At 72.9% G+C, this 57,671-nt stretch carries 12 protein-coding genes (1 of these 12 running past the window's edge); 2 read left to right on the forward strand and 10 right to left on the reverse strand.

The genetic code is table 11. The annotated features are described in order from the left end of the window. The 4 genes from ABZ490_RS40230 to ABZ490_RS40245 all read right to left on the reverse strand — a co-directional run. Positions 1–671, reverse strand: a 671-nt coding sequence (locus tag ABZ490_RS40230) for a beta-ketoacyl synthase N-terminal-like domain-containing protein (RefSeq protein ID WP_359002188.1), incomplete at its 3' end; no start/stop codon positions are given. A 58-nt stretch (positions 672–729) separates the two neighbouring features. Beyond that, the gene (locus ABZ490_RS40235) at positions 730–17,196 is read right to left on the reverse strand and encodes a type I polyketide synthase (RefSeq protein WP_359002190.1); all 16,467 of its coding nucleotides are present in this window, start codon (positions 17,194–17,196) and stop codon (positions 730–732) included. 75 nt (positions 17,197–17,271) lie between these two features. Then, positions 17,272–39,519, reverse strand: a complete 22,248-nt coding sequence (locus ABZ490_RS40240) for an SDR family NAD(P)-dependent oxidoreductase (RefSeq protein ID WP_359002192.1) — start codon at positions 39,517–39,519, stop codon at positions 17,272–17,274. Between the two features lie 354 nt (positions 39,520–39,873). Beyond that, a complete protein-coding gene (locus ABZ490_RS40245) occupies positions 39,874–41,319 on the reverse strand; it encodes a cytochrome P450 (RefSeq protein ID WP_359002194.1) in 1,446 nt (481 codons plus the stop codon). A 313-nt stretch (positions 41,320–41,632) separates the two neighbouring features. On the opposite strand from ABZ490_RS40245, the gene ABZ490_RS40250 reads away from it, so the two are divergent. Continuing rightward, positions 41,633–42,397, forward strand: coding sequence for a VC0807 family protein (locus ABZ490_RS40250; RefSeq protein WP_359002196.1), 765 nt, complete (start codon positions 41,633–41,635; stop codon positions 42,395–42,397). A gap of 50 nt (positions 42,398–42,447) precedes the next feature. Beyond that, on the forward strand, positions 42,448–43,434 hold the full coding sequence (locus ABZ490_RS40255) for an aldo/keto reductase (protein ID WP_359002198.1): 987 nt from the start codon (positions 42,448–42,450) through the stop codon (positions 43,432–43,434). 88 nt (positions 43,435–43,522) lie between these two features. Here ABZ490_RS40255 and ABZ490_RS40260 read toward each other — a convergent pair whose 3' ends face one another. From ABZ490_RS40260 to ABZ490_RS40285, 6 genes are all read right to left on the reverse strand, one after another. Next, complete coding sequence (locus ABZ490_RS40260) at positions 43,523–44,728, reverse strand: FAD-dependent oxidoreductase (protein WP_359002200.1); 1,206 nt, start codon at positions 44,726–44,728, stop codon at positions 43,523–43,525. Next, a complete protein-coding gene (gene rfbB / locus ABZ490_RS40265; RefSeq protein ID WP_359002202.1) occupies positions 44,725–45,753 on the reverse strand; it encodes a dTDP-glucose 4,6-dehydratase in 1,029 nt (342 codons plus the stop codon). The genes ABZ490_RS40260 and rfbB overlap by 4 nt, the downstream gene beginning before the upstream one ends. Then, the gene (locus ABZ490_RS40270) at positions 45,750–46,817 is read right to left on the reverse strand and encodes a glucose-1-phosphate thymidylyltransferase (protein ID WP_359002204.1); all 1,068 of its coding nucleotides are present in this window, start codon (positions 46,815–46,817) and stop codon (positions 45,750–45,752) included. Before ABZ490_RS40270 ends, rfbB begins: the two co-directional genes overlap by 4 nt. Positions 46,818–46,862: 45 nt before the next feature. Then, a complete protein-coding gene (locus ABZ490_RS40275) occupies positions 46,863–47,054 on the reverse strand; it encodes a ferredoxin (protein WP_359002206.1) in 192 nt (63 codons plus the stop codon). A 67-nt stretch (positions 47,055–47,121) separates the two neighbouring features. Then, positions 47,122–48,372, reverse strand: coding sequence for an activator-dependent family glycosyltransferase (locus tag ABZ490_RS40280; protein WP_359002208.1), 1,251 nt, complete (start codon positions 48,370–48,372; stop codon positions 47,122–47,124). Beyond that, positions 48,369–57,671, reverse strand: partial view of a type I polyketide synthase gene (locus ABZ490_RS40285; protein ID WP_359002210.1) — the 3' portion only. It continues 1,632 nt past the right edge of the window; only the last 9,303 of its 10,935 coding nucleotides appear in the window; the start codon falls outside the window, past its right edge; the stop codon is at positions 48,369–48,371. The genes ABZ490_RS40280 and ABZ490_RS40285 overlap by 4 nt, the downstream gene beginning before the upstream one ends.

The following is a 57,671-nucleotide window of genomic DNA, read 5'->3' on the forward strand; positions in this document are numbered from 1 at the left end:
TCACCACCCCGCAACGCCTGCACCGCCAGATGCAACGCCACCAACGACGACGAACACGCCGTGTCCACCGTCACCGCAGGCCCCTCCAACCCCAGCACGTACGACACCCGACCCGACAGCACCGACGCCGTGATACCTGTGGTCAGGTGGCCGTCGGACTCCTCGGGCCGGTCGAGCATGAGCGCGAGGTAGTCCTGGCCGTTGGTGCCCGTGAACACGCCGGTGCGGCTGCCGCGCAGCGCGCCCGGGTCGATGCCCGCGCGTTCCAGTGCCTCCCAGGAGGTCTCCAGCAGCAGCCGCTGCTGGGGGTCCATGGTCGTGGCCTCACGGGGCGATATGTCGAAGAACGTGGAGTCGAACAGCGGTGCGTCGTAGAGGAACGCTCCCTGGCGGGCGTACGTGGTGCCGACTCCGCCCGCCGCGTCGAGGACGCCGTCGAGGTCCCAGCCGCGGTCGGCGGGGAAGTCGGCGACGGTGTCCCGGCCCTCGGTGAGCAGCCGCCAGAACTCCTCGGGGGTGTCCGCTCCACCGGGAAAGCGGCAGCCGAGACCGACGATCGCGACGGGCTCCTGGCGGCTCGTCTCGATGTCATGAAGACGCTTGCGGGTCTGGCGGAGGTCGGCCGTCACCCTTTTCAGGTAGTCCCGCAGCTTCTCTTCATTGCTCGCCATCGTGCTCCACTTCCTCGCCAAAAAGCCGTGAACGGTCCCGTCGCCCGAGCCCGGGTGGTCAGATCCCGAATTCCTTGTCGATCAGGTCGAACATCTCGTCGTCCGTGGCCCCGTCCAGTTCGGCGATCGCGTCATCCGTCTCGTCGGCGGTGTCGGCACCGGTCCACAGCGCCAGCAGTCCGCGCAGCTTCGCCGTGATCTCCGGGTGGGCCTCGCCGCCGGCCCCGGCCTCGGTCGCGAGGACCCCCGCCAGCCGGTCGATCTCGGCGGCGACCCCGGACGTCCCGGCTCGCCCCTCCTCGGAGCCCAGGAGTTCGGCGCCCAGATACCGCGCGATGTCCACCGGTGCCGGATAGTCGAACACCAGGGTCGCCGGCAGCCGGAGTCCGGTCGCCGCGCCGAGCCGGTTGCGCAGCTCCACCGCGGTCAGTGAGTCGAACCCGGCCTCCCGGAACGCACGGCCCGGATCCACCGCGTCGGGCCTGGCGTGTCCCAGGACCACGGCCGCCTGCTCGCGCACCAACTGGACCAGCGCCGCGCGACGTTCGTCGGTTTCCAGCCCGGCCAGCCGCTGCCGCAGCGCGTCGGCGTCCGCCCCGGACCCGACGTCCCGCAGCGCGGCCCCGGCCTCCGGGATCTCTCCCAGCAGGGCGGTCCCCCGTCCGGCAGTGAACGCGGGGGCGAACCGTGTCCAGTCGACCCGTGCCACCACGCCGACCGGATCGCCGGCGCCCACCAGTCGCTCCATCGCCACCAGGGCCGGCTCGGCGTCGAGTCCGGTGAGGCCACGGCGGCGCAGATACTCCTCGACACCGCCGTCGGCCGCCATGCCGTCCTGCGCCCACGGACCCCAGGCCACGGACGTGGCCGGAAGCCCGGCCGCCCTGCGCTGCTCGGCGAGGGTGTCCAGGTAGGCGTTGGCGGCGGCGTAGTTGCCCTGGCCCGGCGATCCGACGGAACCCGCGAAGGAGGAGAACAGCACGAACGCCGACAGCTCCCGGTCCCGGGTCAGCACGTCGAGGTTGTGCGCGGCGACGGCCTTGGCGCGCAGGACGGCCGCGAAACGCTCCGGGGTGAGCGCCTCCACGAGCCCGTCGTCGAGGACGCCCGCCGTGTGCACCACCGCGTCCACCGGATGCTCGGCCAGCAGCGCCGCGAGAGCGTCCCGGTCCGCCGCGTCGCAGGCGGCCACGGTCACCCGCACGCCCGAGGCGGCGAGTTCGTCGCGCAGATCCGGCGCACCGGGCGCGCCGAGACCGCGTCGGCTGATCAGGACGAGATGCTCGGCGCCCTGCGCGGCGGCCCAGCGGGCCACCCGGGCGCCCAGAGCGCCCGTCCCGCCCGTGATCAGCACGGTGCCCGAGGGACGCCATCCCGCGCCGAGGTCGCCGGGTGCCGTCCGGCCGAGCCGTCGCCCGAAGACACCGGTCGCCCGGATCGCCACCTGATCCTCTCCCGAGCGGCCCGCGAGGACGCCGACGAGACGGCCCGCGGTGCGCCGGTCCACGGCCTGGGGCAGGTCGACCAGACCACCCCAGGTCTCCGGGTGCTCCAGGGCCGCGACCCGGCCCAGTCCCCATACCGCGCCCTGCGCCGGGTCGGGCGCCCGGTCGGACCGGTTCACCAGGACCGCTTCCCTGGTCAGCGCCCACAGCGGCGCCGCGAGGTGGGCATCGCCCAGCGCCTGCAGGAGTACGGCGGTGGCGGCGGGGCCGGCCGGGACACCGTCACCGGCGTCCGAGCGCCCGGCGTCCGCGGCGTGCTCGCCGTGGGGCCCGGGCACACCGAGGAAGGACAGGACACCGGCGAGCGGCTCCTCCCCGGCCGCCGTGACCAGCCGCGAGGCCAGCGCGACCCGGTCGGCGCCGGGCTCGTGCACGACGGGTACCACCTCGGCCCCGTACGCCGCGAGGCCCTCCAGCACGGCATCACTCCAGGTGTCCTCCCCGAGCCCGGCGGGCAGCACGGCCAGCCAGCGGCCCGGCAGCGCACCGCCGGACACCGCGCCGAGCGGCTTCCAGGTGATGCCGTAGAGCCAGTCGTCGACCCTGGACTGCTCCTGCTGTCCGCGCCACCACGACGACAGTGCGGGCAACAGCCCGTCCAGCGTGTCCTGTGCCACGCCGAGCGAGTCGGCCAGCGTACGGGTGTCGCCCCGCTCGACCGCGGTCCAGAACCCGGCGTCCGCGCGCTCGGCGGAGCCCGCCGTCGACCGGCCGCCCAGCCGCGCGCCCTCGGGCCAGAAACGCTCACGCTCGAAGGCGTAGGTCGGCAGGTCCACCACGGTGGCCACGGCCGGAGCGAAGACGGCCCGCCAGTCCACCTGGCCGCCGTGCAGATGCAGCCGCACGATCGCGGAGAGGATCGAGTGGGTCTCGGAGCGGTCCTTGCGCAGGGCCGGGGTCAGCAGACGGCCGTCCGCGTCCCCCTCAACACCGGCCTGGGCCAGCGCGGTCAGCGTCCCGTCCGCGCCCAGCGCGGTCAGTGTCCCGTCCGCGCCCAGCTCCACGAACCGCGACACACCCTGCCCGTCCAGACACCCCACCGCAGCCGCGAACCGCACCGGCCGACGCACATGCTCCACCCAGTGATCCGGCGACGTCAGCTCCTCAACCGTCGCCGCCTCGCCCGTCACCGTCGACACGATCGGTATCCGCGGCGGCCCGTACGACAGACTCGCGGCCACGGCCCGGAAGTCCTCCAGCATCGGGTCCATCAGCGGGGAGTGGAAGGCATGACTGACCCGCAGCGCGGTGACCTTGCGGCCCTGGGTACGGAAACCCTCCGCGATCTCCTCGACCTTGTGCGCCGCACCCGAGATCACCACGGCCTGGGGTCCGTTGACAGCCGCGATCCCCACCTCATCACCGAGCAGGGGCAGGATCTCGTCCTCGGTCGCCTGGAGCGCCACCATCGCGCCCCCGGCGGGAAGTGCCTGCATCAGCCGGCCCCGCGCCACCACCAGACGGCACGCATCCGCCAGCGACCACACCCCCGCCACATGCGCCGCCGCGATCTCACCGATGGAATGCCCGGCGAGGACGTCCGGGCGCACACCCCACGACTCCAGCAGCCGGAACAGCGCCACTTCTAGGGCGAACAGGGCAGGCTGGGTGAACTCCGTGCGGTTCAGCAGGTCGGCGTCCTCGCCGAACACCACCTCCCCCAGATCGAAGGGCAGTTCCGCATCCACCGCATCGAAGGCCTCGGCAAAGACGGGATAGGTGTCGTACAACTCGCGGCCCATGCCCAGGCGTTGCGAGCCCTGGCCCGCGAACAGGAAGGCGAGCCGTCGGCCCGAGCGGCCGGGTGTGCCGGTGAGGACGGCGGTGTCGTGCTCGCCGATCGCCAGTGCGCGCAGTCCACGCAGCACTTCGGCGCGGTCGGTGCCCAGGACGACGGCGCGGTGCTCCAGCCAGGGCCGGAGGGCCGACGAGAGGCCGAGGTCGCTCAGGCGCAGTCCGGGGTCGGCGTCAAGGCGGGCCCACAGCCGTTCGGCCTGGCCGCGCAGAGCGCCCTCGGAAGCGGCGGACAGCGCGATCGGAGTGAGGGGCGACTCATCCGGCGCCGGGGCCGGTTCGGGGGTGTCCGTGTCGGGTGACTGCTCGATGATGACGTGGGCGTTGGTGCCGCTGATACCGAAGGACGACACGCCTGCGCGCCGGGGACGCTCCTGCGGCTCCGGCCACGGCCTGTTCTCCGTGAGCAGCGTGATGTCGCCGGCCGACCAGTCGACGAAGGGCGACGGCTCCTCGGCGTGCAAGGTGCGCGGCAGGACACCGTGCCGCATCGCCATCACCATCTTGATCACACCGCCGACACCGGCCGCCGCCTGCGTGTGACCGATGTTCGACTTCAACGAGCCCATCCACAGGGGCTGTTCACGGTCTTGGCCATAGGTGGCCAGTAGTGCCTGCGCCTCGATCGGGTCACCCAGGGGCGTCCCCGTGCCGTGCGCCTCCACCGCGTCCACGTCGGCGGACCGCAGACCGGCACCCGCCAGCGCCTGCCGGATCACGCGCTCCTGCGAGGGACCGTTCGGCGCGGTCAGACCGTTGGACGCGCCGTCCTGGTTGACGGCCGAACCGGCCACCACCGCCAGCACACGATGACCGTTGCGCCGCGCTTCCGACAGGCGCTCCAGCACCAGCATGCCGATGCCCTCGGACCAGGCGGTGCCGTCGGCTCCGGCGCCGAAGGACTTGCAGCGGCCGTCGGAGGCGAGGCCACGCTGCTGGCTGAAGTCGACGAAGGTGTCCGGCGTGGACATCACCATGACACCGCCGGTGAGGGCGAGATCGCACTCGCCGGCCCGCAGCGACTGTGCGGCCAGATGCAGGGTGACCAGGGAGGAGGAGCAGGCGGTGTCGACCGTCATCGCCGGGCCCTCCAGGCCGAAGGTGTAGGCGATACGGCCGGAGTGGACGCTGCTGGTGTTGCCGGTGAGCAGGTAGCCGTCGGAGTCGTGCTCCCCCTCGCGCAGGCAGGAGTTGTAGTCCTGGCCCATGACGCCGGCGAACACCCCGGTGCGGCTGCCGCGCAGGGCGGTCGGGTCGATGCCGGCCCGTTCCAGGACCTCCCAGGACACCTCCAGCAGCAGCCGTTGCTGCGGGTCCATCGCCAGGGCCTCGCGCGGCGAGATCCCGAAGAGTCCGGCGTCGAAGTCCGCCGCGTCGTAGAGGAAACCGCCTCGCCGGACGTAGGTCGTGCCGAGCCGGCCGGGCTCGGGGTCGTACAGCTCCTCCAGGTCCCATCCGCGGTCGGTCGGGAAGTCACCGATCGCGTCGCCGCCCTCGCTGACCAGTCGCCACAGGTCCTCGGGCGACTCGACGCCGCCGGGGAACCGGCAGGCCATGCCGACGATGACCACGGGGTCGTCGTCCGTACCCCGCCCTGCGGGCAGCCCCGCGCCCTGGGCCTGGGCGGTGTCGCCGACGAGCGCGGTCAGCAGGTGCCGGGCGAGCGCGAGGGGCGAGGGGTGGTCGAACACCAGCGTCGCGGGCAGGCGCAGCCCGGCGGTCGCGTTGACGCGGTTGCGCAGCTCGACCGAGGTCAGTGAGTCGAAGCCCAGCGTCTTGAACGCCTGGCCCGGTTCCACGTCGGCGGCGGAGGCGTGTCCGAGTACTTGGGCCACCAGGCCGGAGACCAGGTCCAGCAGGAACGGTTCGCGTTCGGCGGAGGGCAGGGCCAGCAGCCGGCCGCGCAGCTCTTCGCCGCCGGCGCCGTGGCCGCCGGTGTACGCGGTGCGCCGGGCGGGGTCGCGCACCAGCCCTCGTACCAGCGCGGGCGGGTCGGGGAGTTCACGCAGCGCCCGGAGGTCGAGGTCGACGGGGAGGAGGAAGGCGGGTTCGCGGTCCCGGAGCACGGCGTCGAGTACGGCGAGGCCCTGCTCGGCGGCGAGCGGTCGTACGCCGCCGCGCGCCATGCGCTTCAGATCCGCTTCGGTCAGCTCGGCGGTCATGCCCGCGCCGGGCGCCCAGGGGCCCCAGGCGAGCGAGACCGCGGGCAGACCGAGGTTGCGGCGGCACCGGGCGAGGGCGTCCAGGTAGGCGTTGGCCGCGGCGTAGTTGGCCTGCCCGGCACCGCCGAAGGTGGCCGACACCGAGGAGAACAGCACGAACGCGGCCAGGTCCAGGTCGCGGGTGAGCGCGTCGAGGTGCGCGGCCGCGTCCGCCTTGGGACGCAGCACCGTGAGCAGTCGTTCCACGGTCAGCGAGGCGAGTACGCCGTCGTCGACGACCCCGGCGGTGTGGATCACTCCGCTCAGCGGGCGGTCGTCCGGGACCGAGGCCAGCAGGCTCTCCAGGGCCTGGCGGTCGGCCACGTCGCAGGCCGCGACGGTGACGTCGGCGCCCAATGCGGTGAGCTCGGCGGTGAGTTCGCCCGCGCCCGGCGCCTCGGGTCCGCGTCGGCCCGCCAGCAGCAGGTGGCGTACGCCGTGCTCGGTGACCAGGTGACGCGCGACCAGGGCGCCCAGGCCGCCGGTGCCGCCGGTGACGAGGACGGTGCCGTCCGCGAGGCGCACCGAGGAGCTCTCGCCATCGGGGCGGACATCGGTGGGGGTGGGTGAGGAGGGCCGGGGCAGGGACGCCTGGGCCAACCGGGGTACGAGTACCTCGTCCCCCCGGACGACCAGTTCGGCTTCGGCAGCGGGAAGGTCCGGGCCGGTGAGAAGCGCGACCAGTGTGTTCCAGGACCCCGGCGTGCCGTCCAGGTCGGCCAGCGCGATGCGGCCGGGGTTCTCCGTGCGGGCGGATCGCAGGAGACCCCACAGAGCGGCCAGCGCCGGATCCGACTCCTCGTTCGGCCGCGCTGCCACCGCGCCCCGGGTGACGACGACGAGCCGGGCCTCCGCGAGGTCGTCGGCCGCCAGCCACTCCTGTACGAAGGTGAGCGCGGCGGCGGTGACGGCATGGGCCGCGGCGGCTGAGCCGCACAGCGAGGCGTCGGCCGGACCGCTCCACGGCAGCAGCACGGTCCCGGGGACGGGGTCGCCGTCGTGCACGGCTCGGATCAGCTCCGACCAGGTACGGACGGGGACGGCCGGGTGTACGGCGGTCGTGTGGTCGTCGGGGGTCGCGTGGTCCGTCAGAAGGACCGTACGGCCGTCCCTGGTGAAAGCCGTCCCGGAGGGGGCCGGAGCCGAGGGCAGGGCTGCCGACCGCAAGGGCGTCCAGTCGATCACGTACGTTCCGGCGGAGGCGCCCGCGGCTGCGGTCGCTGTCGCGGAGGAGATGCCGCCCACCCCGTCGGCGGGCGCCTCGCGCAGGATCAGCGACTCGACCGTCGCGACCGCGCCACCCGACGGGTCGGCCACGTACAGGGACACCGCGTCGGGGCCGGCCGGAACCACCCGCACCCGCAGGGCGCGGGCCCCGGACGCGTGCAGGGACAGCCCCCGCCAGGAGAACGGCAGTCGTCCGGCGCCCGTGTCACCGAGAGGACCGAAGAGGACGGCGTGCAGGGCCGAGTCCAGCAGCGCGGGGTGCACGCCGAAACGGCCCGCGAGCCCCTCGTGCTCCTCCGGCAGGACGACCTCGGCGAACACCTCGTCGCCCCGCCGCCACACGGTGCGCAGCCCCTGGAATACCGGCCCGTACGTCAGCCCGGCGGCGGCGAACCGGTCGTAGACGTCGGCCACGGGGCGGGGCTCGGCACCCTGCGGGGGCCAGACGGCAAGGTCGGATCCGGCGTCGGTGGGTGCCTCCGCCGCCGTGTCCGGAGCGAGCAGACCGTCGGCGTGCATCACCCACGGTGTGTCGTCCGAGGTGTCCTCGGGGCGTGAGTGCACCTCCACCGTGCGGCGTCCGGCATCGTCGGCCTCGCCGACGGTGACCCGCAGGCGGACCATGCCCTGCTCCGGCACCAGCAGCGGCACCGCGATCGTCAGCTCCTCGACCCTGGTGCAGCCGACCTGGTCGCCCGCGCGCAGTGCCAGCTCGGCCCAGCCCGTCCCCGGGAAGACCACCGCGCCCAGCACGTCGTGGTCCCGCAGCCACGGGTGGGAGTTCAGCGCGAGGCGACCGGTCAACACCGCTCCGCCGTCCGCGAGTTCCACGGCGGCGCCGAGCAGCGGGTGCCCGGCCGCGTCGAGACCCGCGGCGGCCAGGTCGCCGGGACGACTCTGCGACACCTCAGGCCAGAACCGCTTCCGCTGGAAGGCGTACGTCGGCAGCTCCACGGCGTCGGCAACGCCGGCGGGCAGGACGGCACGCCAGTCCACGTCGGCGCCCGCGGTGAACAGGGCGGCGAGGGCGGCGAGGGCGGCCGGTGCCTCGGGCCGGTCCTTGCGCAGCAGGGGTGCGAGCACGGTGCCCTCGGTGTCGTCGAGGGAGGCCTGAGCGAGGGCGGTGAGGGTGCCGTCCGGACCGAGTTCGAGGGAACGGTTGACGTTCTGGTCGGCGAGGGTGCGCACGGCGTCGGCGAAACGCACCGGCCTGCGCACATGACCGACCCAGTAGTCCGCCGACATCAGCTCCTCGGCCGTGGCCGCCTCACCCGTCACCGTCGAGACCAGGGCAAGCTTCGGCCGCTCGTACGTCAGACTCTCGGCAACCTTGCGGAAGTCCGCGAGCATCGGCTCCATCAACGGCGAGTGGAAGGCGTGGCTCACCCGCAGCGCGGTGACCTTGCGGCCCTGAGCACGGAAACGCTCCGCGATCTCCCCGACTGCGGACTCCACACCCGAAACCACCACAGCCTGGGGACCGTTGACCGCAGCGATCCCGACTTCGTCACCGAGCAGGGGCAGCACCTCGTCCTCGGCGGCCTGGAGCGCCACCATCGCGCCCCCGGCGGGCAACGCCTGCATCAGCCGGCCCCGCGCCGCCACCAGACGACACGCATCCGCCAGCGACCAGACCCCGGCGACGTGAGCGGCCGCTATCTCACCGATGGAATGCCCGGCGAGGACGTCGGGGCGCACACCCCACGACTCCAGCAGCCGGAACAGCGCCACTTCGAGGGCGAACAGGGCCGGCTGCGTGAACTCCGTCCGGTTCAGCGGGTCGGCGTCGTCACCGAACACCACCTCCCGCAGGCTGAAGGGCAGTTCCGCGTCCACCGCGTCGAAGGCCTCGGCGAACACCGGGTAGGTGTCGTACAACTCCCGCCCCATGCCCAGGCGCTGGGAACCCTGCCCCGCGAAGAGCAGAGTCGTCTTCCCCGCCCGTGTCAGGCCTGGAGCATCGGAGCCCTCCGCCAGCGCCCGCAACCCCCTCAGCAACTCGTCCCGGTCGGCGGCCAGGACGACCGCGCGGTGCTCCAGGACGGTACGTGTGGTGGCCAGCGTGAAGGCGGCGTCGGCGAGGGAGAGGTCGGGTTGTGCTTCGACGAAGGCCGCCAGGCTCTCGGCCTGGGCGCGCAGTCCGGTGCCGGCCGCGGAAAGCACCCACGGCAGGACCACCGGACGCGCCTGCACCTCGTCCGTGCCGGTAGTCGTCTCCGTGTGAGGGGCCTGTTCGAGGATGACGTGGGCGTTGGTGCCACTGATACCGAAGGACGAGACACCGGCCCGGCGGGGACGATCGGCAGTCTCGGGCCACTCGGTGTTGCCGGTCAGCAGGGTGATCTCCCCTGCCGTCCAGTCGACGTGCGAGGAGGGTTCCTCCAGGTGGAGGGTGCGGGGCAGCACACCGTGCCGCATCGCCATCACCATCTTGATGACGCCGCCCACACCGGCCGCCGCCTGCGTATGACCGATGTTCGACTTCAACGAGCCCAGCAGGAGCGGTTGTTCGCGGTCCTGGCCGTAGGTCGCCAGCAGCGCCTGCGCCTCGATCGGGTCACCCAGCGGTGTGCCGGTGCCGTGCGCCTCCACCGCGTCCACATCGGCGGCCCGCAGCCCGGCACCCGCCAGCGCCTGCCGGATCACCCGCTGCTGCGAGGGGCCGTTGGGCGCGGTCAGACCGTTGGACGCGCCGTCCTGGTTGACCGCTGAACCGGCCACCACCGCGAGCACACGATGGCCGTGACGCCGCGCGTCCGACAACCGCTCCACCAGCAGCAGACCCACACCCTCCGACCACGCCGTACCGTCCGCGCCGTCCGAGAACGCCTTGCACCGGCCGTCCACCGCAAGCCCCCGCTGCCGCGAGAACTCCACGAACATCTCCGGACCCGCCATCACCGTCACACCACCGGCCAGCGCCAGATCACACTCACCCGAGCGCAGCGCCTGCGCCGCCAGATGCAGCGCCACCAGCGACGACGAACACGCCGTGTCCACGGTGACCGCAGGACCCTCGAAACCGAAGGTGTAGGCGATACGGCCCGAAGCCACACTGCCCGTCGAACCGGTCAGCAGATAGCCGTCGGAGTCGTGTTCCCCCGCGCGCATGCAGGAGCCGTAGTCCTGGGTGATGGCGCCGGCGAAGACACCGGTTCGGCTGCCCCGCAGCGTCGCCGGATCGATCCCCGCCCGCTCCAGCACCTCCCACGACGTCTCCAGCAGCAACCGCTGCTGCGGATCCATCGCCAACGCCTCACGCGGCGAGATCCCGAAGAGCGTGGAATCGAACAGGGCGGCGTCGTAGAGGAAACCGCCTTCGCGGACGTAGGTACGACCGACCGTGCCCGGCTCGGGATCGTACAGTCCGTCGAGGTCCCACCCGCGATCCGTGGGGAATCCCCCGATCGCGTCCCCGCCCTCACTGACCAGCCGCCACAGGTCCTCCGGCGAGCCCACCCCACCCGGGAACCGGCAGGCCATACCGACGATCACCACCGGATCGTCGGTCACACTCGTCAGCGCAGGCAGCACGGACGCCGTGTCGTCGGTCTCGTCCCCGTCCGACACCTCGGACAGGAGGTACCGTGCCAGGGCGGCAGGGGTCGGGTAGTCGAAGACCAGCGTGGCGGGGAGCCTCATGCCGGTGGCGGCGCTCACGCGATTGCGGAGCTCCACCGAGGTCAGAGAGTCGAAACCGAGGGCCTTGAACGCCTGATCGGCCTCCAGGTCGGCGGCGGAGGCATGGCCCAGGACGGCAGCGGCCTGTCCGCACACCAGGTCCAGCAGGAATTTCTCCCGCTCGGTCTCGGGAAGCCCTCTGACCTGGCGGCCGAGGTCGGCCGCCCCTCCGACCGCCGCGCGTGCCTCAGCAGCCCGGCGCCCGGGCGCGCGCACGAGCGAGCGCAGCAGATCAGGGACCTGGCCTCGCCTCCGGAGCGCTGCCAGGTCGAGATTGATCGGCAGCACCGCCGCCCGTTCGAGTGCCGGGCCGATCTTCAGTGCGGTATCGAACAACCCGAGGCCCTGCTCGGGAGCAAGGGGCTGCATACCCTCGCGGGCGATGCGGCGCAGGTCCGCGTCGGTCAGCTCGGCGGTCATACCCGCGCCGGGCGCCCAGGGACCCCAGGCGAGAGCGGTCGCGGGCAGGCCGGCGGTGCGGCGGGTGGTGGCGAAGGCGTCCAGGTATGCGTTGGCGGCCGCGTAGTTCGCCTGACCCGCTCCGCCGAAAGTACCGGCGACGGAGGAGAAGACCACGAACGCGGACAGGTCGGCGTCACGGGTCAGCTCATGCAGGTGCACCACCGCGTCGGCCTTCGGCCGCATGACCTTCGCCAGCCGGTCGGGGGTGAGGGAGGCGACCACACCGTCGTCGAGGACGCCCGCCGTGTGGACCACGGCGGTCAGCGAGCGCCCGGCGAGCACCGCGGCGAGTTGGTCACGGTCGGCCACATCCAGGGCCGCGACCTCGACCTCGGCACCCAGCTCGACGAGCTCCGCCACGAGTTCGGTCGCACCCGGGGCGTCGAGACCGCGCCGACTGGCCAGCAACAGACGCCGTACACCATGCTCGGTCACCAGACGACGGGCCACCAGCGCGCCCAGACCACCGGTGCCACCGGTCACCAACACCGTCCCGTCCGGATCCAGCGGCGCCGGAACCGTCAGAACCACCTTGCCCACATGCCGCGCCTGCGACAGATACCGGAACGCCTCCGCAGCACGCCGGACATCCCAGCAGGTGACCGGCAGCGGCTTGAGCACCCCCGCCTCGAACAGCACCACCAGCTCGGCCAGCATCCGGCCGATCCGCTCCGGCTCCACATCCATCAGATCGAACGCCCGGTACATGACCCCGGAGTGCTCGGCGGCCACGACCTCCGGGTCCCGGACATCGGTCTTGCCCATCTCCAGGAAACGACCACCACGCGGCAGCAGCCGCAGTGACGCGTCCACGAACTCACCAGCCAGCGAGTCCAGGACCACATCCATACCCCGGCCATCAGTCGCCGCGAGGAAGGCCGATTCGAACCCGGTGTCGCGGGACGAGGCGATGTGCGTGTCGTCCAGGCCGAGGGTGCGCAGGGTGTCCCACTTGCCGGCACTCGCCGTGCCGAACACCTCCGCACCCAAGTGCCGCGCCAGCTGCACCGCCGCCATACCCACACCACCGGCCGCCGCATGCACCAGCACCGACTCCCCCGACCGCACACCCCCCAGCTCGGTCAGCGCGTGATACGCCGTCAGGAACACCACCGGCGCCGACGCCGCCTCAGCGAACGTCCAGCCCGCCGGGATCCGGGCCACCTTCCGCGCATCCGCCACGACCACCGGCCCGAACGAACCCGAGAACAGACCCATCACCCGGTCACCGACCGCCAGCCCGGACACCTCTGGGCCGACCTCGGTCACCACACCCGCACCCTCCAGACCGAAATCCTTCGCATCCCCCGGGTACATACCGAGCGCGTTCAGCACATCACGGAAATTGACACCCGCCGCACGCACAGCAATACGAACCTGCTGCTCCGCCAACTCCTCCGACGGAACAGCACGCAACACCAGCCCCTCCAGCGTCCCCCTCTCCGCGACATCCAGCCGCCACGCGGACTCCCCCGCCGGAACCGCAAGCCCGGCATCCGGCACCGCACGCACCAGGCGCGGAACGAAAACGCCCCCCGCACGTACCGCGTACTCGGACTCCCCGGAGGCCAGCGCCCCGCTCACCACGGCCCACGACTCGTCCGTTCCGTCCACGTCGACCAGCGCGAACCGCCCCGGATTCTCCGCCCGCGCCGACCGCACCAGACCCCACACCGCCGACAGCACCGGATCCACCGCCACGCCGTCCCACGCCACCGCCCCCTCGGTGACGACCACCAGACGGCCACCCTCGAACCGCTCCTCCGCCAGCCACTCGGTGAGGAGGGTGAGCACCTGCCTGGTCATCGTGTGGGCGGACTCGGCGGTGTCGTCGGCCGGGCGCTCGACCCGAACGAGCACATCGGCGGGCACGGTCTCGTCGGATCCCGGCAGAGCGGTACGAAGGGGCGCCGGAACGGGACCCGGGCTCGCGGAGATCTTCACCCAGTCGGTCTGGAAGAGGTGGTCGACGTGACCGGAGTCCGCAGCCACCAGGCCGCCCGACGCCTCCCGCAACACCAGCGACTCCACCGACCCCACCAACCCACCCGCCGGATCCGCCAGCTCCAACGCCACCACGCCCGACCCCACCACCACCATCCGCACACGCAACCCACGCGCACCCGACGCCCACCACGACACACCCGACCACGAGAAAGGCAACCGCGCCCGCCCCTCCCCGAACACCGACGTGAACACCACCGCATGCAACGCCGCATCCATCAACGCCGGATGCACACCGAACCGCACCGCCCCTTCCTCGTGTCCCTCCGGCAGCCCCACCTCGGCAAAAACCTCGTCCCCACGCCGCCACACCCCACGCAAACCCCGGAACACAGGCCCATACGACAACCCCAGCCCCGCAAAACGCTCATACACCCCCTCGACCGGCACCGCCACCGCATCCCGCGGCGGCCACACACCGAAATCGAAACCGCCGGCCGACGGCGTCTCCGAGGTCTCGGAGAGCGCGCCGGTCACATGGAGGGTCCACGGATCTGAGTCGAGGGCGTCGTCCGTACGGGAGTGGATCTCCAGTGCACGCCGGCCGGCGTCATCCGCCGCACCCACCCGCACCTGAACCCGCACCCCACCACGCTCCGGCACCACCAACGGCGCAGCGATCGTCAGATCCTCCACCCCGCCACAACCCACCTCCTCACCGGCCCGCAACGCCAACTCCAGGAACCCCGTCCCCGGAAACATCACCACACCCCCCACCACATGATCACGCAACCACTCCTGCACCACCACCGACAACCGACCCGTCAACAACACACCGTCCCCACCAGCCAACTCCACCGCAGCACCCACCAACGGATGCCCCGCCGCACCCAACCCCACCGCACCCAGATCCCCGTGCGTCGAGCCCGCGTCCCGGGACCAGAAGCGGCGCCGCTGGAACGCGTAGGTCGGCAGGGGGACCCGCTCGTCGGCGACCGTCTGCTCGTTGGGGGCGAACGCCGTCTCCCAGCGGACCGGGAGACCGCTGACGTGGAGCCGGGCGAGGGCGGCGAGGAAGGTGTCGGGCTCGGGCCGGTCCTTGCTGAGGGCGGTCGCGAAGACGTGGGATCCGCCGTCCAGGCAACTCTGGGCCAGGGCGGTCAACTGGCCGTCGGGGCCCAGTTCGAGCAGTCGGCCGACCTTGCGCTCCGCCAGGGTGCGGACGCCGTCGGCGAAGCGGACCGGGCGGCGGACGTGCCGCACCCAGTAGTCGGGGGAAGTGAGTTCGTCGGGACCGGCGGGGCGGCCGGTGACATGGGAGACCACGGCGATACGCGGGGGGTTGTAGGTGAGGGTCTCGGCCACGGCCCGGAAGTCGTCGAGCATCGGGTCCATCAGCGGGGAGTGGAAGGCGTGGCTGACCCGTAGGGGGGTGACCTTGCGGCCTTGGGAGAGGAAGCCGTCCGCGATCTCCGCGACCGCGTCCGCCTCACCCGAGATCACCACGGCCTGGGGTCCGTTGACCGCCGCGATGCCCACCTCGTCGCCCAGGAAGGGCAGGACCTCGTCCTCGGTCGCCTGGATCGCCACCATCGCGCCCCCGGCGGGAAGTGCCTGCATCAGCCGGCCCCGCGCCACTACCAGACGGCACGCGTCCGCCAGCGACCACACCCCCGCCACATACGCGGCCGCGATCTCACCGATCGAGTGACCGGCGACGACGTCCGGGCGTACACCCCACGACTCCACCAGCCGGAACAAGGCCACTTCCAGTGCGAACAGGGCCGGTTGGGCGTGCTCCGTGCGGTTCAGCAGGTCAGCGTCGTCACCGAACACCACCTCCCGCAGATCGAAGGGGAGTTCCGCGTCCACGGCATCGAAGGCCTCGGCGAAGACGGGGTAGGTGTCGTACAACTCGCGCCCCATACCCAGGCGTTGCGAGCCCTGGCCGGTGAACAGCACCGCCAGTCGTCCGCCGGGCCGGACGCTTCCCTTGACGGTGTGGGGGTGGGACTCGTCGGCGGCGAGGGCGGTGAGGCCGGTGCGCAGGTCGGCGAGGGTGCGACCGGTGATCACGGCCCGGTGTTCGAAGGTGGAGCGGGTCGTGACGAGGGCGCGGCCGATGTCGGCGGGGTGCAGGTGGGGCTCGTCGTCGAGGTGGGTGAGCAGGCGGGCGGCCTGTGCCTGCACGGCGGCGCGGCTACGGGCGGACAGCACCCAGGGCAGGGGGCGTTCGCCGGTCGGCCGGTCGGGGCCGGTCGTGGGAGTGGCAGCGGCGCGTACCTGGTCCGTCTCGCTCTGCGGGTCGAGCGGCTCGGGCGCGGGGGCTTCCTCGACGATCAGGTGGGCGTTGGTGCCGCTGATGCCGAACGAGGAGACGGCGGCGCGGCGCGGCCGGTCGTCGGGGCGGGGCCAGGGCTGCTCCTGGGTGAGCAGGCGGAGCTCGGCGGCGGTCCAGTCGATGTGCGGGGACGGCTCGTCGGCGTGCAGGGTGCGGGGCAGCAGGCCGTGGCGCATGGCCAGGACGAGTTTGATGACGCCGGCGACACCGGCGGCCGCCTGGGTGTGTCCGATGTTGGACTTCACCGAGCCGAGCCACAGGGGGCGGTCCACGGGGCGGTCGGCGCCGTAGGTGGCCAGCAGCGCCTCCGCCTCGATGGGGTCGCCGAGCGGGGTGCCGGTGCCGTGCGCCTCGATGGCGTCGATGTCCACGGCGGACAGGCCCGCGTTGGCCAGGGCCGCGTGGATGACCCGCTCCTGGGCGGGGCCGTTGGGGGCGGTCAGGCCGTTGGACGCGCCGTCCTGGTTGACCGCGCTGCCGCGGATCACGGCGAGGACGGGGTGGCCGTTTCGGCGGGCGTCGGAGAGGCGTTCCAGGAGCAGCATGCCGACGCCCTCGGCGGGGCCGAAGCCGTTGGCTGCGGCGGAGAACGCCTTGCACCGGCCGTCGGCGGCGAGCGCGCGCTGCCGTCCGAAGTCGACGAACATCTCGGGGCCGGACATGACGGTCACGCCACCGCCGAGGGCCAGGTCGCACTCGCCGGAGCGCAGGGACCGTACGGCGAGGTGGAGCGCCACCAGCGAGGAGGAGCACGCCGTGTCGACCGTGACGGCGGGGCCCTCCAGGCCGAAGGAGTAGGCGATGCGGCCGGAGGCGACGCTGATGGTGCTGCCGGTGAGGAGATGGCCGCCGAGGTCGGCCTGGGAGTCGTGGGAGCGCGGCAGGTAGTCCTGGGCGATGGCGCCGACGAACACGCCGGTGGACGAGCCGCGCAGGGCGGCGGGCAGGATGCCGACGCGCTCCACGGCCTCCCAGGAGGTCTCCAGCAGCAGCCTTTGCTGCGGGTCCATCGCCTGGGCCTCGCGGGGCGAGATCTCGAAGAACTCGGCGTCGAACAGCGGCGCCTCGTGCAGGAAGCCGCCTTCGCGGACGTACGAGGTTCCGGGCCGGTCGGGGTCGGGGTCGTACAGCGCGTCCAGGTCCCAGCCACGGTCGGCCGGGAACGGGGAGACGGCGTCGGTCCCCGAGGCCAGCAGCCGCCACAGTGCCTCGGGGGTGTCGGCCCCGTCGGGGAAGCGGCAGCCCATCGCGACGATCGCGACGGGTTCCTGCTGCTGTTCCTCGAGGTCCTGCAGACGTTTGCGTGTCTGACGAAGGTCGGCCGTGACCAGCTTGAGGTAGTCCCGCAGCTTCTCTTCGTTGCTCGCCATTCGATGCCACTTCCTAGGAGGAGCCCCGAGGGGATCCGGAGACGTCGGTCCTGAGCGGTCCGGGGTCGGTCGGGGTCAGGAAATGCCCAGCTCTTTGTTGATGAGGTCGAACATCTCGTCGTCCGTGGCGGATTCGAGTCCGGTCCCGGTCGTCGTGGTGCCGTCCGTGCCGTCCGTGCCGTCCGCGCCGTCCCTGCCGCCCGTCCACCGGGTCAGCAGGTCCCGCAGTCGGGCGGTCACCTTGTCGCCCAACGCGGCGTCGCTCTCCGCTCCGTCGGCCGCGCGGTGTGCCTCGGCCATCACGGACTCGAGTTTGTCGAGTTCCGCGAGGAGGACGTCGGCCGGTCGTTCGTCCTGTGGTGCGCACTGGTCCAGCAGATGACGGGCGAGGACCGCGGGCGTCGGGTAGCTGAAGATCAGCGTGGCCCGCAGGGTGAGTCCGGTGGCCGTGCCGAGCCGGTTGCGCATCTCGACCGCGGTGAGCGAGTCGAAGCCCAGGGACTTGAACGGCCGGTCGGCGTCGACCGCTTCGGGGTCGGAGTGCCCGAGGACCGCCGCGGTGTGGGTGCGGACGAGGTCCAGAGCGGCCCGCTGCCGTTCCTCGGCGGGGAGCGGGCGCAGCTGCTCGGTGAACGACAGCCGCGTACCGCTTCCGTCGTCCCGGGTGTCGCTCGCCGGGCCGGCGGGGTCGGCCGCGGCCCGTCGGACCGGGGTCCGGGCCAGCGCCTTGAGCAGGGCGGGGGGTTCGGCGCCGCGGCGTTCCAGGCCGGCCAGGTCGAGGCGGGTCGGCAGCAGCAGTGCCTGGTCGGCGGCGAGGGCCGCGTCGAACAGGGCGAGGCCCTCCTCCGCCGGGAGCGGGGCGAGACCCATCCGGCCGATGCGCCGCAGGTCGGCGGCGCCGAGGGTGCCCGCCATGCCGTCGTCGGTCTCCCACAGACCCCATGCCAGGGAGAGCGCGGGCAGTCCCTGGGCCCGGCGGTGCTGGGCCAGCGTGTCGAGGAAGGCGTTGGCGGCGGCGTAGTTGGCCTGTCCCTGGCTGCCGAAGGTGGCGGCCACGGAGGAGAAGAGGACGAACGCCGACAGGGGCAGGTCGCGGGTCAGTTCGTGCAGGTTCCACGCGGCCTGTGCCTTCGGGCGCAGGACGCGGTCGACGCGCTCGGGCGTCATGGCGTCGAGGATGCCGTCGTCGAGGATGCCGGCCGCGTGGACGACCGCTGTCAGCGGGCGCTCGGCGGGGATCGCCGCGAGCAGGCCGGCCAGGGCGTCCCGGTCGGCGATGTCGCAGGCGGTGACGGTGACGGTGGCACCGAGCCCGGTGAGTTCCGCGGTGAGGTCGGCGGCACCCGGGGCGTCGGGGCCGCTACGGCTGGTCAGCAGCAGATGGCGGACACCGTGGCGGGTCACCAGGTGCCGGGCGAACAGACCGCCGAGCGTGCCGGTACCGCCGGTGATGAGGACGGTGCCGTGGGGGCGGGAGTGCGCTACGGCGCCGACGTGGTGGGCGGCTTCCCGGGTGTGTCCGGCGGGGGCCGGGGCTGCGGCGGGTTCGGTGTCGGTAGGCCGTTCGGCGGGTCCGGCGGTGCCCGGGGCTGCGGCGGTGGCCGGGGTGCGGGCGAGGTCGACGGGCAGTTCGGGGACGGTGAGGACGATCTTGCCGGTGTGCCGGGCCTGGCTGAGGTGGCGGAAGGCCTCGGGGGCCCGCCGTACGTCCCAGGTGGTGACCGGGAGCGGGCGCAGGGCGCGCTGTTCGAACAGCGCGAGCACGGCGGTCAGCATCTCGGCGGTGTGGTCGGGGTCGACGTCCCTGAGGTCGAACGCCCGGTAGACCACGCCCTGGTGCTCGGCGGCGACGGTCTGCGCGTCGCGCAGGTCGGTCTTGCCCATCTCGATGAAGCGGCCGCCGCGCGGCAGCAGCCGGAACGAGGCGTCGATGAGTTCCCGGGCCAGGGAGTTGAGGACGACATCGACGCCTCGGCCGGAGGTCACCCGCAGGAACTTCGCCTCGAAGTCGGTGTCGCGCGAGGACGCGATGTGGTCGTCGTCCAGGCCCATCGCCCGCAGCGTCTCCCATTTGGCGGGGGCGGCGGTGGCGAAGACCTCGGCGCCCAGGTGCCGGGCGAGCTGGACGGCGGCCATACCGACGCCGCCGGTGCCCGCGTGGACGAGGACGGCCTCGCCGGGGCGCAGATCCGCGAGGTCGACCAGGCCGTGGTAGGCACTCAGGAAGACGATGGGCGCCGCGGCGGCCTCGGTGAAGGTCCAGTCGTCCGGCTGCCGGGTGAGCAGCCGGTGGTCGGTCACCGCGACCGGGCCGTACGCCCCGGAGAAGAGTCCGAGCACCCGGTCGCCGGCCGTGAGGCCGGTGACGCCGGGGCCGGTCTCCAGGACCACGCCCGCTCCCTCGCGGCCGGGGACCTCACGGTCCAGCATGCCCAGACAGACCAGTACGTCGCGGAAGTTGACGCCGGTGGCGCGCATCGCCACGCGCACCTCGCCGGGGGCGAGCGGTGCGTTGACGTCGGGGCAGCCGACGAGGGTCAGGCTGTCGAGGGTGCCGGGCGTGGTGACGTCCAGGCGCCACACCGGCTCACCGGGCGGCGGGAGCAGCGCGCCCCCGGTGCCGGCCGGGGCCAGCCGGGGCACGAGCGCGGCATCACCGCGCAGGGCGAGCTGCGGTTCGCCGGAGGCGAGCGCGGCGGCGGGGTCGGTCCGGTCGCCGGCACCGCTGTCGCTGTCGGCGTCGGCGTCGGCGTCGGCGTCGGCGACCGGAACCGGCTCGGTGGCGCCGGGTGCGTCGGGGGCCAGGTCGAGCAGGACGAGGCGTCCGGGGTGCTCCGACTGCGCGGAGCGGACGAGCCCCCAGACGGAGGCGGCCACCGGGTCGGTGAGCGCCCGGTCGCCGTCGGCGGGCACCGCGCCCCGGGTCACCAGCACCAGCCGGGCGGCGCCGAAACGGTCGTCGGCCAGCCAGCCCTGGACGAGGGAGAGGACGTGGTGCAGCACCGTCCTGGTGGTGTCCACGGCGTCCGGCGCGAGGGGCCCGTGCGGGTCCTTCAGCGGGCCCGGTCCTCCGATCGCGGTGGGGCCGCAGGCGACGAACACCGCACCCGGCAGGGGTGTTCCCGCGGCGACCGCGTCGGCCAGCGCGGAGAGGTCCGGGTAGTGACCGGCGGGCGCTTCGTCGAGCCCGGCGATCTCAGGTCCGACGACGGCCCACTGTGCCTCCCGGTCGGGAAGGGGGCGGGGGCCGGACGGGGCGGGCAGCGCGCTCCAGTCCAGCCGGAACAGCGCGTCACGCGGCGCCGGTCCCTCGGCGGCGGGTGCCAGTGCGTCCCTGCTCAGCTCGCGCAGGGTGAGGGCGTCGACGCGGGCCACGTCACGGCCCTGCGAGTCGGCAAGGGTGAGGGTGAGCGTCTCCTCGTCCAGGGGAGAGAGCCGCACGCGTACGGCGGACGCGCCGACCGCGGTCAGTGAGGCGCCGCTCCAGGAGAACGGCAGCCGTACCGCGCCGGCGGCGGTCGCGTCGCCGGAGCCGTCCGCCGTGGCCCGGCTCGCGGCGAGCCACGCGTGCAGCGCGGCGTCCAGCAGGGCGGGGTGCAGACCGTGGCGCCCCGCCTCGTCCTCGAGGTCGGCGGGCAGCCCGACCTCGGCGTAGACGTCCTCTCCCTCGCGCCAGACGGCGCGCAGGCCCTGGAAGACGGGGCCGTAGGCGTACCCCTCGTCCGCGAGACGGTCGTAGAAGCCGTGCAGTGGGACGGCGTCCGCGTTCTCGGGCGGCCAGATCGCGAAGTGACTTGGGTCGGCGGGGCGGTCGGCCTCTTCGGTGTGGTCCGCGTCGAGGAATCCGCCCGCGTGGCGCACCCATCCCCCGGTCCCGGCATGGGCCTCACCGTCGGCGGAGTCGGCCCGCGAGTGGACGGACACGGTCCGCCGTCCCGACTCGTCCGGGCCGCCCACGGCGACCTGGATCCGTACCGCGTGCTGCTCGCCGAGGACGAGCGGCGTCTCGAGGGTCAGGTCCGTCAGCCGGCCGCAGCCGACGCGGAGACCGGCCTGCAGCGCCAGTTCCAGGAAGCCCGTGCCGGGGAAGAGGACCGTGCCCGCCACCGCGTGGTCGCGCAGCCACGGGTGGATCCTGAGGGAGATCCTGCCGGTGAGCAGGGTTCCGCTGCCTTCCGCCAGCGCGACCTCGGCGCCGAGCAGGGGGTGCCCGGCGGCGGTGAGCCCGAGCCCGGCCGCGTCACCGGCCGTGGCGCTCGGGGCGTCCGGCCAGAACCGCTGCCGCTGGAACGCGTATGTCGGCAGGTCGACCCGGCGTGCGCCGCCGCCCGCGAACACGGTCGGCCAGCGCGGGTCGGTGCCCCGGGCGTACAGCTCGGCCACGGCGGTCAGAAGCGTCCCGGCTTCGTCGCGGTCCTTGCGCAGCGCGGGCACGAGGAGTGCCTGCTCGGCGGGGTCGGCGTGCACCTCGGCCCGCGCCAGCGCGGTGAGTGTGCCGTCAGGCCCCAACTCCAGCCATTTCGTGGCTCCTTCGGCCCGCACCCGGCGGACCGCGTCGACGAACCGCACGGCGTGGCGGACGTGCCGCACCCAGTGCTCGGCCGTCATCACCTCGTCGACGTCGGCGAGGTCGCCGGTGAGCGCCGAGACGAGGGTCAGCTGCGGACGACCGTAGACGAGGCTCTCCGCGACCGTGCGGAACTCGGCGAGCATGGGCTCCATCAGCGGCGAGTGGAAGGCGTGGCTCACCCGCAGCCGGTTGATCTTGCGGTCGAGGCCGCGGAAGTGCGCGGCGATCTCCTCGACGGCCGCCTCGGTGCCCGCGACCACGGTCGCCTCCGCACCGTTGACGGCGGCGATGCCGACCTCGCTCTCCCGGCCCGAAAGCAGCGGCAGCACCTCGTCTTCGGACGCCTGGAGCGCCACCATCGCCCCACCGGCCGGAAGCGCCTGCATCAGCCGGCCCCGCGCCGCCACCAGACGGCACGCGTCCGCCAGCGACCAGACCCCGGCGACATGAGCGGCGGCCAACTCGCCCACCGAGTGACCGAGCAGCACGTCCGGACGCACACCCCACGACTCCAGCAGCCGGAACAGCGCCACTTCTAGGGCGAACAGGGCGGGCTGCGCGAACTCCGTCCGGTTCAGCAGGTCGGCGTCGTCACCGAACACCACCTCCCGCAGATCGAAGGGGAGTCCCGCGTCCACGGCGTCGAAGGCGTCGGCGAAGACGGGGTACGTCTCGTACAACTTCCGTCCCATGCCCAGCCGTTGCGAGCCCTGACCCGCGAAGAGGAAGGCCGTACGGCCGCCACCGTCGACGGCGGTTCCGCTGCTCACCCGTCCGGCGGTCCGCTGCTCGGCCACGGCACGGAGCCCGGCCAGGGCCTGCTGCCGGTCGGCGGCCACCACTGCCGCCCGGTGCTCCAGCGCGGAACGCGTCGTCGCGAGGGACAGCGCGACGTCCTGGTGCGACAGCTCGGTGTCCGAGGCCAGGAGACCCGCCAGGCGCTCGGCTTGGGCGCGCAGGGCCGCGGGTTCGGCGGCGGAGAGGGGGATGAGGACGCTACGACTGTTGGTCTCGTCCGGGTGGCTGTCGTCCTCGTCGGTCTCGTTCACCGGGGCCTGTTCGAGGATGACGTGGGCGTTGGTGCCGCTGATACCGAAGGACGAGACACCGGCACGGCGGGGACGGTCGGCCGTCTCGGGCCACTCGGTGTTGCCGGTCAGCAGGGTGATCTCCCCTGCCGTCCAGTCGACGTGCGAGGAGGGCTCCTCCAGGTGGAGGGTGCGGGGCAGCGCTCCGTGCCGCATCGCCATCACCATCTTGATGACCCCGCCCACACCGGCCGCCGCCTGCGTATGACCGATGTTGGACTTCAACGAGCCGAGCAGCAGGGGCTGTTCGCGGTCCTGGCCGTAGGTCGCCAGCAGTGCCTGCGCCTCGATCGGGTCACCCAGCGGTGTGCCGGTGCCATGTGCCTCCACCGCGTCCACATCGGCGGCCCGCAGCCCGGCGCCCGCCAGCGCCTGCCGGATCACCCGCTGCTGCGAGGGGCCGTTGGGCGCGGTCAGACCGTTGGACGCGCCGTCCTGGTTGACGGCCGAGCCGGCCACCATGGCGAGCACGCGATGGCCGTTGCGCCGCGCGTCCGACAGGCGCTCCACCAGCAGCAGGCCCACGCCCTCGGACCACGCCGTGCCGTCCGCGCCGTCCGAGAACGCCTTGCACCGGCCGTCCACCGCAAGCCCCCGCTGCCGCGAGAACTCCACGAAGGTGTCCGGCGTGGACATCACCGTCACACCACCGGCCAGCGCCAGATCGCACTCCCCGGAGCGCAGCGCCTGCGCCGCCAGATGCAGGGCGACCAGGGAGGACGAACACGCCGTGTCCACGGTGACCGCAGGACCCTCGAAACCGAAGGTGTAGGCGATACGGCCCGAGGCCACGCTGCCGGTGTTCCCCGTCATGAGGTAACCGCCGGAGTCGAGCTCGCCCGAACGGAGGAAGGAGCCGTAGTCCTGGGCCATGGCGCCGGCGAAGACACCGGTACGGCTGCCCCGCAGCGTCACCGGGTCGATCCCCGCCCGCTCCAGCACCTCCCACGACGTCTCCAGCAACAACCGCTGCTGCGGATCCATCGCCAACGCCTCACGCGGCGAGATCCCGAACAACCCCGCATCGAACTCCGATGCGCCGTAGAGGAAACCGCCCTCCCGGACGTAGGTACGACCGGGTATGCCCGGCTCGGGGTCGTAGAGGCCGTCGAGGTCCCAGCCACGGTCGGACGGGAACCCGCCGATCGCGTCGCCACCCTCACTGACCAGCCGCCACAGGTCCTCCGGCGAGCCCACCCCGCCCGGGAACCGGCAGGCCATACCGACGATCACCACCGGATCGTCGGTCACACTCATCAGCAGAGGCAGCGTCGTGCCGACGTCGGCGGTGCCGGAGCCGGCGTCCTCCACCAGTTCCGTGAGCACGAAGCGGGCCACGTCGGCCGGGGTCGGGTAGTCGAAGACCAGCGTGGCGGAAAGCCTCATGCCGGTGGCCGTGTTCAGGCGGTTGCGCAACTCGACGGAGGTGAGCGAGTCGAAGCCGAGGTCCTTGAAGGTGTGGTCCGCCTCGACCTGCTGTGTCGATCCGTGCCCGAGCACGGAGGCGGCCTGCGCCGAGACGAAGTCCCGCAGGAAGCGCTCACGCTCGACCACCGGAAGGGCGAGCAACTGCTGGCGCAGGCTCATGGAATCTCCGCCTGCACCGATCCCGGCCCTGCGGCGGCCATGGCTGCGCACGAGGGCCCGCAGCAGCGGGGAGACGTCTTCCGGTGCCCGTCGGCGCAGCGCCGTGATGTCCATGTGGACCGGCAGCACGGCGGCGCGTTCCAGGCTCGCGCCCAGCTCCAGCACGGTGTCCAGCAGTCCGAGGCCCTGCTCGGGAGCGAGTGGAAGCATTCCGCTCCGCGCCAGGCGGCGCAGGTCCGCCTCGGTCAGCTCGGCGGTCATACCCGCGCCGGGCGCCCAGGGACCCCAGGCGAGAGCGGTCGCGGGCAGGCCGGCGGAGCGGCGGGTCGTCGCGAAGGCGTCCAGGTATGCGTTGGCGGCCGCGTAGTTCGCCTGACCCGCACCGCCGAAAGTACCGGCGACGGAGGAGAAGACCACGAACGCGGACAGGTCGGCGTCACGGGTCAGCTCGTGCAGGTGCACCACCGCGTCGACCTTCGGCCGCATGACCTTCGCCAGCCGGTCGGGGGTGAGGGAGGCGACCACACCGTCGTCGAGGACGCCCGCCGTGTGCACCACGGCGGTCAGCGAGCGCCCGGCGAGCACCGCGGCGAGCTGGTCAAGGTCGGCCACGTCCAGGGCCGCGACCTCGACCTCGGCACCCAGCTCGACGAGTTCCGCCACGAGTTCGGTCGCACCCGGGGCGTCGAGGCCGCGCCGACTGGCCAGCAGCAGACGCCGTACACCGTGCTCGGTCACCAGACGACGGGCCACCAGCGCGCCCAGACCACCCGTACCGCCGGTCACCAGCACCGTCCCGTCCGGATCCAGCGGCGCCGGAACCGTCAGGACCACCTTGCCGACATGGCGTGCCTGCGAGAGGTACCGGAAGGCCTCCGGGGCCTGGCGCACGTCCCAGCAGGTGACCGGCAGGGGCTTGAGTATCCCCGCCTCGAACAGCACCACCAGCTCGGCCAGCATCCGGCCGATCCGCTCCGGCTCCACATCCATCAGATCGAACGCCCGGTACATGACCCCGGAGTGCTCGGCGGCCACGACCTCCGGGTCCCGGACATCGGTCTTGCCCATCTCCAGGAACCGGCCACCACGCGGCAGCAGCCGCAGTGACGCGTCCACGAACTCACCAGCCAGCGAGTCCAGTACGACGTCCATGCCCCGGCCACCGGTGGCCGCGAGGAAGGCCGATTCGAAGTCGGTGTCGCGGGAGGAGGCAATGTGCGCCTCGTCCAGGCCCAGCTCCCGCAGCGCATCCCACTTCCCGGCACTCGCCGTGCCGAACACCTCCGCACCCAAGTGCCGCGCCAGCTGCACCGCCGCCATACCCACACCACCGGCCGCCGCATGCACCAGCACCGACTCCCCCGACCGCACACCCCCCAGCTCGGTCAGCGCGTGATACGCCGTCAGGAACACCACCGGCGCCGACGCCGCCTCAGCGAACGACCAGCCCGCCGGGATCCGGGCCACCTTCCGCGCATCCGCCACGACCACCGGCCCGAACGAACCCGAGAACAGACCCATCACCCGGTCACCGACCGCCAGCCCGGACACCTCTGGGCCGACCTCGGTCACCACACCCGCACCCTCCAGACCGAAATCCTTCGCATCCCCCGGGTACATACCGAGCGCGTTCAGCACATCACGGAAATTGACACCCGCCGCACGCACAGCAATACGAACCTGCTGTCCCGCCAGTTCGTCGGAGGAAACCTCCCGCAACGCAAGGCCCTCCAGCGTCCCCTTCTCCACGATGTCCAGCCGCCATTCCGCCTCCCCCTCGGGCACGGTCAGCGCCGGACCGGTCGCGGCGCGGACCAGCCGGGGCGCGTAGGCCGTGCCGACGCGCAGCGCCAGCTCCGGCTCGCCCGCGGTGAGCGCCGCCGACACCAGGGTCCGGGACTCGTCCGTGGCGTCCACGTCGAGCAGCGCGAACCGGTCCGCTGCCTCGGCACGTGCGGCGCGGACCAGGCCCCAGACCGCCGCCATGGCCGGATCGGTGGACGATCCATCGACCGCTACGGCCCCTTCGGTCACGAACACCAGACGGGCGCCGTCGAACCGCTCTTCCAGGAGCCAGGCCTGGACGTGGGCGAGTACGGCGGCCGTGACCTCACGCGCGGCGTCGGCCGTACGACCGGCCGACCGCTGCACCCGCACCAGGACATCCGTCCCGGGCTCAACAGCCGTGTCGGGAAGTCCGGTGGGGATGTCGGAGATGTGCGTCGGGCCTGCCACGGACGTCTCGAGCGGGACAGGAGCCCAGTCGGTCTGGAAGAGGTGGTCGACGTGACCGGAGTCCGCAGCCACCAGATCGCCTGACGCCTCCCGCAACACCAGCGACTCCACCGACCCCACCAACCCACCCGCCGGATCCGCCAGCTCCAACGCCACCACGCCCGACCCCACCACCACCATCCGCACACGCAACCCACGCGCACCCGACGCCCACCACGACACACCCGACCACGAGAAAGGCAACCGCGCCCGCCCCTCCCCGAACACCGACGTGAACACCACCGCATGCAACGCCGCATCCATCAACGCCGGATGCACCCCGAACCGCACCGCCCCTTCCTCGTACTCCTCCGGCAACCCCACCTCGGCAAAAACCTCGTCCCCACGCCGCCACACCCCACGCAAACCCCGGAACACAGGCCCATACGACAACCCCAGCCCCGCAAAACGCTCATACACCCCCTCGACCGGCACCGCCACCGCATCCCGCGGCGGCCACACACCGAAATCGAAACCGCCGGCCGACGGTGAGACCGGAAGAGCAGTCAGTGTTCCCGTCGCATGCAAGGTCCACGGAAGGTCGTCGGGCAGATCCTCCGGACGGGAGTGGATCTCCAGTGCACGCCGGCCGGCGTCATCCGCCGCACCCACCCGCACCTGAACCCGAACCCCACCCCGCTCCGGCACCACCAACGGAGACGCGATCGTCAGATCCTCCACCCCGCCACAACCCACCTCCTCACCGGCCCGCAACGCCAACTCCAGGAACCCCGTCCCCGGAAACACCACCACACCCCCCACCACATGATCACGCAACCACTCCTGCACCACCACCGACAACCGACCCGTCAACAACACACCGTCCCCACCAGCCAACTCCACCGCAGCACCCACCAACGGATGCCCCGCCGCACCCAACCCCACCGCACCCAGATCCCTGGTGAAGAGCGCGGAGACACCGGGCCAGAAGCGGCGCCGCTGAAACGCATAGGTCGGCAGGTCGACGAGGGGCGCGGCAGCAGTCGTACGGGCAAAGACGGAGGTCCAGTCGAGCGTGGCGCCCCTTGCGAACAGTTCCGCTGCCGCGGAGAGGATCGAGTGGGCCTCGGAGCGGTCCTTGCGCAGAGTCGGGGTCAGCAGACGACCGTCCGCGTCCCCTTCGAGACCGGTCTGGGCCAGCGCGGTCAACGTGCCGTCCGCACCCAGCTCCACGAACCGCGACACACCCTGCCCGTCCAGACACCCCACCGCAGCCGCGAACCGCACCGGCCGACGCACATGCTCCACCCAGTAATCCGACGACGTCAGCTCCTCAACCGTCGCCGCCTCACCCGTAACCGTCGAGACCAGGGGAAGCTTCGGCCGCTCGTACGTCAGACTCTCCGCGACCTTGCGGAAGTCGGCGAGCATGGGCTCCATCAGCGGCGAGTGGAAGGCGTGGCTCACCCGCAGCGCGGTGACCTTGCGGCCCTGAGCACGGAAGCCGTCCGCGATCTCCGCGACCGCATCCGCCTTACCCGAGATCACCACGGCCTGGGGCCCGTTGACCGCAGCGATCCCGACCTCGTCACCGAGGAGGGGCAGCACCTCGTCCTCGGACGCCTGCACCGCCACCATCGCACCGCCCGACGGCAGAGCCTGCATCAGCCGACCCCGCGCCACCACCAGACGACACGCGTCCGCCAGCGACCACACCCCGGCGACGTGCGCCGCGGCGATCTCACCGATCGAATGCCCGGCAAGGACATCCGGGCGCACACCCCACGACTCCAGCAGCCGGAACAGCGCCACTTCCAGCGCGAACAGGGCCGGCTGGGTGAACTCCGTGCGGTTCAGCAGCTCGGCGTCTCCGCCGAACACCACCTCCCGCAGATCGAAGAGGAGTTCCCCGTCCACCGCGTCGAAGGTCTCGGCAAAGACGGGATAGGTGTCGTACAACTCGCGCCCCATGCCCAGGCGTTGCGAGCCCTGGCCCGCGAACAGGAAGGCCGTACGGCCGCCGGTCTGCGCGGAGTTCCGGATGACGTGGGGCTCGGCACGACCCTCTGCCAATGAGCTCAGAGCGTTGAGCAACTCGTCCCGGTCGGCGGCCAGGACGACCGCGCGGTGCTCCAGCACGGTGCGTGTGGCGGCCAGCGTGAAGGCGGCGTCGGCGAGGGAGAGGTCGGGTTGTGCTTCGACGAAGGCCGCCAGGCTCTCGGCCTGGGCGCGCAGTCCGGTGCCGGCCGCGGAAAGCACCCACGGCAGGACCACCGGACGCGCCTGCACCTCGTCCGTGCCGGTGGCCGTCTCCGTGTGAGGGGCCTGTTCGAGGATGACGTGGGCGTTGGTGCCACTGATACCGAAGGACGAGACACCCGCTCGCCGGGCACGGCCCGTCTCGGGCCACGCACGCTCATCGGCGAGCAACTCGATCTCGCCAGCCGTCCAGTCGACGTGGGAGGAGGGCTCGTCCACGTGCAGGGTGCGGGGCAGCACACCGTGCCGCATCGCCATCACCATCTTGATGACCCCGCCCACACCGGCCGCCGCCTGCGTATGACCGATGTTCGACTTCAACGAGCCCAGCAGGAGCGGTTGTTCGCGCTCCTGGCCGTAGGTCGCCAGCAGTGCCTGCGCCTCGATCGGGTCACCCAGCGGTGTGCCGGTGCCGTGCGCCTCCACCGCGTCCACATCGGCGGCCCGCAGACCCGCGCCCGCCAGTGCCTGCCGGATCACCCGCTGCTGCGAGGGGCCGTTCGGCGCCGTCAGACCATTCGACGCACCGTCCTGGTTGACCGCCGAGCCGGCCACCACCGCCAGCACACGATGGCCGTGACGCCGCGCGTCCGACAACCGCTCCACCAGCAGCAGACCCACACCCTCCGACCACGCCGTGCCGTCTGCGCCGTCCGAGAACGCCTTGCACCGGCCGTCCACCGCAAGCCCCCGCTGCCGCGAGAACTCCACGAAGGTGTCCGGCGTGGACATCACCGTCACACCGCCGGCCAGCGCCAGATCGCACTCACCCGAGCGCAGCGCCTGCGCCGCCAGATGCAGCGCGACCAGCGACGACGAACACGCCGTATCGACCGTCACCGCAGGACCCTCGAAACCGAAGGTGTAGGCGATACGGCCCGAAGCCACACTGCCGGTGTTGCCGGTCAGCAGATAGCCGTCGGCGCCTTCGGAAGTGCCGCGCAGCGACGAGCCGTAGTCCTGGGCCATGGCGCCGGCGAAGACACCGGTGCGGCTGCCGCGCAGCGTCGCCGGGTCGATCCCCGCCCGCTCCAGCACCTCCCACGACGTCTCCAGCAGCAACCGCTGCTGCGGATCCATCGCCAACGCCTCACGCGGCGAGATCCCGAAGAGCGTGGAATCGAACAGGGCGGCGTCGTAGAGGAAACCGCCTTCGCGGACGTAGGTACGACCGACCGTGCCCGGCTCGGGATCGTACAGTCCGTCGAGGTCCCACCCGCGATCCGTGGGGAACCCGCCGATCGCGTCCCCGCCCTCGCTCACCAGCCGCCACAGGTCCTCCGGCGAACCCACCCCACCCGGGAACCGGCAGGCCATACCCACGATCACCACCGGATCGTCGGTCACGCTCGTCGGCGCAGGCAGCACGTCGACGACTGCCTGCGCCTCTCCTCCCAGAAGCTCCGACCCGATGTGCCCGATCAGGGCGGTGGGCGTGGGGTAGTCGAAGATCAGGGTGGCAGGCAGCCTCATGCCGGTGGCCGCGTTCACGCGGTTGCGGAGCTCCACCGAGGTCAGCGAGTCGAAACCCAGTTCCTTGAAGGTGTGATCCACCTCGATGTCGGCGGCGGACGCGTGGCCGAGCACGGCGGCCGCGGCCGCCTGGACCAGATCGGAGACGAGTCGCTCGCGGTCTGTCGGCGCAGCCGCCGTGAGCCGTGCCTTGAGATCCTGATGCTGCGTTCCCTTTCCGGTACCGACCTCAGCCCTGCGACGGCCGCGAACCCGCACCAGAGCGCGCAGCAGGGCGGGGACCTCCTCCGCCGCCCGGCGACGAAGCCCCGCGAGATCCAGGTCGATCGGCAGGACCGCCGCCCGCTCGAACCCGGCGCCCTGCTTGAGTACGACGTCCAGGAGGCCGAGGCCCCGATCAGGGCCGAGCGGCACCATGCCACCGCGTGCCATGCGGCGCAGATCCGCCTCGGCCAGCTCGGCGGTCATACCGGTCCCGGGAGCCCATGGACCCCAGCCGAGGGACAACGCGGGGAGACCCTCGCTCCGGCGGAAGGACGCGAAAGCGTCCAGGAAGGCGTTGGCAGCCGCGTAGTTGGCCTGCCCGGCACCGCCGAAGGTTCCCATGACCGAGGAGAAGACGACGAACGCGGACAGGTCGGCGTCACGGGTCAGCTCGTCCAGGTGCGCCACCGCGTCGATCTTCGGCCGCAGCACCCTCGCGAGCCGTTCGCCGGTGAGGGATGACACCACACCGTCGTCGACGATGCCCGCGGTGTGCACCACGGCGGTCAGCGGATGCCCCTCGGGAATCGCGGCCAGCACTGCCGCCATCTGGTCATGCTCGGCGACATCGACCGCTGCCACCTCGACCTCGGCGCCCAGTTCGAGGAGTTCCGCCACGAGTTCGGTCGCGCCCGGGGCGTCGAGACCGCGACGACTGGCCAGCAGCAGACGCCGTACACCATGCTCGGTCACCAGACGACGGGCCACCAGCGCGCCCAGACCACCGGTGCCACCGGTCACCAACACCGTCCCGTCCGGATCCAGCGGCGCCGGAACGGTCAGGACCACCTTGCCCACATGCCGCGCCTGCGACAGATACCGGAACGCCTCCGCAGCACGCCGGACATCCCAGCAGGTGACCGGCAGCGGCTTGAGCACCCCCGCCTCGAACAGCACCACCAGCTCGGCCAGCATCCGGCCGATCCGCTCCGGCTCCACATCCATCAGATCGAACGCCTGATAGACCACCCCCGCATGCGCGGCAGCCACCACCTCCGGATCCCGGACATCCGTCTTGCCCATCTCCAGGAAACGACCACCACGCGGCAGCAACCGCAGCGAGGCGTCCACGAACTCACCCGCCAGCGAGTCCAGGACCACATCCATACCCCGGCCACCGGTCGCCGCGAGGAACGACGCCTCGAACCCGGTGTCGCGGGACGAGGCAATGTGCGCCTCGTCCAGGCCGAGGGTGCGCAGGGTGTCCCACTTGCCGGCACTCGCCGTGCCGAACACCTCCGCACCCAAGTGCCGCGCCAGCTGCACCGCCGCCATACCCACACCACCGGCCGCCGCATGCACCAGCACCGACTCCCCCGACCGCACACCCCCCAGCTCGGTCAGCGCGTAATACGCCGTCAGGAACACCACCGGCACCGACGCCGCCTGCGCGAACGTCCAGCCGGCCGGGATCCGGGCCACCGTCCGGGCGTCCGCGACCGCCACCGGTCCGAAGGCACCCGAGAACATCCCGAACACCCGGTCACCCACGGCCAGCCCCGACACCTCCGGGCCGACCTCGGTCACCACACCCGCACCCTCCAGACCGAAGTCCTTCGCGTCACCGGGATACATACCGAGCGTGTTCAGCACGTCACGGAAATTGACACCCGCCGCACGCACAGCAATACGAACCTGCTGTCCCGCCAGTTCGTCGGAGGAAACCTCCCGCAACGCAAGGCCCTCCAGCGTCCCCTTCTCCGCGATGTCCAGCCGCCACGCGGACTCCCCCGCCGGAACCGCAAGCCCGGCATCCGGCACCGCACGCACCAGACGCGGAACGAAGACCACGCCTCCCCGCACGGCCGCTTCCGGCTCCCCGGAGGCAAGGGCACCGCTCACCACGGCCCACGACTCGTCCGTGCCGTCCACGTCGACCAGCGCGAACCGCCCCGGATTCTCCGCCCGCGCCGACCGCACCAGACCCCACACCGCCGACAGCACCGGATCCACCGCCACGCCGTCCCACGCCACCGCCCCCTCGGTGACGACCACCAGACGGCCACCCTCGAACCGCTCCTCCGCCAGCCAGGCCCGCACCAGGTCGAGCGCGGCACGGGTCACGGCGTGGGCGGCTGCCGGCCGGCTGCCGTCGGGGCGCTCGATCCGCACCAGTACGTCACCGGCCGCGGCCTCGGTCTCCGCGGAGAGCCCGGTGTGGATCTCCGGGACGGGTCCCGGGGCTGCCGGGACCCGCACCCAGTCGAGCTGGAAGAGTCCGTCTCGGCCGCCGTCGGCCATCCCGGCCCCGCCGGTCGCCTCGCGCAGCACGAGCGACTCCACGGACGCCACCGGGGCGCCGGTCGGATCCGCGAGGTCGAGCGTCACGGCGTCCGGTCCCGCCGGCGCCACCCGTACCCTCAGCGCACGCGCGCCCGAGGCCCACAGCGACACACCGCTCCAGGAGAACGGCAGTCTCGGCGCGGACTCGGCGCCGAAGGTGCCTCGCAGGACCGCGTGCAGGACGGAGTCCAGGAGCGCGGGGTGCAGCCCGAAGCGGTCGGCGAGCCCCTCGTGTGCCTCGGGCAGCGCCACCTCGGCGAACACCTCGTCGCCGCGCCGCCACATCGCGCGCAGGCCTCGGAACGTCGGCCCGTACGACAGCCCCCGCCCGGCGAGACCCTCGTACGCGTCCTCGACCGGCTCCGCCACCGCGCCCCGCGGCGGCCACGCACCGAAAGCTTCATCGAACGATCCGTCCGGGCCCGCATCCGCGGTCCCGCCGCTCACCACGCCGGTGGCGTTGAGGGTCCAGGCCTCGTCCTCCGACGCCTCGCCCGGCCGGGAGAAGACGTTGATGCCACGGCGGCCCGATGCGTCCGGGCCGTCGAGCAGCAGCTGAACCCGCACCCCACCGTGCTCGGGGAGCGCCAGCGGTACAGCGATGGTCAGTTCCTCCACCCGGTCGCACCCCACCTGGTCGGTCCCGCGAAGGACCATTTCCAGGAAGCCGGTGCCGGGGAACAGAACTGTGCCTGAGACCACATGGTCGCGCAGCCACGGGTGGCTCCGCAGCGACAGGAGTCCGGTGAAGACCACGCCTTCGGAGTCGGCCGGTGCCAGCGCCGCGCCGAGCAGGGGGTGATCGGCCGCCGAGAGGCCGAGTCCTGAGAGGTCACCGTCGAACCTTTCCCGGGCCTTGGTGGGCCAGTAGCTCTTGCGTTGGAACGCGTACGTGGGCAGTTCCACCGGGTGGGCCCCGGTCCCGGCGAAGACCTCGGCCCACTCGATCTCCCCGCCACGGGTGAACAGGCCGGCGACCGCGGCCAGCACGGCTTCGGCCTCGGGGCGGTCCTTGCGCAGGGAGGGAACGAGCAGCGGTGGTGCGTCGGCGTCCCCGTCCAGGCAGGTCTGCGCGAGCGCGGTCAGTGTGCCGTCCGGACCGAGTTCCACGAAGTGCGAGACACCTTGGCCCGTGAGGGTGCGCACGGCGTCGCCGAAGCGGACCGCCTGGCGCACGTGGCGCACCCAGTAGTCGGGGGTCATGAGCTGCGCGGGTTCCGCGGTGGTCCCGGTGAGCGTGGAGACGAGGGCCAGGCGGGGTTCGCGGTAGTCCAGCGTTTCGGCCACGGCCCGGAAGTCGTCGAGCATCGGGTCCATCAGCGGTGAGTGGAAGGCGTGACTGACCCGCAGGGCCGTCGTCCTGCGGCCCTGGTCCCGGAAGTGCGCGGCGACCTTCTCCACGGCCGCCGCGCCACCGGCGATCACGGCCGTCCGGGGGCCGTTGACCGCCGCGATGTCCACCTCGTCGTTCAGCAGCGGCAGCACCTCGTCCTCGGACGCCTGCACCGCCACCATCGCACCGCCCGACGGCAGGGCCTGCATCAGCCGGCCGCGCGCCGCCACCAGACGAACCGCGTCCGCCAGCGACCACAGCCCCGCGACATGCGCGGCCGCGATCTCACCGATGGAATGCCCGGCGAGCACGTCCGGGCGCACACCCCAGGACTCCAGCAGCCGGAACAGGGCCACTTCCAGCGCGAACAGGGCCGGCTGCGCGAACTCCGTCCGGTTCAGGCGCTCGGCGTCGTCACCGAACACCACCTCCCGCAGGGCGAAGGGCAGTTCCGCGTCCACGGCGTCGAAGGCATCCGCGAACACCGGATACGTCTCGTACAACTCCCGGCCCATCCCGGGACGCTGGGACCCCTGCCCCGCGAAGAGCAGAGCCGTCTTCCCCGACCGCGTCTGCGCACCGCTGATCAGCCCCGGGGCATCGCCCCCTTCCGCCAGGGCGCGCAGGCCCTTCAGCAGGTCGTCCGGCTCGGCGGCCAGCACCACCGCGCGGTGGTCCAGCACAGTGCGGCTCGTGGCCGACGCGAGAGCGACATCGGCCACTCGGACGCCGTCACCGGACTCGCCCTCGAGCCAGGCCGCCAACCGCTCCGCCTGACCCCGCACCGCCGACTCACCCGCGCCGGACACCACCACCGGCACCACCGGCGCGACCACCTGCCGGGACGGCGGCTCGACCGCCGTCGGGGCGGCGGGGGCCTGCTCGACGATGACGTGGGCGTTGGTGCCGCTGATGCCGAAGGACGAGACACCCGCTCGCCGCGTGCGGCCGGTCTCGGGCCACGCACACTCCTCCGTCAGCAGTTCCACCGAACCCGCGGTCCAGTCGACGTGCGAGGAGGGCTCGTCCACGTGGAGGGTGCGGGGCAGCACTCCGTGCCGCATCGCCATCACCATCTTGATGACCCCGCCGACACCGGCCGCCGCCTGGGTGTGACCGATGTTCGACTTCAACGAGCCCAGCAGCAGGGGCTGTTCGCGGTCCTGGCCGTAGGTCGCCAGCAGTGCCTGCGCCTCGATCGGGTCACCCAGCGGTGTGCCGGTGCCGTGCGCCTCCACCGCGTCCACATCGGCGGACCGCAGACCCGCACCCGCCAGCGCCTGCCGGATCACCCGCTGCTGCGACGGACCGTTCGGCGCCGTCAGACCATTCGACGCACCATCCTGGTTGACCGCTGAACCGGCCACCACCGCGAGCACACGATGGCCGTGACGCCGCGCGTCCGACAACCGCTCCACCAGCAGCAGGCCCACGCCCTCCGACCACGCCGTACCGTCCGCGCCGTCCGAGAACGCCTTGCACCGGCCGTCCACCGCAAGCCCCCGCTGCCGCGAGAACTCCACGAACATCTCCGGACCCGCCATCACCGTCACACCACCGGCCAGCGCCAGATCACACTCACCCGAGCGCAGCGCCTGCACCGCCAGATGCAGCGCCACCAGCGACGACGAACACGCCGTGTCCACGGTGACCGCAGGACCCTCGAAACCGAAGGTGTACGCGATACGGCCCGAAGCCACGCTCAGGGTCGTGCCGGTGAGTACATAGCCGTCCGACTCCTCGGCGGCATCGCGCAGGCATGCTCCATAGCCCTGTTCCACGAGCCCGGCGAAGACGCCGGTACGGCTGCCGCGCAGCGTCGCCGGATCGATCCCCGCCCGCTCCAGCACCTCCCACGACGTCTCCAGCAGCAACCGCTGCTGCGGATCCATCGCCAACGCCTCACGCGGCGAGATCCCGAACAACCCCGCATCGAACTCCGAGGCGCCGTGCAGGAAACCGCCCTCGCGGACGTACACGCGGCCCGGGGTGCCGGGCTCCGCGTCGTAGAGGCCGTCGAGGTCCCAGCCACGGTCGGACGGGAACCCGCCGATCGCGTCCCCGCCCTCGTCGACCAGCCGCCACAGGTCCTCCGGCGAGCCCACCCCACCCGGGAACCGGCACGCCATGCCCACGATCACCACCGGGTCGTCCGTCACACGCGTCGGCGACGGCGGAACCGTTACGGAGGCGACGGCGCCGGAGAGCTGCCCGTCCAGGTGGCCGGCCACGGCTTCGGGGGTCGGGAAGTCGAACAGGAGGGAGGCGGGCAGGGGGAGGTCGGTCGCGGTCTTGAGACGGTTGCGCAGGTCGACGGAGGTGAGGGAGTCGAAGCCGAGATCCTTGAAGGTGCGGCGGGGCTCGACCTGGTCCGCCGAGTCGTGGTCGAGGATGCTCGCGGCGTGGGTCTGGACCAGTTCCAGCAGGGCGCCGCGCCGGTCGCGCGGGGACAGGCCGGCCAGGCGGTCGTGCAGGGGTGAGGTCGCGTCGACGTCGTCCTCGGCTTCGGTGGCGGTCCCGTCCTCGACGCCCGGAGCCGCCGCGGAGGCCCCCGAGCCGTCCGATGTCACCGTCGTGGCGGCGACGGCGTCCGGCAGCCAGTAGCGGCGGCGCTGGAAGGCGTAGGTCGGCAGTGCGGTGCGCCGAACATGGCGTGCGGCGAAGAGGGGGGTCCAGTCGACGGGGAGGCCCCGGGTGTGCAGGAGCGCGAGGGCGGTGAGGAAGGCCGTCGCCTCGGGGCGGTCCTTGCGGACGGCGGGGACCGCGAGGGCTTCTTCGTCCTCCAGGCTCTGCTCGGCCAGGGCCGTCAGGGTGCCGTCCGGGCCGAGTTCCAGGAAGCGTCGGGCGCCCTGTGCCTCCAGGGTCCGGATGCCGTCGGCGAACCGGACGGGCCGCCGGACGTGCTGTGTCCAGTAGTCCGGGGAGGCCAGTTCGGCGGCCGTCGCGAGGCGGCCGGTGAGGTCGGAGACTACGGGGAGGGTGGGCTGCCCGTAGGAGACGTCGGCGAGTACGGCGCGGAACGCGTCGAGCATCGGCTCCATGAGGGGCGAGTGGAAGGCGTGGCTGACGCGCAGGGGCGTCACCTTGCGGTCGCGGGCCCGGAAGTGGGCGCTCACCTCCGCCACGGCTTCGGCCGTGCCCGACACCACCACCGCGCGCGGGCCGTTGACCGCGGCGAGGCCCACCCGGTCGTTCAGCAGGGGCAGCACCTCGTCCTCGGCCGCTTCCACGGCGACCATGGCGCCGCCTGCGGGGAGGGCCTGCATCAGGCGTCCGCGGGCTACGACCACGCGGCACGCGTCGGCCAGCGACCAGACGCCGGCCACATGGGCGGCGGCGATCTCGCCCACGGAGTGGCCGAAGACGACGTCGGGGCGTACGCCGAAGGACTCGGCGAGACGGAAGAGGGCGACTTCGAGGGCGAAGAGGGCGGGCTGGGTGTACTCCGTTCGGTTCAGCAGGTCGGCGTCCTCGCCGAACACCACCTCCCGCAGGCTGAAGGGCAGTTCCCTGTCCACGGCGTCGAAGGTCTCGGCGAAGACGGGGTAGGTGTCGTACAACTCCCGCCCCATGTTGAGGCGTTGGGAGCCCTGTCCGGCGAAGAGGATGGCGGTGCCGGGGTGTTGTTCGGTCCCCGCGCCGGTGTCGGACACGCGGCCGGTGACCACGTCGTTCGACGGTGTGCCGTCCGCGAGGGCGCTCAGGCCGCGCAGCAGTTCCTCGCGGTGCGTTCCGAGGACGACGGCGCGGTGTTCGAAGCGGGTCCTGGTCCCGGCCAGGGCGTGGGCGACGTCGGCCGGGTCCGTGGCGGGGTCGTCGTCCAGGTGGGTGAGGAGTCGGCGGGCCTGGCCGCGCAGGGCCTTGCGGGTCCGGGCGGAGATGATCCAGGGCAGCGGGACACGGGCGGCGCCGGGGGCCGCCGCTTCCGGCTCGGTGGGGGCCGCCGGTGTGCCGGCGGGTGCGGGGCCGGGCCATTCCTCCAGGACGACGTGGCAGTTGGTGCCGCCCATCCCGAAGGAGCTGACGCCCGCCCGTCGCGGGCCGTCCCGGTCGGGCCAGGGCCGGGGCTCGGCGGCGACCCGCAGGTTGAGGGTGTCGAGCGGTATGGCGGGGTTCGGCTTCGCGTAGTTGAGGCTGGCGGGGATCCGCCCGTGGCTGAGGGAGAGGACGGTCTTGAGGAGCCCGGCGACACCGGCCGCGCCTTCGAGGTGACCGATGTTGGTTTTGACGGAGCCGACGAGCAGGGGGGTCCCGTCGGTCCGGGCGCCGCCGACGACCTCGCCGAGCGCGGCGGCCTCGATGGGGTCGCCGAGCCGGGTGCCGGTGCCGTGCAGCTCGACGTACTGGACGTCGGCGGGGTGCACGGCGGCCTGGCGGTAGGCGAGGCGCAGCACCTCCTCCTGGGCCTCGCGCAGGGGTGCGGTCAGGCCGTCGCCGCCGCCGTCGTTGTTGGTGGCGCTGCCGCGGATGACGCAGTGGATGCGGTCGCCGTCGGCGAGGGCCCGGGCGAGGGGCTTGAGCAGGACCAGGGCGCCGCCCTCACCGCGGACGTAGCCGTTGGCGCGGGCGTCGAAGGTGTAGCAGTGGCCGTCCGGGGAGAGTGCGCCGAAGCCGGCGGAGGCGAGGGCGCTGTCGGGGGCGAGGGTGAGGTTGACACCGCCGGCCAGGGCGAGTTCGGACTCGCCGCGCCGCAGGCTCTCGCAGGCGAGGTGGACGGCGACCAGCGAGGAGGACTGGCCCGCGTCCACGGTGAGGCTGGGGCCGCGCACGCCGAGGACGTAGGAGAGACGGTTGGCGATGATGCCTCGGTTGAGGCCGCTGAGGGTGTACCGGCCGACGGTCTGCGGGCCGAGGCGGCGGGCGAGGGAGGCGTAGTCGTCCCAGATGGCGCCGACGAAGACGCCGGTGCGGCTGCCGCGCAGCCGCGCGGGGACGAGGGCTGCCTCTTCCAGTGCCTCCCAGCCGAGTTCCAGGACCAGGCGCTGCTGGGGGTCCATGGCAGAGGCCTCGCGCGGCGAGATGCCGAAGAAGCCGGGGTCGAAGCGGTCGACGTGGTCGAGGTAGGCGCCGCGGTGGGCGGTCCCGGGGGCGGCCGGGTCGGATGCGGCGAGCGCGTCCCGGCGGTTCTCGGGGGTTGCGGTGACGGCGCTTGCGCCCTCGGTCAGGAGGCGCCAGAAAGCGGCGGGGTCGGGTGCCTGGGGAAAGCGGCAGGACATGCCCACGACCGCTATGGCGTTCTCGAATGCCTTCACGTTCCCGGCCTCCGACGAGATACGGGCCGTTTCCTCCGGGAGGCGTTCCGCCCCCCGGACTGCGTCCCTCTCCCGAGCGTTCTCGGGTCCCTGAAGGGATTCCGACGCGTTTTCCCGTGCCTGTGCGTCTTCTGGCAACACGGCCACTGCCTCCGCCCTACGGATCCGGCTCAACTTCCGGCCGCGGATTCCGGCCGGATCCGACTCCCGCGCGACCTGCGAGACGATCGATGATTGCGATGCGATCGATGGTTCCGGTGTTCGTCATACTGGCGGCTGCCGGGGGACGAGTCCCGTGGGCAGCTCGTGATCTAGGGAGACTTCTACTTCTTCTCCGGCCCTGGTCAGCGGCGTTCAGCGGCGGCGATGGGCGATCATCTCGAGGCCGCCGCGAGGCTGGAGGGTGATGTCGCTCGCGACCCGGACGGGTCCCTTGTCGACGGGCTCGAACTCCCAGTCGCGGCTGAGGGTCGCCAGGGCCATGACGCCTTCCATCTGAGCGAAGACGTTGCCGATGCACTGCCGGGGTCCGGCGCCGAAGGGGAGGTAGGCCAGCCGGGGGCGGCCCGCGGCCTTGGCGTGGCCGGCCAGCGGGTCGGCGGGGTCGGTTTCCGCCAGGAAGCGCTGGGGGGCGAACCGCTCCGGCTCGGGCCACCACGTGGGATCACGGTGCAGGACGTACGGGCTGCAGATGACCACGCTGTCGCGGGGAATGTGGAACCCGTTGGCCGTGTAGTCCTCCAGGGAACGGCGGACCAGGTTCCAGGCCGGCGGGTACAGGCGCAGCGCCTCGGAGTACACGGCGTCGGTGTACGTCAGCCGGGGCAGGTCATCGACGGTGGGCAGGCGGTCGCCGAGGACCTCGTCGATCTCCGCGTGCAGCCGCTCACGGGTCTCGGGGTTGCTGCCGAGCAGGTGGTACGCCCAGGTCAGGGCGCCCGAGGAGGTCTCGTGACCGGCCATCAGCAGCGTGACGGCCTCGTCCCGCAGCTCCAGGTCGGTGAGGTGCTCGCCGGTGTCGGCGTCGGTGACGGTCAGCAGGACGGACAGCAGGTCCGCGCCGTCCCCGGGACCCCGGCGCCGTTCCTCGATCATGCCGTAGACGATGTCGTCGATGTTCCTCAGACCGCGCTTCAGCTGGCGGTTCGCCGGCAGGGGGAGCCGCAGCAGGATCTTGCCGAAGGGGCTCAACTCCCAGCGCAGCGGGCCGCCTTCGCGGGGGAAGGCGGTACGGATGCTCTCCGCGGCCTCGCTTTCGAGGGACACGTCGAAGAGGGTGCGGGTGACCATGCCGAGAGCGAGTTCGTACATGGACTCGTGGAAGTTGAACTTCGCTCCGTCGGTGAACCCGGCGGAGGCCTCGTCCGCGATGGCGGCGAAGGCGGAGCCGTATCCGGCGATGCGCTTGCGGTGGAAGACGGGCTGGATGAGCCGCCGCTGCCTGCGGTGGTAGGTGCCGACGCTGGTCACCAGGCCCTTGCCCAGGACGTTGCGGCCCAGGATGGTCTCCAGGTTGGCGCCCCAGTCGTCGGGACCGGGGCCGGTCTTCTTGGTGTCCTTGTCGAAGCGGCGGCTGGAGGCGACGATGACGTCCTGGACGACGTCGAAGTCGCTGAGCAGGAACACCTCGTCCTTTCCCATCGGAATGCGCACGACGGGGCCGTGCTTGTCGCGCAGGCGGGACATGTAGCCCGGGATGTTGCGGATGACCTCGCGCATTTCCTTGAGCCCCAGCGAGTCCGGGGTGGGTATGGACTCGGTCGGCGCAGCCGACTCGGGAGTCGTTTGAACGTCGGTCACGGATGTCTCCTGGTCTGCGGAGGCTGACAGGGCTCGGTGCGCCGGGGCGACGGTGCGCGGATCGGATTCCCGCGGTCGCGGCGAAAAGGGACATATGCCCGGGTGGGACCTGGCGCCCGACGCTAGCACCGGGGCGGCGGCGGGCCGTGAAGTGCCGCCGAGTTCTAGGGAATTCCAAAGGGTTGGCGCGATGCGATCGTCGTCGGCGGGCTCCTGACGGGGGCCGCCCGTACGCTGTGCGTGTGCCGGACGGCCTCGGCATGAGGGCGGGCCGGGTACCCGTTCCGTACCGCCCCCATCGGACGGAGAACTTATGACCAGCGGCGGAAGCACCCTTCCGGAACAGCCCCCGAACAGCGCCGCCCCCGGGCGGGCCGGCGGCGAGGACGCCGCCCATGGCTCGTCCCGCGCCGGGTCCGGTCCTCCCCTGCTGCTGACGGTGCTGGTGGACCTCGGCATCCCGATCGGCCTGTACTACGGGCTGACGGCGGCCGGGGTGAGCGATGTGCTGGCGCTGACCGCCGGGGCCGTGGTGCCCGGGGCGGCGACGCTGGTGCGCTTCGCGAGGACACGACGCGTGGATGTGCTCGGCGTGTTCGTGACGACGATGCTGGTGCTCAGCATCGTCGTGTCGCTGCTCGGGGGGAGCGCGCGGCTGCTGCTGGTGCGTGACGGCTGGCTGACGGCGGTCGCCGGGCTCGGTTTCCTGGTGTCCCTGCGCGGCAGGCGCCCGCTCGCGTTCGGTTTCTCCCGCAAGCTGCTGGAGCGGCGGGCCGCCGGGGGCCGGGACTGGGACGAACTGTGGGACGAGGTGCCCGGGTTCCGGCGGATCTGGCGGGTCACCACGGTGATCTGGGGCATCGGACTGCTGGTGGACTCCGGGGTCCGGACGCTGATGGCGTACACGCTGCCAGTGCATGTGGTGCCCGCGCTCAACGGCGCCCAGTACGGCGTCTTCACGCTGCTGATGCTGGTGATCGTCAACGTGTACCACGCACGCGCCGGTCTGTGGCCCATCCTTTCCCCGCAACCCGGCACCTCCACGGCCGGCGGTCACTCCGGCCACGAGGGCCGTTGACCCGACTCCCCCGCTGTTCCTCTTCCACCCACTGCCCCGAGGATGTCTACGTGTTGCACACTCAGCTGGGCCGGACCGGTCTGCGCGTCAGCAGGCTGGCCCTCGGCACCGTGAACTTCGGTGGCCGGGTGGAGGAGCCCGAGGCGCACCGTCTGATGGACCATGCCCTCGCCGAGGGCATCAACTTCGTCGACACGGCCAACACCTACGGCTGGCGCGTGTACAAGGGCCACACCGAGGAGGTCATCGGCCGATGGCTGGCCAAGAGCCCCTCCCGGCGTGACGAGGTGGTCGTCGCCACGAAGGTCGGCGACCCGATGGGTGACGGCCTCAACGCCCGTGGACTGTCCGCGCACAACATCGTCGCCGCCTGCGAGGCGTCGCTGAGGCGGCTCGGCACGGACCGGATCGACCTCTACCAGATGCACCACATCGACCGGTCCGTGGGCTGGGAGGAGGTGTGGCAGGCGATGGACCTCCTCGTCGCCCAGGGCAAGGTGCGCTACGTCGGCTCGTCCAACTTCGCCGGCTGGGACATCGCGTCGGCCCAGGAGGCGGCCGGGCGCCGCAACAGCCTCGGGCTGGTGTCCGAGCAGTGCGTGTACAACCTCGTGACCCGGCATGCCGAGTTGGAGGTCATCCCCGCGGCGCGGGCGTACGGCCTGGGTGTGCTGGTGTGGTCCCCGCTGCACGGCGGTCTGCTCAGCGGTGTCCTGCGCAAGCTGCGGGAGAACGATGCCGTGAAGTCGGCCCAGGGCCGTGCCGCGGACGCCCTCGACCGGTACCGGGACACCATCGAGGTCTACGAGAAGCTCTGCGCCGAGCACGGTCTCGATCCCGCGGAGGCGGGACTGGCGTGGACGCTGTCGCGCCCCGGGGTGACGGCCGCGGTGATCGGTCCGCGGACGGAGCAGCACGTCACAAGCGCCCTGGCCGCGCTGCGCTCCCCGCTGCCGGAGCCCTTCGTGGCGCGGCTCGACGAGCTCTTCCCGCCCATCGGTCACGGCGGCCCGGCCCCCGACGCGTGGCTCTCCTGACGGCCCCACCGGCCCCCGACGGCGAACGGCCCGGCTCCCCACCACGGGTGAGGAGCCGGGCCGCGGCACGTCACGGACCCGATGACCTCTAGCCCGCAGGGGCCTTCGTGGGCAGGCCCGTCCAGGGGGCCGCGCTCTCCACCAGGGGGCGGAGCTGTTGGGCGGCGCGTGGCGAGTTGACGGCGACCGCGCCGCGGACCTGGTCGCCCGCGCAGTACACGGCGGTGAACTTCCGTTCGGCGGGGCTGCCTTCGACGATGTGGCAGCGGTCGGTCCCGGCCACCTCCCCGAACACCTGGACCTTCAGGTCGTGCTGGTCGGTCCAGAAGTAGGGCAGCGGTGCCACGGACCGGGCGCCGGTGCCCGCGAGCAGGTTGCGGGCGACCGCGACCGCCTGTTCGCCGGCCTGCGTGCGGTGTTCCCACCGTCTGCGCCGCCCGGTCCGGGCGTCGGGCCGGTTCGCGATGTCGCCCGCGGCCCACACACCGGGGCCGGCCGCGCCCAGGCCGTCGCAGACGACGCCGTCCTCGACACGGATCCCGCTGCCCGCGAGCCACTCGGTGTTGGGGAGAGAACCCGCCGCGATCAGCACCAGGTCCGCGGGCAGACGGGTGCCGTCGACCAACAGGACCCCGTCGGCCGCGCCGCCCGCGCCCAGCACCTCGATCACCCTCCCCCGCCGGAAGCGCAGCCCGAGATCGCGGTGGACGGCCGCGACGAGTCCGGCCGCCTGGGGCCCGAGCAGGTCGAGCAGCGGTACGGGTCCGGTGCCGACCACGGTGACGTCGGCGCCCAGTCCGCGGGCGGCGACGGCCGCCTCGGTGCCGAGCAGACCGGCCCCGACCACCACGAGCCGCCGTCCTTCGCCGAGGGCCTCCCGCAGGGCGAGCGCGTCGTCGAGGGTGCGCAGGACGTGGACGCCGGTCAGCGCGCCGGCGCCGGGCAGGGTCCGGGGCCGTACGCCGGTCGCGACGACGACGGCGTCGGCGCGCAGGCGGCTGCCGTCGGCGAGTTCGACCGTGCGCCCGGCCCGGTCCAGCCGGGTGACGGCGGTGCCCAGGCGCAGGTCGATGCGGGCACGGTCGTAGGCCTCGGGTGCCCGCAGGCGGACGCGGTCGGGCTCCCAGCGGCCGGAGAGGATCTGCTTGGACAGGGGCGGCCGGTCGTACGGCGGACGGGGTTCGTCGCCGACGACGGTGAGGCGGCCCTCGTAGCCCTGTCGTCGGAGGGTCTCCGCGGTGGTGGCGCCCGCGACGCCCGCGCCGACGACGACGATCTCGTCGAGGCCGGTCAACGGGTGCCCCCCGCGCCGTGCTTCGTCGGCTCCCACCAGGCGCGGTTCTCCCGGTACCAGTCGACGGTCTCGGCCAGGCCGGTGGCGAAGTCCTTGCGCGGCCGGTAGCCCAGTTCGTCGCGGATCTTGGACCAGTCGACGCAGTAGCGGCGGTCGTGGCCCTTGCGGTCCCTGACGTACTCGACGCGGTCCGGTCCGGCGCCGCACGCGTCGAGGAGGAGGTCGGTCAGTCGGCGGTTGGTCAGCTCGGTCCCGCCGCCGATGTTGTAGACCTCGCCGGGGCGGCCGCCGGTGCGGACCAGTTCGATGCCCCGCACATGGTCGTCGACGTGCAGCCAGTCGCGTACGTTGCCTCCGTCTCCGTACAGCGGCACCTTGTGGCCGTCGAGGAGCCGGGTGACGAAGAGCGGGATCACCTTCTCCGGGTACTGGTGGTGGCCGTAGTTGTTCGAGCACCGGGTCACCCGCACGTCCAGGCCGTGGGTGCGGTGGTGGGCCAGCGCCAGCAGGTCGGAGGAGGCCTTGGAGGCGGAGTAGGGCGAGTTGGGCAGCAGCGGGCTCTCCTCCGTCCAGGCACCGGTGTCGATGGAGCCGTACACCTCGTCGGTGGAGACGTGGACGAAGGGGCCCACGCCGTGGCGCAGGGCGGCGTCGAGCAGGGTCTGGGTGCCCAGGACGTTGGTGCGGACGAACTCGGCGGGGTTCAGGATCGAGCGGTCCACATGGGACTCGGCGGCGAAGTGCACGACCTGGTCGTGCCGGGCCATGAGGTCGTCGACGACTTCCGGGTCGCAGATGTCGCCCTTGACGAAGGAGAACCCGGGGTGGTCGTGCACCGGGTCCAGGTTGGCCGGGTTGCCGGCGTAGGTGAGCCTGTCCAGGACGGTGACGGTGACGCCGGCCGGACCGTCGGGTCCGAGCAGGGTCCGTACGTGGTGGGAGCCGATGAAGCCGGCGCCGCCGGTCACCAGGACGCGGACGGCACCCGGGCCGGCCGCGCGCGGGGCGGTGTTCGGTCCGGTCATGAGGAGATCTGCACCCGCCCGTGGTCGCCTATCACCAGACGGTGGGTGGCGGGCACGCGCGGGCCCAGGGAGACCCGTACGTTGCGCCCGACGAGGGAGCCCTCCACCCGGCGGACGCTGTCGAACCGGGACTCCCGCAGGATGATCGAGAACTCGATCTCGCTGTTGCGGATGACGCAGTCCTCGGCGATGGACGTCGACGGGCCGATGTAGGAGTTCTCGACCACGGTGCCGGGGCCGATGATCGCGGGCCCCACGATGCGCGATCCGCGGATGACCGCTCCGGCGTCGATCCGCACCCGGCCGACGATCTCGCTGGTCTCGTCGACGTCCCCGTCTACGCGGTACTCCAGCAGGTCCAGCAGCCGGCGGTTGACGTCGAGGATGTCCGTGGCGTTCCCGGTGTCCTTCCAGTAGCCGGTGATCACCGTGGTGCGCACGTCGCGGTCGCGTTCCAGCAGCCACTGGATGGCGTCGGTGATCTCCAGCTCGCCGCGCGGGGAGGGGCGGATGGCGCGCACCGCCTCGTGGATGGCGGGGCCGAAGAGGTACACGCCGACCAGCGCGAGGTCGCTGCGGGGCTGTTCGGGTTTCTCCTCCAGCCGCACCAGGCGCCCGACGTCGTCGAGTTCGGCGACGCCGAAGGCGGACGGGTCGGGCACCCGGGTGAGCAGGAGCTGGGCGTCGGGGCGCTCCTTGCGGAACTGGTCCACGGAGTCGGTGATGCCGCCGAAGACGAAGTTGTCGCCGAGGAACATCACGAAGTCGTCGTCGCCGAGGAAGTCCCGGGCGATGAGCACGGCGTGGGACAGCCCCAGCGGGGCTTCCTGCCGCAGGTAGGTGATGTCGAGTCCGAAGTCGGAGCCGTCGCCGACGGCCTGCCGGATCTCGTTCTCGGTGTCGCCGACGACGATCGCGACCTCGGTGATCCCGGCGTCCGCGATCGCCTCCAGGCCGTAGAAGAGGATGGGCTTGTTGGCGACCGGCACCAACTGCTTCGCGGAGGTGTGGGTGATCGGCCGCAGCCGGGTGCCCGCACCCCCCGAGAGCACGAGAGCCTTCACGGTTCCATCCCGCCTAACTGGTGTCGTGGGTGTGGGGGGAGGCCGTCAGGGCTGCAGCTCGATCGCGCCCGAGGGGCAGATCAGTTCCGCCTCGGTCACGGCGGCGTGCAGGTCCTCGGACGGTTCGGGCTGGAGCAGTTCCACCAGGCCGTCCTCGCTCTGCTCGAAGACGGCGGCGGCGGCCAGCACGCACTGACCGGCTCCGACACAGCGCTCGCGGTCCACAATGATCTTCACGGTGTCGTTCCTGTTCCTGGGGTCGGGATGGTGTTCGGGTTGCGGTGGCCGGGGCGCCGCGAGGGGTTCAGCGCACTTCCGCCAGGCGCTCCAGATCGGCCACGAGGTCGTGCGGCCTCGGCATCGCCAGGGACTCGGCCCGCAGCCGTCGGGCGGCGTCCGCCGTCTCCGGCTCGGTGACGAACCGCCGCACGCCGTCGCGGACCGTCTCCACGGTGGCGTCGCCGTGGCGCAGGTACACGCCCGCCCCCACGCGTTCCAGCGCCCCGCCGCGCTGCTCGTGGTCGGCGATCAGGGTGGAGAGCATCATCTGGGGCACTCCGGCGACCATGGCGGTGGCGAAGGTGCCGTAGCCGCCGTGGTGGATGACGGCCGAGCAGCTCGGCAGCAGGGTGCTCAGGGCGACCGAGTGGACGGCCCTGGCGTTGTCGGGCAGGGTGCCGAGCTGTTCGGCCTGGGCGGGCAGCAGGGCGGCGACCACCTCGACGTCCTCGTCGGCGAGCGCGTCGAGGATCCGCGGGATGGAGACGTAGTCGCCGCCGTAGTCCTCGGTGTTGGAGGTGCCGAGGCTGAGGCAGACCCGGGGCCGCTTGGGCGCCTCGCGCAGCCAGTCCCACACCACCGCACGTCCGTTGTAGGGGACGTACCGCAGGGGCAGTTCGGGGGACGCCGACGGAATGGACAGGGACGGCGGCAGGGTGCTGATGGTGGCCTGGCCGTGCAGCAGCTCCTCGTCGCAGGAGAACCCGAACGGCTCCGACCTCGCCGCGAGCCAGTCGGCGAGCGGGTCGACGCGCTCGGACTCGGGCTGCTCGCGCATCAGTTCCAGGTACGTCTGCCGGGTGCGGCCCCACACGTCGGAGCACCACATCAGCCGGGCGTGGGCGGCTCCGCTGATCCGGGCCGCGATGGCACCGGCGTAGGCCAGCGGGTCCCGGATCACCAGGTCGGGCCGCCAGCTCTGGGCGAACGCGGCGAGGTCGTCGATCATGGGATCGTTGTAGGGGGCGAACGCGTACGGGACGCTCAGCGCGAAGCGCTCCTTCAGCTCCGCCCAGTCCACCTGGCCGCGTTCGCAGCGGCTCCAGTTCGCGGTCGCGTAGTCCTGCGACTCACGGTAGGCGGACATGTCCCGGTGGACGCCGTGGTCGGTGCCGACGGGGACGGCGGTGAGTCCGGCGCCGGTGATGATGTCGGTCGCCAGGGGGTAACTGGCCACCCGCACCTCATGGCCGGCCGCGCTGAGCGCCCACGCCAGCGGGGCCATGAAATACACATGGGATTTCTCGGACAGGCTGACGAACAGGACCCGCATCATGCTCCCTCGGTCGGTCGGGCCGGTGCAGGGCCCGCGGTGTGCGATGGCAGTACCGTGGCGATCCAGTCGGCGAGGGCGCCCGCCGTGGTGGCGGCGTGGGACTCCATCATCGTGAAGTGGTTGCCGGGAACGTCGACGACGCGGTCGGCGCCCTCCCAGGAGCTCTGCCACTCCCCCGGCGCGAGCGGCTCGGGGCCGTCCGGGGAGACGGGCGGTTCGGCGGGCCGCACCAGCAGCACGGGCGCGGACAGCTCGCCCGGGTCCCACTCCCCGATCATCCGGATGTACCAGCTCATGGCCGAGAGCCGGTCGGTGTCCATGTGCGCGAACATCGACTCCCGGTCGAACATCCCGCCCAGCATCTGGGCCGAGAAGCGGGTGAACGGCGAGTCCGCGCGCGGCATGTAGGTGTCGAGCAGGACGACCGCCAGCGGCGGATGTCCCGCCCGTTCCAGATGGCGGGCGGCGGCCAGGGCCAGGATGCCGCCGGACGACGACCCGGTGAGCACGAAGGGCCTGCCGTCCGCGCACCGCAGGACCCACTCGGCCTGTGTCGCGGCCACCACGTCCAGCGTGGCGGGCAGCGGCTCGCCGCGCCCGAAGCCGGGGGTGGGAAGCGCCCACACGTCCTGCCGGCCGCGGAACGCGGCGGCGAACCGCGCGTACTGGTGGACACCGGCCAGCGCCACGTACGAGCTGAAGCAGATCAGCGCGGGGCCGTCGTCGCCGGCGGCCAGCCGCAGGCCGGCGGGCCGATCGGTCACGTCGGCCGGGGACTCGAAGACCGGCCGCAGTTCCGCGACCGCCTGGAGCAGGGCGAAGCCGTCGTCGATACGGCCCTGCTCACAGGCACCGCGGAACAGCGCGCCCACGGTGTCCCCGGGGCGGGCGGCGCGCCCGGCCGGGTCGTCGTCGCCGCGCGTCGCGCCCGGGTCGACGGGGGGCGCGGCTGCCGCCCCCGCGGACCGTACGGCCAGATCGGCGGCGAGCGCCTCGGGGGTGTCGAGGTCGAAGACGAGGGTCGGGGGGAGCCGGAAGCCGGTCAGGGCCCCGAGCCGGTTGCGCAGTTCGACGGCGGTCAGCGAGTCGAAGCCGAGTTCCGCGAAGTGCCGGTCGGGCGCCACCTCGTCCGTGGAGTCGTGCCCCAGGACGCCGGCGACCTGCTCGCGGACCGTGGCCAGCAGCAGGGCGAGCCGCTCCGGGCCGGCGAGGTCCGCGAGCCGTGCCGACAGCGGTCGTCCGCCGTCGGCCGGGGCTCCCGAGGCCACCGCGCGCCGTACCGCGCCACGGGACGCGGTGGCCGGGGCCTGCCTTGCGACGGCGACCACGGCCGCGTCGGGAGTGGTGACGGCGGCGTCGAAGAGGGCGAGGCCGGCCTCGGCGGTCAGCGGCAGCATGCCGTTCCTGGCCATCCGTTCCCGGTCGGCGGCGCCGAGCCCCGCGGTCATGCCGCTCTCGGCCGCCCACAGCCCCCAGCCGATCGAGGTGGCGGGCAGCCCGTGCGCCCGCCGGTGGTGGGCGAGCCCGTCGAGGAAGGCGTTGGCCGCCGCGTAGGCGCCCTGCCCCGCCGCGCCGAAGGTACCCGCCGCGGAGGAGTACACCACGAACGCCTTCAGGTCCCGGTCCTGCGTCAGCCGGTGCAGGTGCCAGGCCGCGTCGGCCTTGGGCCGCAGGACCGCGTCGGTGCGGGCGTCGGTCAGCGAGGTCAGGGTCGCGTCGTCGACGACACCGGCGACATGCACGACGGCGGTCAGCGGATGCGCGTCGGGCACCCGGTCGAGCAGGGCCCCGAGCCCGTCGGGGTCGGCGACGTCGCAGGCGACGAGAGTGGCCTCGGCGCCGTGCGCGGCCAGGTCGGCGAGCAGGGCCTCGGCCCCCGGCGCGGCCGCGCCGCGCCGGGACGCCAGCAACAGCCGGCGCGCTCCGTGGGCGGTGACCAGGTGCCGTACCACCAGGGTGCCGAGGGCTCCGGTGGCACCGGTGACGAGGACGGTGTCCTCGGATCCGAAGGCCGCGAGGGGCGCGGCACCGCCGTCGGGAGCGGGGCCCCGTGCCGTGAGCCGGGGCACCAGGAGCCTGCCGTCGCGTACGGCGGACTGCGGGAGAGCGGCGGCGATCGCGGCAGGCACGGCGCCGGGTGAGCCGTCCTCGCCGGACGGCGTGGGCGTGGCGAGGTCGAGCAGCTGCACCCGGTCGGGATGCTCCAGCTGGGCGGACCGGACGAGCCCCCACAGCGCGGCGGCGGCCAGATCGCCGACGTCCTCCGTGTCGGCGGTGGCGAGGGCCCTGCGGGTGACCAGGACCAGACGCGAGTCGGCGAACCGGTCGTCGCCGACCCAGCGCCGGACGAGACCGACGGCCTCGGCCAGCAGCTCCCTCGTGGCCTCGGGGGCAGGCGCCGCGGAGGCGGCGCACACGGTGAGGACGACCTTGGGCGCGGCGGTGCCGGTGTCCACGGCGGCGGCGAGCGAGGCCAGGTCGGCGTAGCACTCCAGGTGCACGCCGGCCGTGTCCAGTGACTCGGCGAGGCCGCCGTCGCCCTGCCCGAGGAGCGCCCAGCGCACGGTCTCGGGGGCCGGGGCGGCGGGTTGCGGGTCGGCCTGCCGCCAGCGCTGCACCAGCAGGGGCGGCACGTCGGGAGCCGCCCCGCCGTCGGAGGCGTCGTCGGGCCGGCCGGGGGTGATCCGGCGCAGCAGCAGTCCGTCGGCGGTGGCCACCGGCCGGCCCTCGGGGTCGGCGACGGACACCGTGTAGGCGTCCGGACGGCCGGTGGGCGCCAGACGGACGCGCAGCGCGCTCGCTCCGGTCGCGTGGAGGGAGAAGCCGCTCCAGGCGAACGGCAGGGTCGCCCCGGCCTCCTCGTCGCCCGGGACGTCCAGCGCCCTGACGAGCAGGGTCTGCACGGCGGCGTCCAGCAGGGCGGGGTGCAGTCCGTAACGAGCCGCCTCGGCCCGGTGGGACTCCGGCAGCGCCACCTCGGCGAACAGTTCCCGGTCCCGCCGCCACACGCGGCGAAGGCCCTGGAAGGCCGGACCGTAGTCGAACCCTCCGGCGGCGAACCGCTCGTACCAGTCGGCCTCGCCCGCCGGATCCGGTACGACCGGGACGGCGTCCGGCGGGGGCCAGGAGCCCGCGTCCTGCGGCACCGGCCCGGGGTCCTCGGCGAGCAGCCCCTGGGCGTGGCGGGTCCACGGCTGGTCGGCAGCGGCGTCGGCGGCCCTGGAGTGCACGCCGAACGGCCGCCGCCCGTCCGCGTCCGCCGCGCCGAGGGCGAGTTGGAGCTGTACGGCGCCACGCTCGGGCAGCACCAGCGGGGTCTCCAGGGTCAGCTCGGCGACATGACCGAGGCCGACCTGGTCGCCGGCGTGCACGGCCAGCTCCAGGTAGGCGGTGGCGGGGAGGATCGCCCGGCCCAGCACCCGGTGGTCGGCGAGCCACGCATGGCCCCGGGCCGACAGCCGTCCGCTGAGGACGAGCCCGCCGGTGTCGGCGACCCTGACGGCGGCCGACAGCAGCGGGTGCGCCACGCGGTCCAGCCCGGCGGCGGTCACATCACCGGTCGACTCGGCGGCGTCCAGCCAGTAGCGGCGCCGCTGGAAGGGGTAGGTCGGGAGCAACACCGGTGTGGTGCGGGGTAGTTGAGATACCCAGTCGACCTTCGTTCCGTCGGTGAACAGCGTGGCGAGGGCGGCGAGCACGGCGGGTGCCTCCGGCCGGTCCTTGCGCAGCAGGGGCACGAGGACCGTGCCCTCGGTGTCGTCGAGGGACGCCTGGGCGAGGGCGGTGAGGGTGCCGTCCGGACCGAGCTCGGCGAAACGGCCGACCCCCTGCCCGGCGAGGGTCCGCACGGCGTCGGCGAAACGCACCGGGCGGCACACATGACCGACCCAGTAGTCCGCCGACATCAGCTCCTCGGCCGTGGCCGCCTCACCCGTCACCGTCGAGACCAGGGCAAGCTTCGGCCGCTCGTACGTCAGACTCTCCGCGACCTTGCGGAAGTCGGCGAGCATGGGCTCCATCAGCGGCGAGTGGAAGGCGTGGCTGACCCGGAGCGCGGTGGCCTTGCGGCGCTGAGCACGGAAGCCGTCCGCGATCTCCGCGACCACATCCGCCTTACCCGAGATCACCACGGCCTGGGGACCGTTGACCGCCGCAATCCCCACCTCGTCACCGAGGAGGGGCAGCACCTCGTCCTCGGCGGCCTGGAGCGCCACCATCGCGCCCCCGGACGGCAGAGCCTGCATCAGCCGGCCCCGCGCCGCCACCAGACGACACGCATCCGCCAGCGACCAGACCCCGGCAACGTGAGCGGCCGCTATCTCACCGATGGAATGCCCGGCGAGGACGTCGGGGCGCACACCCCACGACTCCAGCAGCCGGAACAGCGCCACTTCGAGGGCGAACAGGGCCGGCTGGGTGAACTCCGTGCGGTTCAGCAGGTCGGCGTCCTCGCCGAACACCACCTCCCGCAGGCTGAAGGGCAGTTCCGCGTCCACCGCGTCGAAGGCATCCGCGAACACCGGATACGCGTCGTACAACTCCCGGCCCATACCGAGGCGTTGGGAGCCCTGCCCGGCGAACAGGAACGCCGTGCGCGCGTCACGCCGTACCGTGCCCGTCGCGGCGTTCACCGCCTCCTCGCCGCAAGCCACCGCCTCCAGCGCCCGCACCAGCTCCGCACGCTCCGTACCCCAGACCACCGCCCGGTGCTCGAACAGAGACCGCGACCGCACGAGAGAGGCGGCGACCTCAGCTTCGGCGGTCCGCTCGTCGGCGGCCACGAACCGCGCCAGCCGGCCCGCCTGGGCCCGCAGCGCCGCACCCGTACGGCCCGACACCACCCACGGCACCACAGCCCCGCTCACCCCGTGCGGCTGTGACTCCGGCTCGGCCGGCGCCTCCTCCAGCACCACATGCGCGTTCGTGCCGCTCAGACCGAAGGACGACACACCCGCACGACGGCTGTGCCCCTCCACCCGCGGCCACTGGGCACCCTCCGTCAGCAGCTGCACCGCCCCCGCCGACCAGTCGACGTGTGACGACGGCTCCTCCACGTGCAGCGTCCGCGGCAGCACGCCGTGCCGCAGCGCCAGCACCATCTTGATCAGACCGGCGACACCCGCGGCGGCCTGGGTATGACCGATGTTCGACTTCACCGACCCCAGCAGCAGGGGCCGTTCACGATCCTGACCGTAAGCGGCCAGGATCGCCTGCGCCTCGATCGGATCACCCAGCGCCGTACCCGTACCGTGCGCCTCCACCGCATCCACATCCGACGGCCGCAACCCGGCCCCCGCCAGCGCCTGACGGATCACCCGCTGCTGCGAAGGCCCGTTCGGCGCCGTAAGGCCATTGGACGCACCATCCTGATTGACGGCCGAACCCGCCACCACCGCCAGCACCGGACGCCCGGCCGACCGCGCGTCCGACAACCGCTCCACCAGCACCAGACCCGCACCCTCGGAGAACCCGGCCCCGTCCGCCGCGTCCGAGAACGCCTTGCACCGGCCGTCCGCCGCCAACCCCCGCTGCCGACTGAAGTCCAGGAACAACCCCGGCGTCGACATCACCGTCACACCACCGGCCAACGCCAGATCACACTCCCCCGCCCGCAACGCCTGCACCGCCAGATGCAGGGCCACCAGCGCCGAGGAACACGCCGTGTCGACCGTCACCGCGGGCCCTTCCAGACCGAGGGTGAAGGACACCCGGCCGGACATCACGCTCGCGGTGTTGCCCGTGCCGAGGTGGCCCGCGACCTCCTCGGCCGTGGCGGGGTCGAGGGGGCGGGAGGCGTAGTCCTGGTAGTTGGTGCCGGCGAAGACGCCGGTGCGCGAGCCGCGCAGGGTCGTCGGGTCGATGCCCGCGCGCTCGAACGCCTCCCACGCCAGCTCCAGCAGCAACCGCTGCTGCGGATCCATCGCCAGCGCCTCACGCGGCGAGATCCCGAAGAAGCCGGGGTCGAAGTCGGCGACGTGGGCGAGGAATCCGCCGCCTTGGGTGCTGGCGCGGCCGGGGACGCCGGGCTCGGGGTCGTAGAGGGCGTCAATGTCCCAGCCGCGGTCGTCGGGCCATGCGCCGATGGCGTCGGTGCCGTCGGCGAGCAGCCGCCAGTAGTCCTCGGGGGTGTCGGCCCCGCCGGGGAAACGGCAGCTCATCGCGGTGATGACGATCGGGTCGTCGTCGGTGGAGCGCGGCAGCGGAAGCACAGCGTCCGGGCCGTGCTCAGCGGTCGGGGCGACGGCGGCACGGAGGTGTTCGGCGAGGGTGGCCGGGGTCGGGTAGTCGAAGACGAGGGTGGCGGGCAGGGGGCGGCCGACGGCGGCGCTGAGGGCGTTGCGGAGTTCCACGGCCGTGAGCGAGTCGAAGCCGAGTTCGCGGAAGGAGCGGGTGGGCTCGACGTCCTGCGGTCCCGCGTGGTTGAGGACGACGGCGGCGTGGGCGCGGACGAGTTCCTCGAAGGCGGCCCGCTGTTCCGGTGCGGCGAGTGCGGCGAGTCGCCGGATGAGGTCGCCGGTCTCGTGGGGGTCGCCGTCGGCGCCGTGACGGGGGTCGTGGTCGGGGCCGCGGCGGGCGGTGAGGGCGCGCCGGGCGTCGGGCAGGTCGTCGAGGAAGGGCCGGGGCCGGGCGGTGGTGTAGGCGTGCGCGAACAGGTCCCAGTCGATGTCGGTCACGGCGAGGGTGGTGTCGTCGTGGTCCAGGGCCTGTTGCAGGGCCCCGAGGGCGAGATCGGGGTTCATGGGGCGTACGCCGTGCCGCTGGAGACGTTCGCCGACGGAGCCCTCGGCCATCCCGCCGTCGGCCCAGGGTCCCCAGGCGATGGCGGTGGCGGGCAGGCCGCGGGAACGGCGCTGCTGGGCGAGGGCGTCGAGGAGGGCGTTGCCGGGGGCGTAGTTGGCGTGGCCGGGGGCACCGATCGTCCCGGCGGTCGACGAGAAGAGGACGAACGCGGAGAGGTCGAGCCCGGCCGTGAGCGCGTCGAGGTTGCGGGCGCCGCCGACCTTGACCCGCAGGACCTCGGCGAGCTGGTCGGGGGTGAGGGTGGTGATGACGCCGTCGCGCAGGACGGCGGCGGTGTGGAAGACCGCGGTGAGCGGTCGTTCGGCGGGGACGGTGGCCAGCAGGGCGGCGAGCTGGTCGCGGTCGGCGATGTCGCAGGCGGCGATGTCGACGTGTCCTGCGCCGAGTCCGGTGAGTTCGGTGCGGAGTTCGGCGGTGCCGGGTGCGTCGGCGCCGGTGCGGCTGACCAGGAGGAGGCCGGGGGCGCCCTGGCGGGCGAGTCCGCGGGCGACCTGGCGGCCGAGGGCGCCGGTGCCGCCGGTGACGAGGACGGTTCCGGTGGGGGTCCAGTCCCGGCCGCCGCCCAGGCCGCCGGTCGCCGCGCGGTGGAGGCGGCGGGCGAGGAGGCCCGTGTCGCGGAGGGCGAGCTGGTCCTCCTGACCGATGCCGGCGAGGGCGGCCGTGAGCCGTTCGGCGGTGCGGGGGTCGAGGGTGGCGGGCAGGTCGATCAGGCCGCCCCAGCGCTGTGGCTGTTCGAGGGCGACGACACGGCCGAATCCCCAGACGAGAGCCTGCTCCGGGGCGTCGACGGTCTCGGTGGCGGTGGCGGCCACGGCGCCTCGGGTGGCGAACCAGACGGGTGTGTCCCGGCCGAGGTCGTCGAGTGCCTGGACGAGGGAGACGGTGGCGGCGAATCCGCTGGGCAGGCCGGGCCGGGCCGCGTCCTCCTCCTCGTCGAGGGCGAGCAGCGACAGGACGGCCCGCGGCCGGTCGCATCCGGTGGTGCGCAGGGTGTGCGCGATGCGGTCGCGGTCGTCGTGCGGGGCGACCGGGACGGTGACCGGTTCGGCGCCCGCGCGGGCGAGGGCGTCGACGACGGCGGCGCCGAGGGCGTGACGGGGGTGGTCCGGGTCCTGGTGGGCGGCGGGCAGGGCGACGAGCCACGGTCCGCTCAGGACGGGGGCCGGGGCGGTGGGCAGGGGCTTCCAGGTGACGCGGTAGCGCCAGGCGTCCACCGTGGCGTTCTCGCGGCTGCGTCTGCGGTAGTCGCCCAGGGCGGGCAGGACCGTGGCGAGGGTGTCCTGGTCGAGGTGGAGGGCGGCGGCCAGCGGGGCGGTCTCTCCGTTCTCGACGGACTCCCAGAAGCGGGCGTCGAGGTCCGTGCCGGTGGCCGTCGCGGGCGTGGTGAGGGCGGGGGTGGGCCAGTAGGTGCGGCGTCGGAAGGCGTAGGTGGGCAGGTCGACGCGGGGGGCGGGGTCGGCGAGGGCCGTGCAGTCGGCGGGGGCGGCGCCGCGGACGCTCAGCTCGGCCAGGGAGGTGAGGAAGCGGCGGGGTCCGCCTTCGCCGCGGCGGAGCGTGCCGGTGACGACGGTGCCGGTGCGGCCGTCCTCGTCGAGGGTGTCGCGGACGGCGGCGGTGAGCACGGGGTGCGGGCTGGACTCGACGAAGGCACGGAAGTCCTGTGCGGCGAGGGCCCGTACGGCGTCGGCGAAGCGGACGGTGCGGCGCAGGTTGTCGTACCAGTAGCCGGCGTCGAGGCGCTCGGTGTCCAGCCAGTCGCAGGTGACGGTGGAGAAGAACGGCACGTCGGCGGTGCAGGGCCGGACGGCGGCGAGGTCGGTGAGGAGCCGGTCGTGGATCTCCTCGACCTGGGCGGAGTGCGAGGCGTAGTCGACGGGGATCCGCCGTGCCTGGGCGCCGGCGGCGGTGAGGTCGGCGACCAGGTCGCGTACGGCATCGGCGTCGCCGGAGACGACCACGGAGGCGGGCCCGTTGACGGCGGCGACCGACACCCGGCCTTCCCAAGATGCCAGCCGTTCCCGGACGTCGGTGACCGGCAGCAGCACCGAGGCCATGCCGCCGTGTCCGGCGAGGGCGGTGATGGCCCGGCTGCGCAGGACGACCACGCGGGCCGCGTCGTCCAGGGTGAGGGCCCCGGCGACGCAGGCGGCGGCGATCTCGCCCTGGCTGTGTCCGACGACGGCGTCGGGGTGGACCCCGCGGTCCTGCCAGAGGCGGGCCAGCGACACCATGGTCACGAACAGCGCGGGCTGGACGACGTCCACGCGGTCGAGGGTGGGTGCGTCGTCGGCGCCGCGCAGCACAGCTTCGACGGACCAGTCCACGAGAGCCTCGACGGCCGTCGCGCAGGCGGTGAAGTGGGCGCGGAACCCGGGTTCGGTGTCGAGGAGTTCGGTGGCCATGCCGGGCCATTGGGGGCCCTGGCCGGGGAAGACGAAGACGGTACGGCCGTCCACGTCGGCCACGCCCTGGACGAGACCGGCCGCCGGGGCGCCCGC

Source organism: Streptomyces sp. NPDC005811, assembly GCF_040630405.1.
In the GTDB taxonomy this organism is placed as follows: Bacteria; Actinomycetota; Actinomycetes; order Streptomycetales; family Streptomycetaceae; genus Streptomyces.

Bases quoted from the DNA above. Each gene is read 5' to 3' on its own strand.
- rfbB (WP_359002202.1), bottom strand. From the start codon at position 45,753: ATGACCGGACCGAACACCGCCCCGCGCGCGGCCGGCCCGGGTGCCGTC.
- ABZ490_RS40235 (WP_359002190.1), bottom strand. From the start codon at position 17,196: ATGGCGAGCAACGAAGAGAAGCTGCGGGACTACCTCAAGCTGGTCACG.
- ABZ490_RS40250 (WP_359002196.1), top strand. From the start codon at position 41,633: ATGACCAGCGGCGGAAGCACCCTTCCGGAACAGCCCCCGAACAGCGCC.
- ABZ490_RS40280 (WP_359002208.1), bottom strand. From the start codon at position 48,372: ATGATGCGGGTCCTGTTCGTCAGCCTGTCCGAGAAATCCCATGTGTAT.